Annotated in this window: 53 protein-coding genes and 1 tRNA gene (2 of these 54 cut by a window edge); 41 read left to right on the plus strand and 13 right to left on the minus strand. The window is 51.6% G+C overall.

Annotation, left to right across the window (positions count from 1 at the left end; all coding sequences use genetic code 11):
- The 9 genes in view from IMCC13023_RS02640 to IMCC13023_RS02680 are tightly spaced (at most 37 nt apart) and all read left to right on the plus strand, a layout consistent with a single transcriptional unit that may run on beyond the window.
- On the plus strand, positions 1–786 hold the 3' portion of the coding sequence (locus IMCC13023_RS02640; protein ID WP_007540949.1) for an ABC transporter ATP-binding protein. Its footprint begins 720 nt before the window's first position; 786 of the gene's 1,506 nt are visible here — the last part of the coding sequence; its start codon lies beyond the left edge, outside the window; the stop codon is at positions 784–786.
- Positions 783–2,018, plus strand: a complete 1,236-nt coding sequence (locus tag IMCC13023_RS02645; protein WP_007540951.1) for an ABC transporter permease — start codon at positions 783–785, stop codon at positions 2,016–2,018. Before IMCC13023_RS02640 ends, IMCC13023_RS02645 begins: the two co-directional genes overlap by 4 nt.
- The gene (locus IMCC13023_RS02650; protein WP_007540953.1) at positions 2,015–3,268 is read left to right on the plus strand and encodes an ABC transporter permease; all 1,254 of its coding nucleotides are present in this window, start codon (positions 2,015–2,017) and stop codon (positions 3,266–3,268) included. The genes IMCC13023_RS02645 and IMCC13023_RS02650 overlap by 4 nt, the downstream gene beginning before the upstream one ends.
- 3 nt (positions 3,269–3,271) lie before the next feature.
- Complete coding sequence (locus IMCC13023_RS02655; protein ID WP_007540954.1) at positions 3,272–3,670, plus strand: cytidine deaminase; 399 nt, start codon at positions 3,272–3,274, stop codon at positions 3,668–3,670.
- Positions 3,660–4,937, plus strand: coding sequence for a thymidine phosphorylase (locus IMCC13023_RS02660; protein WP_007540955.1), 1,278 nt, complete (start codon positions 3,660–3,662; stop codon positions 4,935–4,937). The genes IMCC13023_RS02655 and IMCC13023_RS02660 overlap by 11 nt, the downstream gene beginning before the upstream one ends.
- 37 nt (positions 4,938–4,974) lie before the next feature.
- On the plus strand, positions 4,975–6,066 hold the full coding sequence (locus IMCC13023_RS02665) for an adenosine deaminase (protein ID WP_007540965.1): 1,092 nt from the start codon (positions 4,975–4,977) through the stop codon (positions 6,064–6,066).
- The gene (locus IMCC13023_RS02670; RefSeq protein WP_007540967.1) at positions 6,056–6,502 is read left to right on the plus strand and encodes a PTS sugar transporter subunit IIA; all 447 of its coding nucleotides are present in this window, start codon (positions 6,056–6,058) and stop codon (positions 6,500–6,502) included. The genes IMCC13023_RS02665 and IMCC13023_RS02670 overlap by 11 nt, the downstream gene beginning before the upstream one ends.
- A 7-nt stretch (positions 6,503–6,509) precedes the next feature.
- Entirely contained in the window at positions 6,510–6,782 is a 273-nt protein-coding gene (locus tag IMCC13023_RS02675) for a PTS sugar transporter subunit IIB (protein ID WP_007540969.1), read from the plus strand.
- A gap of 9 nt (positions 6,783–6,791) precedes the next feature.
- Positions 6,792–7,451 carry a pyridoxamine 5'-phosphate oxidase family protein gene (locus IMCC13023_RS02680; protein WP_007540971.1) on the plus strand — a complete coding sequence of 220 codons (660 nt, stop codon included), beginning with the start codon at positions 6,792–6,794 and terminating at the stop codon, positions 7,449–7,451.
- On the opposite strand, the gene IMCC13023_RS02685 is transcribed toward IMCC13023_RS02680, so the two are convergent.
- Both IMCC13023_RS02685 and IMCC13023_RS02690 read right to left on the minus strand, forming a co-directional pair.
- Positions 7,429–9,066 (minus strand): phospho-sugar mutase, encoded by a 1,638-nt coding sequence (locus IMCC13023_RS02685; protein WP_007540973.1) that lies wholly within the window; start codon positions 9,064–9,066, stop codon positions 7,429–7,431. The genes IMCC13023_RS02680 and IMCC13023_RS02685 overlap by 23 nt on opposite strands.
- Positions 9,063–9,884, minus strand: a complete 822-nt coding sequence (locus IMCC13023_RS02690; protein WP_007540975.1) for a purine-nucleoside phosphorylase — start codon at positions 9,882–9,884, stop codon at positions 9,063–9,065. Before IMCC13023_RS02690 ends, IMCC13023_RS02685 begins: the two co-directional genes overlap by 4 nt.
- A 68-nt stretch (positions 9,885–9,952) precedes the next feature.
- On the opposite strand from IMCC13023_RS02690, the gene IMCC13023_RS02695 reads away from it, so the two are divergent.
- On the plus strand, positions 9,953–11,362 hold the full coding sequence (locus IMCC13023_RS02695) for an NAD(P)H-quinone dehydrogenase (protein WP_193353055.1): 1,410 nt from the start codon (positions 9,953–9,955) through the stop codon (positions 11,360–11,362).
- On the opposite strand, the gene IMCC13023_RS02700 is transcribed toward IMCC13023_RS02695, so the two are convergent.
- Positions 11,363–13,135: an acetyl/propionyl/methylcrotonyl-CoA carboxylase subunit alpha gene (locus IMCC13023_RS02700; RefSeq protein WP_007540979.1), complete on the minus strand. Its 1,773-nt coding sequence runs from the start codon at positions 13,133–13,135 to the stop codon at positions 11,363–11,365. It abuts the gene before it with no gap.
- A gap of 73 nt (positions 13,136–13,208) precedes the next feature.
- Positions 13,209–13,808 (minus strand): Maf family protein, encoded by a 600-nt coding sequence (locus IMCC13023_RS02705; protein ID WP_007540981.1) that lies wholly within the window; start codon positions 13,806–13,808, stop codon positions 13,209–13,211.
- Between the two features lie 35 nt (positions 13,809–13,843).
- Here IMCC13023_RS02705 and IMCC13023_RS02710 point away from each other — a divergent pair, with 35 nt between their 5' ends.
- Genes IMCC13023_RS02710 through IMCC13023_RS02725 form a run of 4 tightly spaced genes read left to right on the plus strand, consistent with a single transcriptional unit; the run spans position 13,844 to position 17,817 of the window.
- The gene (locus IMCC13023_RS02710; protein ID WP_007540983.1) at positions 13,844–15,007 is read left to right on the plus strand and encodes a class I SAM-dependent RNA methyltransferase; all 1,164 of its coding nucleotides are present in this window, start codon (positions 13,844–13,846) and stop codon (positions 15,005–15,007) included.
- A gap of 9 nt (positions 15,008–15,016) precedes the next feature.
- Positions 15,017–15,682 (plus strand): response regulator transcription factor, encoded by a 666-nt coding sequence (locus IMCC13023_RS02715; RefSeq protein WP_007540985.1) that lies wholly within the window; start codon positions 15,017–15,019, stop codon positions 15,680–15,682.
- 3 nt (positions 15,683–15,685) lie between these two features.
- The gene (locus IMCC13023_RS02720) at positions 15,686–16,855 is read left to right on the plus strand and encodes a sensor histidine kinase (RefSeq protein ID WP_007540987.1); all 1,170 of its coding nucleotides are present in this window, start codon (positions 15,686–15,688) and stop codon (positions 16,853–16,855) included.
- Complete coding sequence (locus IMCC13023_RS02725; RefSeq protein WP_040324851.1) at positions 16,852–17,817, plus strand: DUF8320 family protein; 966 nt, start codon at positions 16,852–16,854, stop codon at positions 17,815–17,817. The genes IMCC13023_RS02720 and IMCC13023_RS02725 overlap by 4 nt, the downstream gene beginning before the upstream one ends.
- Positions 17,818–17,875: 58 nt before the next feature.
- On the opposite strand, the gene IMCC13023_RS02730 is transcribed toward IMCC13023_RS02725, so the two are convergent.
- Together IMCC13023_RS02730 and IMCC13023_RS02735 are read right to left on the minus strand one after the other, a co-directional pair.
- Positions 17,876–18,097: a hypothetical protein gene (locus IMCC13023_RS02730; RefSeq protein WP_007540990.1), complete on the minus strand. Its 222-nt coding sequence runs from the start codon at positions 18,095–18,097 to the stop codon at positions 17,876–17,878.
- Positions 18,097–19,686: an acyl-CoA carboxylase subunit beta gene (locus IMCC13023_RS02735; protein WP_007540992.1), complete on the minus strand. Its 1,590-nt coding sequence runs from the start codon at positions 19,684–19,686 to the stop codon at positions 18,097–18,099. The genes IMCC13023_RS02730 and IMCC13023_RS02735 overlap by 1 nt, the downstream gene beginning before the upstream one ends.
- Positions 19,687–19,814: 128 nt before the next feature.
- Between IMCC13023_RS02735 and IMCC13023_RS02740 the strand changes: the two genes are divergently transcribed.
- The 5 genes from IMCC13023_RS02740 to IMCC13023_RS06980 all read left to right on the plus strand — a co-directional run bounded on the left by IMCC13023_RS02740 (position 19,815) and on the right by IMCC13023_RS06980 (position 25,943).
- On the plus strand, positions 19,815–20,552 hold the full coding sequence (locus IMCC13023_RS02740; RefSeq protein ID WP_007540994.1) for a biotin--[acetyl-CoA-carboxylase] ligase: 738 nt from the start codon (positions 19,815–19,817) through the stop codon (positions 20,550–20,552).
- Positions 20,553–20,574: 22 nt separating this feature from the next.
- Positions 20,575–21,702 (plus strand): 5-(carboxyamino)imidazole ribonucleotide synthase, encoded by a 1,128-nt coding sequence (locus IMCC13023_RS02745; RefSeq protein WP_007540996.1) that lies wholly within the window; start codon positions 20,575–20,577, stop codon positions 21,700–21,702.
- A 37-nt stretch (positions 21,703–21,739) separates the two neighbouring features.
- Positions 21,740–22,228, plus strand: coding sequence for a 5-(carboxyamino)imidazole ribonucleotide mutase (gene purE, locus IMCC13023_RS02750; protein WP_007540999.1), 489 nt, complete (start codon positions 21,740–21,742; stop codon positions 22,226–22,228).
- A gap of 101 nt (positions 22,229–22,329) precedes the next feature.
- Entirely contained in the window at positions 22,330–22,857 is a 528-nt protein-coding gene (locus tag IMCC13023_RS02755; protein WP_007541001.1) for a hypothetical protein, read from the plus strand.
- Positions 22,857–25,943: a LysM peptidoglycan-binding domain-containing protein gene (locus IMCC13023_RS06980; protein ID WP_007541003.1), complete on the plus strand. Its 3,087-nt coding sequence runs from the start codon at positions 22,857–22,859 to the stop codon at positions 25,941–25,943. The genes IMCC13023_RS02755 and IMCC13023_RS06980 overlap by 1 nt, the downstream gene beginning before the upstream one ends.
- Here the strand turns inward: IMCC13023_RS06980 and galE are convergent.
- On the minus strand, positions 25,936–26,889 hold the full coding sequence (gene galE / locus IMCC13023_RS02770; RefSeq protein WP_007541005.1) for a UDP-glucose 4-epimerase GalE: 954 nt from the start codon (positions 26,887–26,889) through the stop codon (positions 25,936–25,938). The genes IMCC13023_RS06980 and galE overlap by 8 nt on opposite strands.
- 123 nt (positions 26,890–27,012) lie before the next feature.
- Between galE and IMCC13023_RS02775 the strand changes: the two genes are divergently transcribed.
- Genes IMCC13023_RS02775 through IMCC13023_RS02785 form a run of 3 tightly spaced genes read left to right on the plus strand, consistent with a single transcriptional unit; the run spans position 27,013 to position 31,262 of the window.
- A complete protein-coding gene (locus tag IMCC13023_RS02775; RefSeq protein ID WP_007541007.1) occupies positions 27,013–27,318 on the plus strand; it encodes a WhiB family transcriptional regulator in 306 nt (101 codons plus the stop codon).
- Between the two features lie 6 nt (positions 27,319–27,324).
- Positions 27,325–29,940, plus strand: a complete 2,616-nt coding sequence (locus IMCC13023_RS02780; RefSeq protein WP_007541009.1) for a glycosyltransferase family 2 protein — start codon at positions 27,325–27,327, stop codon at positions 29,938–29,940.
- Positions 29,937–31,262 (plus strand): DUF5719 family protein, encoded by a 1,326-nt coding sequence (locus IMCC13023_RS02785; RefSeq protein ID WP_007541011.1) that lies wholly within the window; start codon positions 29,937–29,939, stop codon positions 31,260–31,262. Before IMCC13023_RS02780 ends, IMCC13023_RS02785 begins: the two co-directional genes overlap by 4 nt.
- Before the next feature lies 1 nt (position 31,263).
- Here the strand turns inward: IMCC13023_RS02785 and IMCC13023_RS06985 are convergent, their stop codons facing one another.
- Entirely contained in the window at positions 31,264–31,650 is a 387-nt protein-coding gene (locus IMCC13023_RS06985; protein WP_007541014.1) for a metallopeptidase family protein, read from the minus strand.
- Between the two features lie 45 nt (positions 31,651–31,695).
- On the opposite strand from IMCC13023_RS06985, the gene IMCC13023_RS02795 reads away from it, so the two are divergent.
- From IMCC13023_RS02795 to secA, 7 genes are all read left to right on the plus strand, one after another.
- The gene (locus tag IMCC13023_RS02795) at positions 31,696–33,084 is read left to right on the plus strand and encodes a phosphomannomutase/phosphoglucomutase (protein WP_040325046.1); all 1,389 of its coding nucleotides are present in this window, start codon (positions 31,696–31,698) and stop codon (positions 33,082–33,084) included.
- A gap of 126 nt (positions 33,085–33,210) precedes the next feature.
- A complete protein-coding gene (gene mtrA / locus IMCC13023_RS02800; RefSeq protein WP_040325048.1) occupies positions 33,211–33,891 on the plus strand; it encodes an MtrAB system response regulator MtrA in 681 nt (226 codons plus the stop codon).
- The gene (gene mtrB / locus IMCC13023_RS02805) at positions 33,888–35,429 is read left to right on the plus strand and encodes an MtrAB system histidine kinase MtrB (protein WP_050816712.1); all 1,542 of its coding nucleotides are present in this window, start codon (positions 33,888–33,890) and stop codon (positions 35,427–35,429) included. The genes mtrA and mtrB overlap by 4 nt, the downstream gene beginning before the upstream one ends.
- On the plus strand, positions 35,426–37,087 hold the full coding sequence (locus IMCC13023_RS02810; RefSeq protein ID WP_007541023.1) for an LpqB family beta-propeller domain-containing protein: 1,662 nt from the start codon (positions 35,426–35,428) through the stop codon (positions 37,085–37,087). Before mtrB ends, IMCC13023_RS02810 begins: the two co-directional genes overlap by 4 nt.
- A 250-nt stretch (positions 37,088–37,337) precedes the next feature.
- A complete protein-coding gene (locus tag IMCC13023_RS07310; protein WP_162097426.1) occupies positions 37,338–37,778 on the plus strand; it encodes a ComF family protein in 441 nt (146 codons plus the stop codon).
- A gap of 69 nt (positions 37,779–37,847) precedes the next feature.
- Positions 37,848–38,456 (plus strand): ribosome hibernation-promoting factor, HPF/YfiA family, encoded by a 609-nt coding sequence (gene hpf, locus IMCC13023_RS02820; protein ID WP_007541028.1) that lies wholly within the window; start codon positions 37,848–37,850, stop codon positions 38,454–38,456.
- Positions 38,457–38,505: 49 nt separating this feature from the next.
- Entirely contained in the window at positions 38,506–41,193 is a 2,688-nt protein-coding gene (gene secA, locus IMCC13023_RS02825; RefSeq protein WP_007541030.1) for a preprotein translocase subunit SecA, read from the plus strand.
- Here the strand turns inward: secA and IMCC13023_RS02830 are convergent.
- Complete coding sequence (locus IMCC13023_RS02830; RefSeq protein ID WP_007541032.1) at positions 41,183–41,557, minus strand: Rv3235 family protein; 375 nt, start codon at positions 41,555–41,557, stop codon at positions 41,183–41,185. The genes secA and IMCC13023_RS02830 overlap by 11 nt on opposite strands.
- A gap of 121 nt (positions 41,558–41,678) precedes the next feature.
- Here IMCC13023_RS02830 and IMCC13023_RS02835 point away from each other — a divergent pair, with 121 nt between their 5' ends.
- The 4 genes from IMCC13023_RS02835 to IMCC13023_RS02850 are packed head-to-tail and all read left to right on the plus strand — an operon-like array spanning position 41,679 to position 45,055.
- Complete coding sequence (locus IMCC13023_RS02835) at positions 41,679–42,104, plus strand: hypothetical protein (RefSeq protein WP_007541034.1); 426 nt, start codon at positions 41,679–41,681, stop codon at positions 42,102–42,104.
- 46 nt (positions 42,105–42,150) lie between these two features.
- Positions 42,151–42,735, plus strand: a complete 585-nt coding sequence (locus tag IMCC13023_RS02840; RefSeq protein ID WP_040324854.1) for an SAF domain-containing protein — start codon at positions 42,151–42,153, stop codon at positions 42,733–42,735.
- Positions 42,732–43,604 (plus strand): CpaE/TadZ family protein, encoded by an 873-nt coding sequence (locus IMCC13023_RS02845; protein WP_007541037.1) that lies wholly within the window; start codon positions 42,732–42,734, stop codon positions 43,602–43,604. The genes IMCC13023_RS02840 and IMCC13023_RS02845 overlap by 4 nt, the downstream gene beginning before the upstream one ends.
- A 20-nt stretch (positions 43,605–43,624) precedes the next feature.
- Positions 43,625–45,055 carry a sensor histidine kinase gene (locus tag IMCC13023_RS02850; protein WP_007541039.1) on the plus strand — a complete coding sequence of 477 codons (1,431 nt, stop codon included), beginning with the start codon at positions 43,625–43,627 and terminating at the stop codon, positions 45,053–45,055.
- Here the strand turns inward: IMCC13023_RS02850 and IMCC13023_RS02855 are convergent.
- Positions 45,052–45,300 (minus strand): WhiB family transcriptional regulator, encoded by a 249-nt coding sequence (locus IMCC13023_RS02855; protein WP_040325051.1) that lies wholly within the window; start codon positions 45,298–45,300, stop codon positions 45,052–45,054. The two genes, IMCC13023_RS02850 and IMCC13023_RS02855, sit on opposite strands and share 4 nt — an antisense overlap.
- Before the next feature lie 112 nt (positions 45,301–45,412).
- Here IMCC13023_RS02855 and IMCC13023_RS02860 point away from each other — a divergent pair, with 112 nt between their 5' ends.
- Positions 45,413–45,796, plus strand: a complete 384-nt coding sequence (locus IMCC13023_RS02860) for a hypothetical protein (protein ID WP_157775966.1) — start codon at positions 45,413–45,415, stop codon at positions 45,794–45,796.
- On the opposite strand, the gene IMCC13023_RS02865 is transcribed toward IMCC13023_RS02860, so the two are convergent.
- Together IMCC13023_RS02865 and IMCC13023_RS02870 are read right to left on the minus strand one after the other, a co-directional pair.
- Positions 45,793–46,269 carry a peroxiredoxin gene (locus IMCC13023_RS02865; protein WP_007541043.1) on the minus strand — a complete coding sequence of 159 codons (477 nt, stop codon included), beginning with the start codon at positions 46,267–46,269 and terminating at the stop codon, positions 45,793–45,795. The genes IMCC13023_RS02860 and IMCC13023_RS02865 overlap by 4 nt on opposite strands.
- 87 nt (positions 46,270–46,356) lie before the next feature.
- The gene (locus IMCC13023_RS02870) at positions 46,357–46,995 is read right to left on the minus strand and encodes a LysE family translocator (RefSeq protein ID WP_050816714.1); all 639 of its coding nucleotides are present in this window, start codon (positions 46,993–46,995) and stop codon (positions 46,357–46,359) included.
- Between the two features lie 49 nt (positions 46,996–47,044).
- Between IMCC13023_RS02870 and IMCC13023_RS02875 the strand changes: the two genes are divergently transcribed.
- The 6 genes from IMCC13023_RS02875 (at position 47,045) to IMCC13023_RS02905 (ending at position 55,782) form a co-directional block, all read left to right on the plus strand.
- Positions 47,045–47,120 (plus strand) — tRNA-Lys (locus IMCC13023_RS02875).
- Between the two features lie 83 nt (positions 47,121–47,203).
- Entirely contained in the window at positions 47,204–49,033 is a 1,830-nt protein-coding gene (locus IMCC13023_RS07365) for a metallopeptidase domain-containing protein (protein ID WP_007541047.1), read from the plus strand.
- Positions 49,034–49,309: 276 nt separating this feature from the next.
- Positions 49,310–50,605, plus strand: a complete 1,296-nt coding sequence (locus tag IMCC13023_RS07370; RefSeq protein WP_007541048.1) for a hypothetical protein — start codon at positions 49,310–49,312, stop codon at positions 50,603–50,605.
- Between the two features lie 471 nt (positions 50,606–51,076).
- A complete protein-coding gene (locus tag IMCC13023_RS07385; protein ID WP_202797973.1) occupies positions 51,077–51,895 on the plus strand; it encodes a ubiquitin family protein in 819 nt (272 codons plus the stop codon).
- Between the two features lie 328 nt (positions 51,896–52,223).
- Positions 52,224–54,686 (plus strand): S1 family peptidase, encoded by a 2,463-nt coding sequence (locus IMCC13023_RS02900; RefSeq protein WP_007541052.1) that lies wholly within the window; start codon positions 52,224–52,226, stop codon positions 54,684–54,686.
- Positions 54,687–54,981: 295 nt separating this feature from the next.
- Positions 54,982–55,782 (plus strand): TspO-related membrane protein, encoded by an 801-nt coding sequence (locus IMCC13023_RS02905; protein WP_050816715.1) that lies wholly within the window; start codon positions 54,982–54,984, stop codon positions 55,780–55,782.
- Between the two features lie 57 nt (positions 55,783–55,839).
- On the opposite strand, the gene heR is transcribed toward IMCC13023_RS02905, so the two are convergent.
- On the minus strand, positions 55,840–56,610 hold the full coding sequence (heR, locus tag IMCC13023_RS02910; RefSeq protein WP_007541057.1) for a heliorhodopsin HeR: 771 nt from the start codon (positions 56,608–56,610) through the stop codon (positions 55,840–55,842).
- A 189-nt stretch (positions 56,611–56,799) separates the two neighbouring features.
- Between heR and katG the strand changes: the two genes are divergently transcribed.
- On the plus strand, positions 56,800–57,671 hold the 5' portion of the coding sequence (gene katG / locus IMCC13023_RS02915) for a catalase/peroxidase HPI (RefSeq protein ID WP_249859691.1). Its footprint extends 1,387 nt past the window's final position; 872 of the gene's 2,259 nt are visible here — the first part of the coding sequence; its start codon is at positions 56,800–56,802; its stop codon lies off the right edge, out of view.

The raw sequence follows: 57,671 nt of genomic DNA on the forward strand, positions 1-57,671 counted from the left end.
TTGACGGTGAACAAGAAGCCAGCGGCACTGGGAGATGTGGTTTTAGAAGTCGAGCACATAACCGTCCTAGATGATCGATCACAAAAGGCAGTAAATGACTTGAGCTTTGAGGTTCGAGGTGGAGAGATTCTGGCTCTTGCCGGAGTGCAAGGCAACGGCCAAACCGAACTCGCCGAATTCTTGCTTGGGCTGAGAAAGCCACTTGGATCAAAAGCCAAAGTGAACCTAAACGGCAAGGAAATAACAAATAAGTCAGTGCGAGAAGTGCTGGAGAGTGGCGTCGGGTTTATTCCTGAAGATCGTCAGACTGACGGTTTGGTTTCCGAGTTTACGATTGCTGAAAATCTAATGTTGAACTCCTCTTATAAATCAAGGTTCACTAAGGGCCTGAACATAAACTTTGCAGCCCGTAAGCGCATTGCTAAGGAGCTTGTAGAGCAGTTCGATGTCCGAACTCCATCTTCAGAAACAGTTGCTAACAAGCTGTCTGGCGGTAACCAACAAAAAGTAGTTGTCGCTAGAGAGCTTTCTAGAGAGGTCAGCCTCTTGATAGCCTCTCAGCCAACTCGAGGAGTGGACGTGGGTTCTATTGAGTTCATTCACGAGCAAATAATTGCTGAGCGAGATGCTGGCAAGGCCGTGATTTTGATTTCTTCAGAACTCGATGAAGTCTTGGCGCTGGCAGATCGAATTGCAGTTATGTATCGCGGCAAAATAGTGGGAATTGTAGAACCGAATACTTCTAGAGAAGATCTCGGCAAGCTAATGGCTGGAGTGACCGCATGAGTGAAATCAACAAGGCTGACAACACGATGCCGCAGGTAATGCGTGAAATTTTCTCGGGTGGTTTAGTCCGAACAGTGATCTCGATTTTGCTGGGTTTCTTGGTCGGGGCATTATTCATGATTGGCTCAAACAAGGAGTTCATTGAGTCCCTCGGATACATCTTTGCCCGGCCAGGCGACGCCCTAGGTGCCGCCTTCGCCGTTGTAAACGAAGGCTACGGAGCACTTTTTCGAGGTGCTATTTATAACGCCGATGCAGAAACATTCGAGAAAGCCATCAGACCGCTAACCGAGACCCTTCGTTTGGGTGCACCGCTTATCGCTGCGGGACTTGGAATCGGGCTTACTTTTCGGGTGGGCCTATTCAATATTGGTGGAACCGGACAGCTAATTTTCGGAATGATATTCGCGACATTCGTAGCGACGAGGCTCGAGCTACCCTTCGTACTGCACATGGTCGTTGCACTGATTGCCGGAATAGTCGGTGCCGCGCTTTTGGGAGCCTTTGTGGGCTTCCTGAAGGCGAGGACGGGTGCACATGAGGTGATCTTGACGATCATGATGAATTACATCGCGCTTTATTTCTTTACATTCCTGATGAGAGACCCTGCCCTTTTGCAGGAAACTAGAGCGTCCGGCAACCCAAAAGCGGATGCGGCTGCTGAAACGGCGCTGCTTCCTAAATTACTGGGGGACAATTACTCGCTGCACTGGGGTCTAATTTTTGCGCTGTTGGCAGTTGTAGTTTTCTGGTGGCTGATGGAGCGAAGCACCATTGGGTATCGGTTGAGAATGGTGGGCTTTAATCCTGACGCTGCTAGGGCCGCCGGAATAAATGTCGAAAAGACTTACATCTTGGCTATGGCGCTTTCGGCGGGCTTCGTCGGCGTCGCTGCAGCCAACCAGACACTGGGAACGGCAATCGGCGTCACTCCTTCTAGTCACGCGAATATCGGCTTTGATGCAATCACGGTCGCTTTGCTGGGCGGATCATCGGGCCCAGGCATTTTGCTCGCCGGACTGCTCTTCGGGGCCTTCAAGGCTGGCGCGCCATCCATGCAGGTTTTCGGAGTAAGCCCGGAGGTGCTTGGAATCGTTCAGGGAGCGATAGTGCTGTTCATTGCGGCTCCGCCCTTGATTCGGGCGATATTCAGGCTGCCTAAGCCCCAGACGACCAATGCCCTCGAAGCCATCCGAAAACGAATATTCACTCGTGGGGGAGGCTCCAAATGACTACCTCAAAGGAAACTGAAGTAAAAGTTGGCTACAAGTCGCCGATCGTAATGGGCTCAATTGGCCTCCTGACACTTGTGTTTTTAGGGCTTCTGGGACGCGATGGAATGGTCGCTTTCGAGATATCGAGGAGAACCGATTCCCTTCAGCTCCCGACGTTGGATATCGACTCAAGCCTGCTCGGGGTCCTCTCCGGATTGGCGATGTTTGCGCTAGCAGGATTTTCTTTTTCGAAGGCCATAAAGAACCTGAAGACCCCAATCTGGGTTTCGATTGTATTTGGTCTCGTCGGAGTGACAGCGCTACTTGGCTGGCTAGCGGCTGAGAAATCGGTTCCAATTGCGTTTATCGCCGGCACGGCTTTGGTGTTGGCAGTCCCAATTATTCTTGGGGCGATGGCCGGAATCATGAGTGAGCGCGTGGGAATCACAAATATTGCCATTGAGGGCCAACTTCTAACCGGAGCGTTCATGGCCGCAGTGGTGTCTTCAATCACGGGTAATTTCCTGTTTGGAATAATCGCAGCGATGGTGACTTCCGCACTACTCTCGATGATTTTGGCGGTATTTTCGATAAAGTTCTTGGCTCAGCAGATCATTGTTGGCGTTGTGCTCAACGTTCTGGTTATCGGGGTTACTAACTTCCTATATCAGCAGTGGCTGACAGAGGATGCGGAGAACGTGAACTTTCCCGGAACCATGGACATAATCAAAATTCCGGTATTGAGTGACATTCCGCTCCTGGGCCCCGTGTTCTTCGAAAACCGCATCACGGTCTTCTTCGCAATTCTTATCGTGCCAACTATCTGGTTCGTTTTGTTCAAGACCAGATTAGGGCTTCGAGCAAGGGCAGTTGGTGAGCACCCATTGGCCGCTGACACAGTAGGTATTAATGTGGGGCGAACCAGATTCTGGTGGGTGACTATCGGCGGTTCAATAGCGGGCCTCGGCGGCGCTGCACTCACAATCGGTAACGCAGGAGCCTTTGGCCGAGAGATGTCTGGAGGCTTTGGATTTATCGCTCTCGCGGTGGTGATCCTGGGTCGTTGGAACCCCATCTATGCGTCCCTTGCAGCACTCTTGTTTGGGTTCTCGATCATCATGAGGGTATGGGCGAACCAAGTAAGTCCGGGTATTCCGACGGACTTTATAACCATGGTGCCATACGTGGTAACAATCATTGCGGTTGTCGGTTTTGTTGGTAAATCCAGGCCTCCGAAGGCACTCGCAGTGCCATACGTGAAGGGCTAGTGTATGAAAATCGACTGGGAGAACCTCACCCAACAAGCCATTGACGTGCTTCCAAAATCGTATTCACCGTATTCGAAGTTCCCAGTGGGCGCGGCTGCAATCTGTGACGACGGGCGCATCATCACGGGCGTCAATGTTGAGAATGCGTCCTACGGGCTTGCGCTTTGTGCGGAATGCTCGCTTGTAAGTGAGCTGTTTCGCACCGGAGGCGGTCAACTCGTTGCATTTGCTTGCGTTGACGGTCAGGGAAATCCATTGATGCCCTGTGGCCGATGTCGGCAGTTGCTCTATGAGCACAGTGCCGAGGGGATGCTTCTTCAAACTGTTTCGGGAATTAAAACAATCAACGAGGTACTCCCGGATGCCTTTGGACCGAAGGATCTTAACCGCAATGAGCTTTAGTGCCGTAGAACTGATTATTAAGAAGCGCGAACAAGGTGCGCTTAGTACCGCCGAAATCAATTGGCTGGTTGAGAACTACACCTCTGGTGTTGTGGCCGACGAGCAAATGTCCGCAATGGCCATGGCTATTTTGCTGAATGGCATGAGCCGCGATGAAATCAAAGACCTTACGATGGCGATGATTGCCTCCGGAGAGCGATTGAACTTCTCTGGACTCACGCAGCCCACCGCTGATAAGCACTCCACCGGAGGCGTGGGGGACAAGATCACCTTGCCGCTGGCCCCACTAGTTGCTTCCTACGGCATTGCGGTTCCGCAGCTAAGTGGCCGTGGTCTTGGCCACACCGGAGGGACACTAGACAAGCTCGAGGCAATTCCGGGTTGGCAGGCCAGTCTTTCGAACACAGAGCTGTATAGCCAGCTATCCGAAGTTGGGGCAGTCATTTGCGCTGCTGGGCAAGGGCTTGCTCCTGCAGATCGCAAACTATATTCCCTGCGTGATGTCACAGGAACAGTAGAGGCAATTCCTCTTATTGCTTCTTCAATCATGAGCAAGAAGATTGCCGAAGGGACCTCGTCATTGGTTCTGGATGTGAAGGTTGGTTCCGGCGCGTTCATGAAGACCCTTGACCGAGCAAATGAATTGGCAACCGTATTGGTGCAGCTTGGAAAAGATGCCGGCGTTAACACTTCGGCGCTACTAACCGACATGTCCACCCCTCTGGGCAAGAAGATTGGTAACTCACTTGAGGTCGAAGAATCCGTGGAGGTTCTTTCGGGTGGAGGTCCGGCCGATGTCGTGGAGCTCACGGTGGAATTGGCCAAGGAGATGCTGTCACTGAGCGGTATGCCAGACGTGGACCCTCGCGAGAATCTAAATAACGGCAAAGCTCTGGATGTTTGGCGGAAGATGATTTCAGCTCAAGGTGGAGACCCAGACGCAAAACTGCCAAAGGCCACCGATTCGCACATTATTAGAGCCAGTCAGTCCGGATACGTTTCGAAGTTGGAAGCCCTGTCAATCGGCGTCGCTTCCTGGAGGCTGGGAGCTGGAAGAGAGCGCAAGGAAGATCAGGTTCAGTTTGGAGCCGGCGTTGAATTACATGCTCAGCTTGGCGACCACGTAAAAGCCGGAGAACCGGTGATGACTCTTTACACCGACACTCCAGAAAGGTTCGAGCGAGCAATAGCAATTGCCGAAGAATCAATCGGATTCCAGGAAAGTAAGCCAGCGGAACGTAAGCTAATTCTTGGTCGGGTTAATTAGGCCCAAGCCAACAAGAAACATGGTTAGTTAGGAACAAATGGACATCGCAGCCCTCCCGAAAATTTCGCTTCACGACCATCTAGATGGCGGGCTTAGACCCCAAACCATAGTTGAACTCGCCGCCGAAATTGGACATGAATTACCAACCACCGATTCGCTGGAGCTAGCAGGTTGGTTCAAGGAAAATGCAGACTCGGGCTCGTTGGAGCGGTATCTGTCTACTTTTCAGCACACCGTGGGGGTCATGCAGACTCGAGCCGGGCTCGAGCGAGTCGCCTACGAAGCCGTCATTGACTTGGCGAAAGAAAACATAATTTATGCGGAATTGCGCTGGGCGCCAGAACAGCACTTGAACATGGGGCTGAGTCTCGATGAGGCAGTTGAAGCCGTGCAGGACGGCCTCGAGCGCGGCATGGAGGAAGTCGGTGACCAAGGTGGGTTCATTCGCACAGGGCAGATTATAAGCGCAATGCGTCAGGCTGACAGGGCTCTTGAGGTTGCGGAGCTTGCAGTTAGGCACCGCAACGATGGCGTCGTTGGCTTTGACATCGCAGGGCCCGAAGAGGGTTTTTTGCCATCCGGGCACCAGTTGGCATTTGATTACCTAGCGACCGAGTTATTTCCCTGCACTGTTCACGCAGGAGAAGGTAGCGGCATTGAGTCCATAAAGGACGCGATAGTTTCTGGAAGAGCGCTCAGGATAGGCCACGGAGTTCGATTGGTGGAGGACATCATGTTTTCTAGAACCGATGGCGATACTGACCTAGTGGTTCTTGGCCCGGTTGCTCAATGGGTGCACGATCGACAGATAGCCCTCGAGGTCTCTCCTTCTTCGAACCTGCAAACCGGAGCTTTTAGCATCTTGGGTGACACGATGGCCGATCACCCGATCGACATCATGTATGACTTGGGGTTCAACATAACTGTCAATACTGATAACCGACTTATGAGTTCGACAAACCTCACCAAAGAACTGCAGATTTTGGTTGATACTTTTGGCTACAAGCTGGCAGACCTGGAGCAGTTGCAGCTAAATGCCGCCGAGGCGGCTTTCCAGGCGGTAGATGAGCGAGAAGAGCTAATCGAGATGATCGAGGCCGGTTTCGCTGAGGCAAACGGTGCTGATTAGCTATTTCGGAGCCGGCTCCATAGTCGCTCAAGACGCGTCGCCAAGCTTCGCTGACGCAGTGTCGCAATCAGTTTCACTTTTGGTCGCATCGGGTAAAGCGCAACTCAGCTACGTTGACGAAGTTTTAGAAAGCCTAAAAACTTTGGGCCCTTACTTCGTTATTGCCCCTGGCCTCGCTCTTGCTCATGCCAAGCCATCCGATTCGGTTCCGGCTCCTGGGATGGCTCTTTTGAAACTTGCCCAGCCGGTTATTTCAGGATCCGCAAATGATCCGGTTAGCTTGGTTTTCTCGATGTGTTCGCCTAATGCCAGCGAGCACATGGAGATGCTGGCTGATTTTGGGCAGATCATGAGCACCGATCAGGTCATGACCAACTTGTTAAATGCTTCCGCCGTGAGCGTCATTGAGGATATTCTTTTTAAAAAAGCGCTTTAATCAAGTTATGTTGATTTACGCAGTGTGTGGAGCAGGAATTGGGACCAGTGTTTTACTGAAGTCCAATGCTGAGAGGGCTCTATCAATGCTGGGGATCGAAGCAGAGGTTCGAGCTGTCTCAATAGAGGAGGCTCGTGGGGCCGACAAAATGGCACAGGTAGTTCTTGCAACGCCGGAAATCCTTGACCAGCTTTCCGGCATCCCTGCCGAGGTAATCGCTATAAATAACATTTTTGATTTGGGTGAATTAGGCGAAAAGCTAAAAGCCACGCTGAGCTAGTCTTGCAGAATGAGTACCCCAGGCTCCTCGGAGCGCACCAAGCTCAACAGAATGAGCTACAAATCTTCTGAGAGCACCTCGGATCTGAATAGCGTCTTGGACGCCAATCTGGTTGCCCATGTTGGCGTGGTCATCGACGGCTCTCCTCTGGTAGTTCCGATGGCATATGGCAGAAGCGGAGATGAGATATTCCTTCACGGCTCATCCGGATCAAGGCTGATGCGTATTTTGGAAACCGAACCAGAGGTATGCGTTTCCATAACTGAACTCAATGCCTTGAAGGTTGCCAGAAGCAATTTCAACAGCGGCATGCATTACCGCGCGGTCATGATCTTTGGAAAAGCCAAATTGGTTCCAATGGACCAAAAACATCATGCGCTAGACGTTGTGAGTAACGCGATGATTCCAGGAAGAGTGGGCGAAGCAAGGCCAACCACCAAAAAAGAAGTGGCCGCCACATTGATTCTTTCCTTATCGCTGGCAGAGGCGTCGGTAAAGATTTCGGTTAACGAAGTTGATGACCCACCAGAGGACATGAACCTAGGTTTTTGGTCAGGGACAATCCCTCTTGCTTCAATGGCCGGCGAGGCAATACCCGCAGACCCGGAGTCAGCATCCTTGCCTGTGCCAGAAAGCGTTCAAAGCTTTATTTCAAAGCGCTCAAAGTAGCATCAGCCCAAGTTTTCAGGTCCTCCAGGAGCTTGGCGGCCGCTGTCTTGCTGGTCGCGGAAGCCTGTAAGTAGCACTTGAGCTTGGGTTCGGTTCCAGAGGGCCTCACGATTATTTTGATTGAGTTGCTGGAGAGAATAAGAGCATCCGTTTTCATGGCATCGGTTCGGGCTAGGTAATCCTCGAAAAGAACTGCTTCGTCTCCAATGCTTGCCGGTGGGTTAGCCCGCAAGTCAGAAGTGATTTTTCCAATAACCGAAAGATCTGACACTCTAAGTGAAACCTGACCGGTTGCAACGTGCCCAAATTTCTCGGCCAAGTCCTGAATCTGATCAACCAAGCTCTTACCTTGGGCTTTCAAGTCTGATGCCATCTGGGCGATTACCAGGGCTGCCGTTATGCCGTCTTTATCCGGGGTGTATTCCGGATCAACGCAGTAACCGAGAGCTTCTTCATATCCGTAGCCAAGATCGGGAACCTTGGAAATCCACTTGAAGCCTGTCAAGGTCTGGGTGTAGGGCACGCCGTAGTGCTTCGCAAGTGCTGATAAATCAGCCGAAACTATCGAATTTGCGATCGCCTTCGAGGTTGGAGCAAGCTGATTTGCAAGCAGCAGTCCAACCTGGTCTCCGGTGAGCATTTGATAGCCACCCCCACTGCGCACTGCTACGGCCAGCCGGTCGGCATCTGGGTCATTGGCCAAGATGATGTCGCTGTCATTGCTAGTTGCTTCGGCGAAACTAAGATCCATCGCACCTTTTTCCTCCGGATTCGGAAAGGCAACGGTTGGAAATTGAGGGTCTGGCTCTGCTTGTAATTTGACCGGTAAAACCCTAAAGCCTGCGGCGGCCAATAGCGGGCTTACTACCTTCCAGCCAACTCCATGCAAGGCGGTGTGAGTGATTCGGAGCGCTGACCTTTTGGCAATTTCGCTCTCGTCCAGACTGACAAGCGTTTTGGCTCGATCCAAGTACTGGTTGATTTCCGGTTGCCCGATGAGCGTAAAGTCTTTGCTTTTTGGAATCTCTTGAAAAGTGGTTTTAGTTGAAATGGCGGTTATTAGATTCGCTATTTCCCTGTCCTGGGGAGGAACAAGCTGGCTGCCTCCGGTGGGGCCTCCAAGGTAGACCTTGTAGCCGTTATCCCTGGGAGGATTGTGGCTTGCCGTCACAACCACAGTTAGGCTTGCACCAAGCCGCCTGCCGGTGAATGCGGCAACCGGCGTCGGGACCATTTCTGAAAATAAAAAGGTCTTGATCCCGGCCGCACTCAATATTTCCGCGCTATCCATCGCGAACACATCTGAGTTTGTTCTGCCGTCGTAGCCGATTACTGCGCTTAGTTCTCCAGAAGGATCCAAGTAGGTGTCGCGATTAGTGTTCAAAAACTCAGCGAGGCCTAGGGCCGTTTGCGCCACAACCACCCTGTTCATTCGGTTCGGGCCAGCCCCTAGTTCTCCGCGCAGTCCTGCGGTCCCGAAGTCTAGCCGGGTGCTAAACCTAGAAGCGAGATCTTCCTCATCGTGATTATCGATAAGTGCTTGGAGCTCGATCTTGGTTACTGGGTCCGGATCCTGATCAAGCCATGCTTGGGCCTGATCGGCTAGTTGACTCAAATCTTGTCCACAATTTCTGCTAGCAGCTTGGATATTCGAGCTTCAGCTTGCTGGCCGGCTTCAATAACTTCCGCGTGGCTGAGCGGAGTCTTTTGGATGCCAGCGGCCAGGTTTGTGATCAGCGACATACCGAGGATTTCCATGCCCGATTCCCTTGCGGCAATGGCCTCAAGCGCGGTTGACATTCCTACGATGTCACCCCCCATTATTTTGGCCATTTGGACTTCGGCTGGTGTTTCGTAGTGAGGGCCACGGAACTGAACGTAGACGCCCTCATCGAGACTGGAATCAACGGTTTTGGCAATAGCGCGCAGTCTTGCCGAATACAGGTCGGTCAGATCAATGAAGTTAGCCCCTTCAAGAGGACTTGAGGCTGTCAGGTTTATGTGATCGGAAATCAGAACCGCGGCACCACCGGCCCACTTCGGCTGGATTCCGCCGGCACCGTTTGTGAGGACCATTACTTTTGCTCCGGCTTTAGCAGCCGTTCGAACCGAATGGACCACTGCTCTGACGCCGTGATTTTCGTAGAAATGGGTTCTGGCTCCTATCACCAGAGCAAACTTCCCGTTGGGCAGTCTTATCGATCTGATGTTTCCAACGTGCCCTGCAAGAGCGGGCTTTGAGAATCCGATCACCTCAGAAGCTGGTATTTCGCTGACTGTTTCTCCAATTAGGTCGGCCGCCTTAGCCCAGCCCGAGCCAAGTGTTAGGGCGATGTGATGGGCCTCAACCCCCGAAAGCTTTCTTATCTGGTCAGCTGCCTCCTGGGCAATTTCGAAGGGGTTAATTGTCTCGTCGTCGAGTAGATGCGTCATGAAAATTAGTCTAGCCACGCATAGTCATGCTCACGTGGTGGAGAATAGTGGCTGTGATCGAAAAAAAAATGACTAAGCACCGAATTGTTGTGATCGGTGGTGGCCCGGGTGGCTACGAAGCCGCTCGAGCCGGTGTCCAGCTTGGAGCCGAAGTTGTCCTTGTCGAAGAAAACGGTATTGGGGGCAATGCGGTCCTCACCGATGTTGTCCCTTCGAAGACCCTGATCGCAACCGCAGAAGCGGCCCAACGTGTTGCATCTGCTGCTGCACTCGGTGTGCGGCTAATGGTGGACGGCAAGCGCGTCACCCCGACAATCGACATAGATTTACCGGCGATCAATAGCCGCCTACTTCAATTAGCCAAGTCCCAGTCCAGGGATATGCTGCACACTCTAAAGACCGAAGGGGTCATCGTGGTTGATGGTCGCGGGGTTCTTGATGGAAACCACCATGTTCTAATAACCAAATCCGGCGAGACCTCCTCAGAGCGAATCGAGGCCAAGACGATTATTGTCGCCACCGGTGCAAGCCCCAGAGAGCTTGCAAGTGCCAAGACTGACGGCAAGAGAATTCTGAACTGGAAGCAGCTTTACAACATTGGCGATTTACCGACCCACATGATTGTTGTTGGTTCCGGTGTTACCGGGGCGGAGTTCGCTTCTGCCTACCTAGATCTCGGAAGCGAGGTGACCCTTGTTTCCTCAAGAGACAAAGTCCTTCCGGGAAACGATGGTGATGCGGCCGAGTTGATTGAGGATGTCTTTAAGCGCAAAGGCATGAATATCTTGCGCAATGCCCGAGCAGCCTCAGTGAAAAACTTAGGTGAGAGTGTCGAAGTCACCTTGGAAGATGGCCAGGTTATTTCCGGTTCGCATTGCCTGATGGCAGTCGGAGCAATTCCCAACACTGCAGATCTTGGTTTGGAAGAAGCCGGCGTGAAGCTCAATGAAACCGGTCACGTGATTTCAAACAAGGTCGCTCGAACTTCTAGGGCGAATGTCTACGCCGTGGGTGACTGCTCCACGGCGCTACCGCTGGCTTCGGTTTCCGCGATGCAAGGAAGAACCGCGATTTATCACACCATGGGAGATGTATCCGTCCCAACGAGTTTGCGTAACGTGGCCTCCAATGTTTTCACTTCACCGGAGATTGCTTCGGTCGGCTGGTCCCAGGATGCGATTGAGCAGGGCGTAGTTCGCGGTGAAGTGCAAAAAATTATGCTCGAAACCAACCCGAGGGCCAAAATGCAAGGCATCGAAGAGGGTTTTATAAAGCTTTATGCTTCCGTGGGCTCGGGAACTGTTATTGGAGGAGTGGTAGTTGCTCCAACTGCTTCGGATTTGATCTATCCGATTGCCGTAGCGATTGAGAATCGACTAACTGTTGACCAGTTGGCAAGAACCTACACGGTCTATCCGTCGCTGTCGGGATCTATTTCTGAAGCTGCTAGTGCACTGCACCCGCCGATTGACGACTGATTAGTCTTCTATCTCTAGAAGCAGAGTCCCGGCCGAAACAGTATCTCCCACGGCCACGCCTATTTGCTTAATCTTTCCTGAGCGATGGGCGGTTAGGGGTTGCTCCATCTTCATCGCCTCAAGTACTACAACCAGGTCGCCCTTTTCGATGGGGTCGCCAACACTGACCGCTACCTTCACAACGCTTGCCTGCATTGGAGCTAGCAGAAGATTGCCCTTGGCGCCGGTGTGACCTGAGACGTTAGAAGAGGCTGCGCGCTTGGGAGCGTGACCCTGCGCTGATCCAATTTCGCCAACCAGTAATCGCTTGGGAACTGAAACCTCAAGGCGCTTTCCTGCAACCTCCACGACAATTTCATGTCGCGGTTCTGGCTCCGGGATTTGTTCCTGCGATCCTGACCACGGTTCGATGGTGTTGTTCCACTCGGTTTCGATCCAGCGGGTGAAAATCCCAAAGGTTGATCCGTCGCCGATAAAAGCCCTATCGTCAACTATTGCCCGGTGGAAAGGAAGGACAGTTGGAAGCCCGAGAACTTGCATTTCGGCTAGTGCCCTGCGAGATCTGGCGAGAGCTTCAGCGCGGTCTTTGCCGGTAACAATTAACTTCGCCATCATCGAGTCAAACTTGCCGGAAATAATGTCCCCGGAAACCACTCCAGAATCAACTCTGACGCCTGGGCCCGAGGGGGCTATGAACTGGTGGATGGGGCCAGGAGCCGGCAAGAAACCGTTTCCGGCGTCCTCGCCATTGATCCTGAATTCAATCGAGTGACCTCGGATTTCAGGGTCCGTGTAGGAAAGCTTCTTTCCTTCTGCGATAAAGAACTGCTCGCGCACCAGATCTAGGCCGGTGACTTCTTCGGACACCGGGTGCTCGACCTGCAGCCTGGTGTTGACTTCGAGGAAAGAAATTGTTCCATCTTGCGAGATCAAAAACTCACATGTTCCAGCACCGACGTAATTGACTTTTTTCAAGATGGCTTTTGATGCCTCGTACAAAATCTGCTCTTGCTCTTTAGTCAAGAACGGAGCTGGTGCTTCTTCAACTAGCTTCTGATGTCTGCGCTGAAGTGAACAGTCTCTAGTAGAAACAACTACGACATTTCCATGAGAATCCGCAAGGCACTGTGTTTCCACATGACGCGGTTTCTCAAGGTATTTTTCCAAGAAGCATTCTCCGCGACCAAATGCCGCAATTGCTTCGCGGGTTGCAGACTCGAAAAGCTCTGAAATTTCAGAGGCATCACGAACAATCTTTATACCCCTACCACCACCACCGTGGGCCGCCTTGATAGCCACCGGAAGACCATGAATTGCAACAAACTCTTCCACCTCGGTAACGGTTTCTACTGGGTTCAACGTTCCTGGGGCCATTGGAGCGCCGACAGATTCAGCTATCTTTCGCGCAGATACTTTGTCACCTAGAGAGGTGATCGACTGAGCATCCGGACCAATCCAAATTAGGCCAGCGTCAACTACGGCTTCCGCAAATTCAGCGTTTTCCGATAGAAATCCGTAGCCGGGGTGGATTGCATTGGCACCGCTTCTTTTGGCTGCTGAAAGTATTTTTTCGATTACCAAATAGGTTTCTCCAGCACTCTCGCCGTTAAGCGCATAGGCCTCATCGGCCAGCTTCACATGTAGTGAATTCCGGTCGGAGTCGGCGTAGACGGCGACGGTCTGGATGCCGCTGTCTTTGGCTGCTCGGATAACTCTGACCGCAATTTCGCCACGGTTGGCTATAAGTACTTTAGAAATCTTGCGCTCGGTCATAGTTGGAAGCTTATTGGCTCATTGGGTCGGCTGTTTATGCTCAACCTACAAAAAAATCAAGTATTCGTATCTGTTATCTCCAGAGAGATTGATAATCAAGCCCAAGCTCAACCATCATTTTTCTTAGTCCCACGAGCGATAGGCCAACCACAGTGTGGTAATCACCGTTGATGCGCTCGACAAAAGCGCCACCTAGCCCATCAATTGTGAAGGCTCCGGCCACTTGCAGAGGTTCCTCTGTCGCAACATATATTTCAATCTCTCGGTCAGAAAGGTCTGCGAAGAAAACTTCAGTGCTGGTAACCAGCGAGATTGCCTGGCTGTTTTGAGCATCAATCAGGTGATGTCCGGAGTACAGCCACCCAGACTTCCCTCGCATTGATTTCCAACGCTCGATCGCAACGCTAGATTCCAGCGGCTTTCCAAGAATCTGCCCCTCGAAGAAGAGTGCGGAATCGCAGCCCAGAATGAGCGATGTTGTTTCTGCGGCTGCAATCGCCTCTGCTTTTGCTTTGGCCAGCAACCCGGTCAGCTCGCTTGGCGTCTGCGGGGCCAATTCTTCAACCATTTGGTCTTCGTCAACACCTGGAGCAAGGTCGCGGAATTTGATGCCGGCCTCGGAAAGGAGCTTCTTTCTGGCAGGCGAAGTTGACGCAAGTACGAAATCGATCACGATAATCAGGTTAGCTGTGGAACACTGTGCATGTGATGCTAAAGCTGAAAATAGAAAAAGTTGCCCACGGTGGAGTTTTTATTGCTCGACACGACTCGAAAGTGGTGTTCGTTTCCGGAGCCATACCCGGCGAGCTAGTTGAGGCAAAGGTTGTCCAGGACACCAAGAGTTTCCTAAGAGCCGAGACCGTTGAGGTCCTGGAGGAATCCGAGCACAGGGTGAAGCACTTCTGGAAGGCAGCCCTAAAGGGAGCCGGGGGAGCTGAATTTGGGCACATTGAACTCTCCTATCAGCGAGTGCTAAAGACGCAAGTGCTTCAGAAAGTTCTTTCTCGCATGGCGGGAATCGAGTCTGAGGTCGTTGTCGAAGCCGCTCCAGGTGATCAGGAGAATCAAGGACTTCGCTACCGCACTCGAGTTCAGCTGAACGTTGATGAGTCTGGAACCGCGGGGCCCTCGAAAATACGGACCAATGAAATTGTCTTCACTCGCGATCTACCACTAGCCGTCAAGGAAATAGAAGAACTAGGCCTGCATCTAAAAAACTTCAATGGCGTTGACAAGATAAAAATCGCCGCAAGCAACACTGGCAATAGCCAATGGCTGATCGATAAAAAAGTAAATGGCGACCAGCAACTAATCGAACGGGTTGCCGGAAGAACTTTCCGCCTGAGCCCAGGCTCGTTTTGGCAGGCACACGTCAAGGGCCCAGAGCTCTTGACTTCTTGCGTTAGCGAATTCGCAAAATTACTAAATCTTGATCCAGAAAAGCAGAACCTGGACCTTTATTCTGGCGCGGGTTTATTTAGCGCGACTTTGAGCGCGCAGTTTGACGGAGCTAAATTCTTGGCCATCGAATCTTCCAAGCAGGCAATTGCCGACGGGGAGCGTTCGTCTCACGACCTAGATAACCTTCGCTTCCATCAGGCTGATGTTCTGAAATTTCTAAGATCTCAGACCGCTGGTACCTTCGACACAATTATTCTCGACCCACCTCGTTCCGGAGCCGCGAACAAGGTGGTCGAACAGCTAATTCGCTTGAGCCCAAGAAACATGATCTACGTAGCGTGTGACCCGGTTGCGCTCGCTCGAGACCTAAAGACTCTCGGTGATGCTGGCTACAACGTGAAGGCCATGCGGGCCTTTGATATTTTCCCTCACACCCACCATTTCGAAACAGTTGTTGCGCTAGCGCGCTAAGTTAGCACTATGGCTAGTTTGGCGATAGACCCTTCAAATGTAAGAGTGGCAATCGTCGATGACCATGAGGCGGTCCGCCTTGGCTTTGTTGGCATGTGTGCGAGCAGCGACCTGGAGTTGGTCGGAGAAGCAGCAACCGTCCGAGAGCTAATCTCCAAGATCAATGGCCTTGAGTGCCAAGTCGTCGTAATGGATCTGTCCTTGGCAGACGGCTCATTGGTCGCGGAGAACGTATCTCAGTTGATCGCTGCGGGCAGCGCAGTCTTGGTTTACAGCATCGCTGACAAGGCCAACCTAATGCGGTTGGCTCTCAGAGCGGGAGCGGTGGCAATTGTTCCCAAGTCCCAGCCACTGGCCTACCTAGCAGAGATCATTCGACTTGCGGCTGACGGCGCCATAATCAACAACCCCGAAACCAGCGCGATGATCGATGCCGATGCAAATTTCAAGGATGCAAATCTTTCCGCTCGAGAGCGCGAGGTTCTATCGTTTTACGCATCAGGCATGAGCCTCAAGCAGGTTGCTGCCCAGCTAGACATTAAGCAGAGCTCGGCTAAAGAACATATCGATCGGGTGCGAGTGAAGTACGCGCGGCTCGGACGAGAGGCTGGAACCAAAGTGGATCTTTACCGTCTAGCAATTGAAGACGGCTTAATTTCCGGCGAATTCCTCTAAATCATGAACACTCCCTCCACTGCCGCTAGGGGCAAGCTAGAGAACTTTACGAGAAAATCTTACGCAGGTATTTTGGTGTTTCTTACTCTGGAGTTGTGGTCGAAGCAAGCCGCTCAGTGGGAGCACTTCAGCGTGCTAGCCGATGTCATTATGGTGCTTGTTTGGATAATTGTTTTGGCAATAAATGTGACCGCTTGGATGGGGCGAGGGAACAACGTCATGCTTATGGCCCACGGCTTCATTGGCCTTTTATCTGTCTTCTTGTTGCCTGTGATGACTTTAGATACATTTGCTACCTCCGATTACGACCTCCCGTGGGTCTGGTGGTACGTGGGTCTAGCGGCCCTAAGTCTGGCCCTACGGTGCGGGCTTCGGGTCAGCTTCTTGAGTTATCTGGTGATTCTTTTGACCGCATGGACGGCCGTTAGCACGTTTGAGTCCGTTGGGGGGGCGAGCCTCGGCGAGGCTCTTCAAGGCTCCGTTTATGTTGCTCTTCTTACGATTGGCGTGGGAGGCCTGGTGTCGCTTATGCTCAACTGGGCAAATGAGGTCGATTTTGCACACACTAGTTATCTTGCCAGTGCCCTTGAAAGAGCCAGGGTCGATGCTGTCGAAAGAGAGGAGCAACGAGTCAGCGCATTGGTGCACGACAAGGTGCTGCACACCTTCTTGTACGCAGCTGCCGCAAGCACGCCATCGGAGCAGCTGGCCTCAGTGAGCCTGGCTTCCGAGGCGGTTGACAGTATCGCCAAGATCCAAGCAGGTTCCGTACCTTTAGGGACCACTACACCATCTAGTCTCTTTTTGTCCCTCAGGAAGGCCGCTCTTCGGCATAGTTCCCGAATTAGAGTTTCTGTGTATGTCTCGGGGTCGGATCCAATTCCAATGGAGGCCGCGCAGGCAATCACGGAGGCGACCCTTCAGGCAATAGAGAACGCAGAGCGACATGCGAAGTGTACGGATTTGGAACTCAAGCTGAACTCACCTGCTGCATCGGTAATTAGCGTCCAGGTTGTCGACAACGGCAAGGGCTTTAGGTTAGATCGGATCCCTCGGGCCCGACTTGGAATTCGCGGATCAATAGTGAACCGTATGGCTCTTGTAGGTGGGGTCGCCAAAATAAAATCCGCCCCTGGTGTCGGCACTGTTGTGTCAATGAGGTGGCCAAATTGATTAGCGTCCCCCATGGCCGAGCGGCCATTTTCGCTCTGACTTTTGGCTATTACCATGCTGTTCTCGGACTGATACATTTCGGAGAATATGAAAGACCAGCCCCGGCTGCAGCAGCTTTGCTTTCGTACGTCGCGGTTCTGTTTTTGACAACTCGCTTTACAAGCGAGCTTAGACTTCCAACTGCAATGACCGTCGTTGCTGTGTTCGCAGCCTTGGCTATCCCTGCCTTGTCGCTGTATGCGACCGGTACCAACACAGAGCATCAAGACCCCACTTGGTTCGTGGCGGGGGTCGGCTCAGTCATGGCGGTTCTTGCCTGGCGCAACCAGATAGTAATGGCATGGGCGGGAGTGATCGCCATGGTGCTCTACATCTATCTATGGGGTGGTCTGGAAGTCCTTCTTGCCACTGGGGCACTTGGTTCGTTTGCCATAGTCGCGGGCTCTCAAGGAGCAGCAATGGCTTTAAGGAAAGCCCAAAAATCGTCCGGTGAATTTCTGCAGTGGAGACTGGCCGTCAATTTAGATAGTGAAACCTTAAGCGTTGAGAGAGCGGAACCTCTCTTGCGGTTAAAAAGGACTCTGGATTCCTCACTGCCCCTTCTTCAGCTGATTCAGCAGAAAGACGGAAAAATGACATCCTCGGACTCTAAGAAATTACTGTTAGCCGAGGCGGGAATCCGAGACCAGATTCGAGCCAAAGGCCTTCAGCATGCAGTTCTGATAGCGGCAGTTTTGAGCGCCCGTTCAAGAGGTGTAGGGGTGCAGTTGTCCGACGACGGAGGAATGGACTTGCTGGAGGACGAGGAGAGGGAGCGCATTTTCAAAGAACTCTCACATGCCTTGAGTGGTATCAAAGTGGGGAAAGTCGTAATTCGCAGCGTGGCGGGGGAAACTTGGACTGTGAGCCTGTTTGCATCTGACTCTAGTAGGGCCAGTCAAGACATCTTCCTAAGGCTTTGATCCAAGTTTGGCTTGACTTGGGGTCTCGTCTCAAAGATCGTTGAGTGGCAATAAGCGGTTATTTACGAAACTCATTTACCCAGTTGCCAATATGCTGACCGCGAAGCTGACCGTTGCCAGGGTTCCAGGAGGATTTTGGTGCCCCTGTTGCAATCCGACCTAGGCGTCTTGATTCGATAATCGACTGAGTCACAACCGCAATCGCTGCAGCTTGATCCTGCTCGTCGCCGCCTTTAGCTTGGATGAGAGCTTGAATTTCAGGTTCGGAATATTGGCGCATCAAAGTGGGATGTTTCCGTGCTTTTTCGGAGGAAGGTTTGCTCGCTTTGTTTTTAGAGCCCGAAGCGCTCTAACGATGGCTGATCGTGTAGCGGCTGGTTCGATAATGCCATCTAGTTCACCGCGCTCTGCGGCCAGAAATGGGTTTGCCACGTTGTAGGTGTATTCCTTGGCAAGCTGGTCTCGTACCTGGGCAATGTCTAAACCTTGCTCTTCGGCCTCTTTGATCTTGTCTCTAAACAGAATGTTCACGGCACCCTGGCCGCCCATGACGGCGATTTCCGCTGTTGGCCAAGCAAGGTTTATGTCGGCACCCAGTTGCTTCGAACCCATGACGATGTAGGCCCCGCCATAAGCCTTCCTAGTGATGATTGTCACGAGCGGAACCGTTGCCTCGGCATATGCGTAGAGCAGCTTCGCACCGCGCCTAATTACTCCAGCCCATTCTTGATCGGTTCCGGGCAGGTATCCGGGAACATCGACCAAGGTAAGGATTGGGATCGAGAACGCATCGCAAAATCTTACGAACCTGGCGGCCTTTTCACCGGCATCAATGTTCAGTGTTCCAGCCATTTGCATTGGTTGGTTTGCAACAATGCCAACTGAGTTGCCGTCGATACGGGCAAAGCCAATGAGTATGTTGGGGGCAAAGAGCGGCTGAATTTCTAAGAATTCACCCTCATCGACCAGGGACTCAATAATTACCTTCATGTCGTATGGCTGGTTTGGGCTATCAGGGATCACCTGGTTTAGACGCCGGTCTGCTTCTGTGATTTCAAGTTCGGATTCGGATTGGTAGGTCACCGAATCTGAAAGGTTGTTTTCCGGCAGGTAGCCGACTAGAGACTGCACGAAGTCAATTGCGTCTTGCTCGTTGTCGGCCAAGTAGTGGGCGACTCCAGAGGTTTCATTATGAGTTCTAGCTCCGCCCAGCTCTTCCATGCCGACATCTTCACCGGTCACAGTTTTGATTACGTCGGGGCCCGTTACAAACATGTTGGATGTTTTATCGACCATGATCACAAAGTCAGTGAGTGCTGGTGAATAAACCGCTCCACCCGCAGCAGGCCCCATGACAAGAGAAATCTGGGGGATTACCCCAGAGGCCATTGTGTTTAGTCGAAAAATCTCGCCGTATTTGCCTAGGGCAATTACACCCTCTTGAATTCTGGCTCCACCCGAGTCCAGTATTCCAATCAAGGGAACACCAGTCTTTATCGCGAGCTCCATCACCTTGATGATCTTGTTTCCAGCTGTCTCACCGAGTGAGCCACCGAAGACAGTGAAGTCTTGAGAATAAACCGCCACTTGCCGTGAGTGAATTGTCCCTATTCCGGTGACAACGGAGTCTCCATAGGGGCGCTTTGCATCCATGCCAAAGGCAGTCGAGCGGTGTCTGACATATTCGTCCAGCTCAACAAATGAGCCCGGGTCAAGAAGCATTTCGATGCGCTCGCGTGCTGTGTTCTTACCCTTCGCGTGTTGCTTGACTGCGGCAGCTTCGCCAGAGGCTTGCACTGCCTCGTGGTAGCGCTGGCGGAGGTCAGCCAACTTCCCTGCGGTGGTAGATAGATCTGGTTTCTCAGCCACGTGTGCCCCTTTGCGTCTGCCTAACTTTATCGGTCTTGAACGAACCTATCTTGCATAGTTCATACAACGAAACCACTAGTTATGTCTCTGATACCTACAAATAGTCACGGTGCGATATCATTTAGGGAATGGATTCTTCAATTTCTAAGGGGCAGTTCGCCGGTCTTGTCGAGCTTGCAGAGGTTGATTCGACCAATAAAGAACTCTTGCGTCGACTTGGCCCTGACACTCCAGAATTTTTTGCAGTCACCGCAGACAAGCAGACCGCAGGACTAGGGCGGCTGGGCAGAAACTGGGTGACTGAAACCGGGAGGTCGTTGGCGGTTTCAATATTGCTCAGGCCCACAAGCCCTCGCCAGACCGACTGGATAACAATTATGGCTGGCCTTGCACTTGGTTCAGCTTTGGAAAAGCACGGACTGGTGGTCAGCTTAAAGTGGCCAAACGATCTTCTGGTTGACGGCAAAAAGCTTTCTGGAATCTTGGCCGAGATGGTCGATCTAAATACGGTGGTTTTGGGCATCGGCATCAACATAAAGCCTCAAGAGCACTCCCCGGACACCGCAACTTCTCTTGAAGAGCTTGGGCTAAAAATGGAGAAGGCTGAATTGCTCTTTGCAATTGCAACCGAACTAAAGAGCTACTGGTCCCGTCTTACTGATAACCCCGAAGCCGCCATAGCCCAATTTCAGGCTGAGCTTCTGACTCGCTGCGGGACCTTGGGCACAAGAATCCGAGCTGAATTACCAGGTGGCAAGAACTTATACGGGGTCGCCGTTGCAATTGATGAGACCGGAAGATTGATTGTTGAAACCCCCGAACCGGTGGCTTTAGCAGCGGCTGACGTTTGGCATCTGCGAAACTAGAGTCAATTAGGTGGGAGAGAGTATGCCAACGGTCGGAGTAATAGGCGGCGGTCAGCTTGCCCGAATGATGCAACCGGCTGCAATAGCAATGGGTGTTGAACTGAAAGTCTTTGCTGAGCAAGAAGGCTCATCCGCTCACTACGCAACCACCCAAGTTGGTGACTACACAGATTTTGATCAGCTGGCCAGATTTGCCGCCACGGTGGATGTCATAACCTTCGATCACGAGCATGTTCCGATTGTTCTGTTGGAAAAACTCGTCGCTAAGGGTGTAAAAGTCAGGCCGGGGCCGGCTTCCTTGCATTTTGCTCAAAATAAGCTGGCGATGCGAACCGCCCTTACTAACTTGGGTCTTCCCGTGCCGATCTGGGCGGCGGCTAGGACAGCAGCCGATATTGAGAAATTCATCGAGGCCAATGGCCCTGAGATTGTCGTGAAAACCCCAATCGGTGGTTACGACGGCAAGGGTGTGAGGGTAATTAGCCAAACATCTGAGGTCTCCGATTGGCTAGAAGACATTGAACAATTTGGCGGGGCGTTACTCTGCGAACAAAAAGTGCCATTTGTTCGAGAGCTCGCGCAGCTAATTGCACGAAATCCATCGGGGGAACTGCGATCCTGGGACACCGTCCAGACCGTGCAGAAAAACGGTGTCTGCTTAGAAGTTATCGCTCCCGCACCGGGTCCAGTGGACAGCTTGGGTGCTAAGGAGATAGCTAGCAAGATTGCCCAAGGTTTAGAGGTTTTCGGAGTTATGGCAGTTGAAATGTTCGAAACCGCAAGCGGGGATCTCTTGGTAAACGAGCTTGCAATGCGCCCTCATAATTCCGGCCATTTCTCAATCGAGGGTTCTAAAACCAGCCAATTCGAACAGCATCTAAGAGCGGTTTTGGATCTTCCACTCGGAGATACTGAGCTGGTAGCTGGCGGCTCCGTGATGGTCAACCTGCTCGGCGTGGACTCGACAAACACACTGGTTGAAAACTATGCCGGCGCCATGGCGAAGTTTCCGCATCTCAAATTTCACTCCTACCAAAAAGCGCCACGTGAGGGTCGAAAAATGGGGCACATTACCGCTCTGGGTCAAAATCATCGCGAGTTATTGGCGGCTTGTCACGAAGCTGCAAAACTTCTGTACAAGTCCGATTAGCGCATAAAGTAAAACTGAGAACTAGGGAGAAAACCGCATGGCAGAAATAGCGATAGTTATGGGATCTGATTCGGATTGGCGAATCATGGAGCAGGCGAACAGCGTAGTTGTGGAGTTTGGTCTTGATGCCGAAGTCGAAGTTCTCAGCGCTCACAGGACGCCTGAAAAGATGCTCGACTGGGCCAAGAACGCTAGCAATAGCGGTATCAAGGTGATCATCGCGGGCGCCGGCGGTGCGGCCCATCTACCCGGCATGATTGCCTCAATGACATCACTGCCAGTAATCGGCGTGCCGGTTAGTTTGGGGAACCTAGACGGCATGGACTCGCTGCTATCCATCGTTCAGATGCCGGCCGGGGTTCCAGTGGCCACCGTTTCGATTGACGGAGGCAAGAACGCAGGCCTGCTTGCCCTAAGGATTTTGGCCATAGCGACACCAGAATTGGGAGCAAAGCTCGATGCTTACCGAACATCGATTGCAGAGCAAGTTGAGCAAAAGAATCAAAGCTTGAAGAAGAGCCTCTAACCAGCTAATTCTCAGCTGATTTACATTTGCTCAAAACGCGAGAACGCTCAGCCTATTTGGAGTATCTCAACCTAAGGTTGAGGGTGTCTGGGAGGTTAGCTATGCGCAAATTATTTGTTGGTGTGAGCCTGATTTTTGCTTCCCTAGTGCTTTCCGGTTGCGGTGTTTTCTATCCAAACTGGGGTGCCACAGCTTTGCCTGAAGAGCCCGCAGTCACCATTGAGACGAATCAGGAAACGGTCACTTCGGCCGAACCAGAAGCTTCGGAAGAACCAACAGCCTCAGCGACCCCCGAGGAAACCGAAACTTCTGAGCCAGACATAAACCAGCTACCCGTTGACGTGGTGATCTTGATTGCCGAGGCCTATTCGGATACCGGCATGCTGGAGGTCGTAGCGCAGGTGCCGGGCATTACCGAGTCGGGTGGTACTTGCACAATGAGGTTTATCGGATCTGATGTTGAAAAAACGGTCAAGGTTTCGGCTCAGTCCGCCTCTGACTACACTCAATGTTTTCCAATTGAATTTCCGCTCTCTGAGCTGCCCTCTGGTTCCGGAATCGTGACCGTCAAATATGAGTCAGAATTTCACCTCGGCACATCCGCCGCTAGCTCGGTGGTGATTCCTTAGTGCTAAAAAAGCTCATTGGTCTATTTACTGCCTCCCTGATGGCTATTGTCGGGTTGGTTTCCATGCCGATTGCTATGGCGCCGGCTCAAGCTGCGCCACCAGCAAGCGCTTTTGACCCGGGCTTGATTATTAGCGACAGCGTATTTTTTGACTTCGGTTCAATGACCGTGAACGAGATTCAGCAATTTTTGGATTCCAGAGTCTCTGCCTGCAGATCAACCGACCCTGCCATTGATTGCCTAAAGAGCGTCAAGAGTGAGATTCCAGATGCTCCAGCCACGACCTCAAGCGAGGTTGGACCCTGTTCGGCTATTACAGCAAACCCAGCGGCCAGTGCAGCCGAGGTCATCTATGCGGTTGCTGTGGCCTGTGGAATCAACCCAAAAGTGTTAATCACAAAGCTTCAGAAAGAGCAGGGATTGGTCACTTCGACCAAGCCAACCTCTTACATGTACCGCGCGGCAATGGGTTTTGGTTGCCCGGATTCGGACCCAGGAATTTGTGGAAAGGTCTATGTCGGGCTTTTCAACCAGCTCTACCGAGCGGCTAAACAGCTTCGATGGTACGGAAACCCCGAGGGCTCTTTCACCTACTGGAAGCCTGGACGCACTGTTTCGATGCGTTATAACCCCAAGTCATCTTGTGGAACCAAAAGCTTCGAGCTGAAAAACCAGGCAACAGCGAACCTCTATTACTACACTCCATACACGCCCAACAAGGCGGCTTTGGACAACATGTATGGGTCAGGCGACAGCTGTTCCGCCTATGGCAACAGGAACTTTTGGCGCTATTACCACGACTGGTTTGGGTCACCCATTGGTGGCGGATATCTTCTGCAGGCCGCCGAGACAGAAACATTCTTGATCGTGAATGACAAGAAATTCTTGGTTAGCGATTCGAGGCTGCTTGCCGCCCTTCGGCCGCTAGGTCCAATTGGCGAAATTTCTTCTGCCTACCTGGAGAGCTTTACGACTAGCGGTGAGGCCACGCAACTTGTTTCCGACACTGATTCTGGAGCAAAATTCTTACTGGTAGATGGCATTAAGTACTCAGTGGCGGATTGCCAGATAGCGGCTCAGTTCGGCGCTAATTGCGACGTCACTATCGCCTTGAGCTCGCTGCAGCTAAATACCTTTATTGATGGTGGAGCTCTTACCCGCTTGGTTCAAACCGAGGATGGCAACCGCTACTGGATCGAGAACGCAAGCTCTCGAGTGGTGGTAGATGACCTTGCATTGCAGACGGTCGGCGGGCAGGCAGTCAATGCGACTCCAATGACAATTGAACAGCTAGTTTCAGTCTCACCGGGAGCCGCTTTGGCATCCGAGTCGGTCATGTTTACCGTCGCTGGCAGCGCACAAAGGGCCATTGCATCCGGGGGCAAAACTTACCTTCTAAATGCGTCTTTGGTGACCTCAACTGGACTTGCTAAGTGGTTTGATCAGGCTCCTTCGGCAATTGATCTCCAGGCCATTGAGTCGACGCTGGCTCCAGACCAAATCAGAGGCTTTGTCGCTAGCGAGTCCGGACAAACCTTTGTAATTACTTCTGCCGGAAAACTTCCAGTGACAGATCCTGAAAATTGGACCGATCAGATAGTGACTGTTTCTGAGGCGTTCTTAGCCAAGATGCCAACTGTAAATGCGGCTCTGGCCGCCCCAGCCGTCATCACATCGGCAGGCAACAAGTTTTCTTACTTTGTTCAGTCAGCAGAGCGAAGAATATCGAGTGACAAGAACATGATTGGGATGTTCCTGTCTCTAATAGGTCAGCCAAAAGCAATCGAGTTACCTCAGTCCGCAATCAACACCGTTGAGAAAGTGGGAGAAGCCATTGCGCCGGGCGCGATAGTTAAATCGCGTTCCTCATCAACTCTTTATTTGGTAGACGATCTGACAAATAAGATCAAACTTGCATCTTCAGCTCAGGCAACTAGCGTTTCGAAATCTAAGACTTTCACTATAAGTAGTTCTGACCTTGCTGGGCTTGAAACTCGGACAGGATTCACCTCCGGCAAGGTTCAGTGCAACGGCGAGGTGTACCTGTTGGATCGCGGAATTCTTTATCCCACTTCGCCAGGGGCCGCCGCGGAGTTTCCAGGCAACGTGTACCCGCTTTCCACGAATACTTGCGCGGCGCTTCAGCTTTCAACCCGCTCGGTTGGGCAGTTTATTCGGACAAATAATGGAATTATTTACTTGATTCAGGACGGCACCAAGCAGCGAGTTTCGTCTTGGGACCATCTTGCGCGGCTTAGAGGCGATGGCCCCGGCTACATCCAGGCGACAAACTACTTCTCTGATCGGATACCAACTGCAGGAACTGCCCCGGCAACCGTTCAGCTGGCGTCCTTGGAGGGCATACCATCTGGAGGTTTCGGCGAACTTACTTTTGTGGGAACAATCCCCGAGGTGATTCCGGTCGATCCTGAGCCAACCCCTGAAACCACTCCCAAGCCAGATAACGGCTCATCAACAGATTCGGCCGCTGATTCCGAGGCCGAGGGTGCTAGCGAGATTCAATACCGAGTGGTTTCGGGCGACAGCTTGAACAAGATTGCAGCAAGCTTTGGGGTGACTGCAGCGCTGCTGCAGGAGTACAACTCAATTTCGAATCCGAACCTAATTTCGGTTGGTCAGCTCATCAGAATTCCAAAGTCAGGCTCGACTAGCCAGCAGGAGCAAGCGCCTGATGTTGCGCCGGAACAGGAGCCAACTCCTGAGCCAGAACCAGCCGCGACTGTCGTGGAATACCGAGTGCAGTCGGGAGACACGCTTCTGCGGATAGCCTCGAAGTTTGGAATTTCTAGCTCCGCTCTGCAGAGCTTTAACTCGATTTCAAACCCAAACCGAATTTCCATTGGTCAACTGCTAAAGATTCCAACCTCGACTGATAACACGAATGTTCCTCAAGCCCGGGAGCCAGACGAGCCGGAAGTCCAAAAAACTTACACCGTAGTTTCGGGCGACACAATTTGGGGCATTTCCAGAAAGCTTGGAGTTTCCTCTTCGGCTCTGGCCAAGCTAAATGGAATCAATAATTCGAATTATATTCGAATCGGTCAGGTGCTAAAAGTCCCTAGTTAGCCGCATCCCATGCGGATTTCACAATTTCTTTTAGGCCAAACGACGCCTTGAAACCAAATATCTTTTCAATGCGGTCCGTGCTCGCAACCAACCTCGGTGGGTCACCTGGTCTGCGGTCGGCTAGTACTTCTTCAAATTCAATCCCTGATGCTTTTCTAAGTTCCCCTAAAACCTGGAGCACGGATGCTCCTTGTCCGGTTCCCACATTGAAGGTGGCAAACTCTTGAACAGGCATATCTAGGTAGTCCACTGCCATTAGGTGGGCTTTTGCCAGGTCCTCGACGTGAACGTAATCCCTGATGCAAGTTCCGTCCTGTGTCGGGTAGTCGGTGCCGAAGACAATTGGCTGCTCTCCGCGTTTGAGCTGAGCGATGGCAATTGGAATTAGGTTTAGTTCTGCGGTATCTGCGAGCTTTTTAGACTCGGACCCAGCCACGTTGAAATACCTAAGGTTTACGCCCCTGAGACCCCAGTTGGCAGCGTTTTTGACCATCCATTCCCCGATGAGTTTGGTCTGTCCATAGGGGTTTATTGGCACGCCGGGGTAGTTCTCGTCGACTACATCGAGGGTGGGCATTCCGTAGGTTGCAGCGGAGGAGGAGAACACCAATTTTTGTTGATCTTCTTGTCGCATTGCGAGCAAGAGATTCGCCAGTCCGCCGATGTTATCCAAAAAGTATTGCTCGGGAATCTGTACCGATTGCCCAACCTGTTTTCTGGCCGCCAGGTGTATGACGGCGTCGAATTCAGTGTCTCTCATCAGCCTCGAGAGCTTCTCAACTGAATCCGGAGAGGCGAGGTTAATGTCCACCACGGGCCCAGGAACTCTGTTGGCTATGCCTGTCGATAGATCGTCGACGATCGTCACAGAGTGACCCTCGCGTTCGGCCAGCGCGGCAACATGAGCGCCGATGTAACCAGCGCCCCCCGTCAAAAGAAGCTTCATGCCTAAAGGGTACCTTGAGGGTTTATGAACAAAAAGGAAATTTGGTAAATTGTTCGACTTGACAGCAACATACTTACAACGGTGTAATTACATCAATAGATTTCTTGAGATAGGGGAATGAGCATGGAACAGCGCGGTCAAGTGCCCACTAACTGGTTCGTCGATGTGCTTCGTCTCGGGGTTGCCGGCGCCTACGGCGATTCTGAAGGAAACCCCCTCGGCTGGCAAGAGGATGCTCTTTGCTCACAAACCGACCCTGAAGCTTTCTTTCCCGAAAAAGGCGGATCGACTAGAGACGCCAAGAAGATTTGTTCGCAGTGTTCGGTTAGGTCTCAGTGCCTAGAATATGCACTGCAAAATGATGAGCGATTTGGCATTTGGGGTGGACTTTCTGAGCGTGAACGTCGCCGTCTGCGCAAGTCCGCCTAACAACCCGTGTCAACGCTCTCGGTAGCGACAGTTGTCGTCTCACACGGGGCGGTTGATTATTTAGCTACCACCCTGAAAGCGCTGTCACTTCAGACCCACTCAATCGAGCAAGTAGTTGTGGTTGAAACCAGTGCGGACCCGGCCTGTTCGGAGCTAGCGAAGCAGTTCGGGTTTTCAGTTGTTGAGCCCGGTGACATCAAACTAGGCGCTGCGATTGAATCCGGCGTCCAGTCTCTAAAGGCTGTTCCCGGTTGGCTCTGGATACTCCACGACGATTCCGCCCCCGAACCCACAGCGCTTCAAATGCTTGCAAGCGCGGCTGAATTGTCACCTTCGGTGGCAATCGTAGGACCGAAGCTTTTGGAGTGGGGAAATGAAATCCGCATCCAACAGCTCGGAATCACTGTCACCCCAACGGGCAAGCCTTTTTTACTGGTCGAGAATCAATATGACCAAGGTCAGCACGATGACTCAAGAGACACCCTTGCGGTTTCGACGGCTGGAATGTTGGTTGCAGGCGGTCTTTGGCAGAAACTCGGTGGCCTGAATGACACCGCACCGGTGTTTGCCCAAGACATAGAGTTTTGCGCGCAAGCTCGAGTTGCTGGATTCCGAGTGGTTGTAGAGCCACGAGCCAGGGTCTTGCACGCAGGCCTATCCATGCAGCAAGAACGGACTCGAAAGTGGCTTGGCGGGAGTCGAACCCAAGCTCTTTCAAAAGCGCACGTTCATCTGGCCGGCATACTTGCTCCGGCAATGCTCTTACCTCTTATGTATTTAGCACTTCCGCTCGTAGCCTTGATTTCGATCCCTCAAAACCTGATTACAAAAAAGCCCTCTCGAATATTTGGTCAGTTCGCTGCCTGGCTTTGGGCATGGTTCACCGTTGGTTCAAGGCTGAGGGCTCGCAAGAGAGTTCGGGGCCTGGGAAAGATTCGGCCATTGAGGGATTTTCTGGCGACAAGAGCTCAACGAAAAAAGCGCCGAGAAGCCAAATTTGAGTACGTAATCGAAGCCCAAGAGTCGACCGCGAAAGGCCTATTCGCTAGCGGGTCAGTTTGGCTGGGCTTGGTGCCGCTTATTTTTGGCTGGTCACTTTTGCCAGTTGGCGCCATCTATGCGGGGAGACTTGTTCCAATCGGCGACTCGTTAGGATCGATTTGGTCGGCTACGGCTCTGGCGAATGTGCCCTACTTATCAGGCATTGACTTGCCGACAGATCCATTCAACTGGGTGCTATCTGTCTTTGGATTGACCCTAAGTTCTAACCCGAGTTTGGCACTGGCCATTTTTGTTTTCGTGGCTCCCAGCATCGGGTTTGCAGGCTTCTGGGTGCTGACCAGCTTGTTCATTGCGCGAGTATGGGTTCGAAATTTGGTCGGTCTCGTGTTTGCACTGAGCCCTCAGGTCCTGATGGTTCAGGCCATGGCCGGCGTGGCGGATTTGGTCACAATTTCTGTGGCACCTTGGCTGACATTCGTTCTTATAAAGGCGGCCACAAGTTACAACTCGTCACGGGCTTGGCGCTGGGTGGGACTGGCTGGCTTGTTGGCTGCTTTGATAGCAGTAAGTAACCCGATAATCTTTGTCTTGTTCGTGATCTTCGGCATTGCTCTTGGCTTCAATAACATCCGCAAGCTACCGATTCTGAGTTGGTTTGCACTACCCGGAGCGGTTCTTATATACCCGTGGGTGTTACTGGCTATTGAGCAAAATCAGTTTGCTCTTCTTACTGTCACTGGCTCGGCGTTTTTGCTTCCTGCAGGCCTACATGAGTCAGTCACTGCTCTTATCTTTCTTGGGGTTGCAGGAATCGGTGCGGTAGCAAGTCTTTTCGGGGCCAGACTGGCGGTTTCGGTCAGCTCTTGGGTCGTGGCGATTATCTTGGGGGTTGGTAGCGTTTATCAGCCAATCGCTGGCACTTTCGCTCTGCAGGCACTTAGCTTGGCGGCCCTGCTGGTCGGGGCTGGATTGTTCTTGGACGGTCTTAAGCGCAAGTGGGCAATCACCGCGGTTTCCATCGCCGCAAGTGCTGGAGCTGTTGCCTCGGGGCTTGTTCTCGGACCGTTGGCGCTTAGCCAAGTTTCTTTCGGGTCCCAGCGGCAGGCCCCTGCGTTAGTTGTCGCGGCAGCTGAGGTTGATGAGGGGATAAGAACACTCCGAATTGATGCCAACGGAAATCAGCTCGACGTCGAACTGCTCTGGGGAGCTGGCAGGAGCCTGGAGCAGACAAGTTTGGCCTACCAACTTCTGCTACCGGCCAGCCCCATTGCGAATGAGCTTGCCCAATTGAGTGGCTCGCTGGTTGCAGGTAACCCTTCTGGAGTTCAGGAGCTTCTCTCGAGCCTTGGTATTGATTTTGTCCTGCTTCAAGGAGACAACCAGGAGAGCATTTCCGCTGCCCGAGTGGCCATTGATTCAATGACCATACTTCAGGCTGCTGGCCAGACTCCTTACGGCCATTTGTGGCAGGTGGTCGGCTCTGCTAACAACACCCCATCTAGCCTTGAGTCACCGAGCAATAAGAACCTTCAGCTTGGGATTCTCGCCGCGTTCTTATTGCTGGCAATTCCAACCCCCGCCTCCATTCGAGGGGCCAAGAGATTGGGGAAGCAAAAGTGAAGTTAGCAGCGCGCATTGCCCTGGCCATAGCTTTGGTCGGGTTACTTCTTTCGCAAATTGTGGCGGCTCAGCTTCCGTTGGTATCGACCTCATTCGCGACTCCAGTGCTAAAGGACGTTGCTGTGGAGCCGCTACCTCTCGAGCTCTATTGTCCCGGGGCTTTTGCTGAAGTCGGTGGTGAGTCTGGAATTGAGCTAGGCCAAATAGATCGAATTGGTGAGGCGAGTGTTTACCAGTTTCTAGGAAGTGGTGAGCTCATTGTCGACCCCGGCCTGACAACAACAACTGGCTCCAGGCTGGTCGCTGAGGGCGATAACCAATCAACCGGGCTTCTATCCGTGATCCAGTCCCAAGGTGTTTCGAGGGATCGAGCACTTGGGCTCATGGCAAGCGCATGCTCGCAGCCTGCATTTAGCGGCTGGTTCATTTCGGGTGCCGCAGCGCTGGGGCAAGAGACCGTTTTGCTGCTGTCGAACCCGAGCGAATCAGAAACCTTAGTGTCATTGCAGTTCTTGGTACCCGGTGGCAAGATCTCAAAACAGGTCAGCTTGGCCGCCGGGCAGACTGACGTTCTACCGGTGTCCTCTGTGATTTTTCAAGAACCTGTTTTTGCCCTGTCGTTTGAAACCAGTGGGGTTCCGATTTCCGTTGCCATGCAGCAAAGAGCAACCGCAGGGCTCTCGACCCGTGGAGTGGACCTTCAACTACCAAGCCCTGCTCCATCAAACGATAATTTCATAACCGGGCTAAGCGTTCGATCTGAAGGCTTCGAAAAGCCAGTTTTGAGAGTGTTTAATTTCGGAGACATAACAACTGAAGCTGTAATCACTGCGGTTGCAAGCAACAACGTTCTGGTCCTGAGGCAGCAGGTTCAGCCCGAAGGCTTTGCCGAGATAGAACTTGATCTGACCGATGGCGATTATCTGGTCAGGGTGGAGAGCACGACACCCTTATTGGCGGGTATCAGGAACACTATTTTGACGCCCGTGGTGGATTTTTCTTGGCTTACCCAGTCATCACAGTTCACGGATCTAACTCTTCCGGTTCCAAGCTATAAAACCCGTTTGCACGTTGCAAACTTCGGCTCGACCGCTTTGATAGTGAACCTAGAGATAACCAACGGAACCAGGGTTGAATACCAGAATTTCGAAATCGACTCACTGTCTCAAGTCTCGTTGCCGATAAGTGGCGATTCGATTCGGATCAACTCGGCGTCGGAGTTTACCGCGGCACTAGAGATCATTGACGTGCCTGGTTACGCCGTTATAAATCCTCGTGAGAATCAAAACTTTGGAGACGCGCTGTCGGTAAGTGTCCGATAGCTCACTGTTCCAGTAAGTCCCAGGGTTCTTTGCCAAGCAGGCTCGCTGCGGCCGAAACCACGGCCTGTTCAATCTGAATCCTTGGATCCGAGGTCCTAGAACTTGCACTTCTCTCAATCGGTATTCGGTAAAGAATTATGGTCATGGTTTGGGGTTTTGTGTGCCAACGGTTTAGAGATTCCGGACGCTCCTGGAGCGGAACCTCTTCGATCTTCCAATTCAAGGCGCCAAGCTCCTCGGGAAACCTAGACCGCAGATAATCCGCAGTGTCAGCAACTGCATCTTGGAAAAAAGTTTGGCGACTCAGCCCGTGACGAAAAAGTTTCGATGGTATCGGACGGCGCATGCCTCTGCCGTGACGATCTCTTTTTTGCGGGATTGAAGCCATGTGGCCATTGTATTCTTGGCAGGTAACCTAAACGGGGGATCCCTAGTGACCAAATTTAATGAATTTGTAAAAACCTACGACGTTCGTGGGCTGGTGGGGAGCCAACTTACCGACGAAGTTGTCGAATGCTTTGGTGCCGCATTTGCCGATGAGCTCGACCTAGAGGGTAAAGAATTAGTTGTCGGGCACGACATGAGAGATTCCTCTCCCGGTTTCGCAGCAGCCTTTTCGCTTGGCGCAAGGAAGCGTGGCGCAAGCGCTGTGATGTTGGGGCTCTGCTCAACTGACATGAACTATTACGCGTCGGGGTTTTTGGATCTTCCAGCCGCAATGTTCACCGCGAGTCACAACCCTGCCAGCTACAACGGAATTAAGCTTTCACGAGCCGGAGCGAGGGGCATCAGCCTCGACGCGGGACTCGCTGCAATTAGAGACAGGGCGGTAGCCTTCTTCGAAACTGGAATTCCGGCCGATTTTGCTCTTGGCTCGGAGCGGAACCTATTGGTTATCGACGACTATTCGAACTACCTTCGCAATCTTGTTCCGTTGCAGGGCATCCGGAAGCTCAAGATAGTAATTGACACCGCAAACGGCATGGGTGGACTAACGGTTCCAGTTGTTCTTGGTAATGATGCTTCCATAGAAATAATTCCGATGTATTTCGAGCTGGATGGCTCTTTCCCAAATCATGAGGCAAATCCACTGGATCCGAAAAACCTTGTTGATCTGCAGCAAATGGTTGTTTCCTCGGGCGCGGATCTGGGTCTTGCCTTCGACGGCGATGCTGATCGTTGCTTCGCGGTAGATGAAAAAGGTGTCGCAGTGACTCCCTCTGCGGTCGCAGCTATCGTGTCCAAGCGCGAAATCCTGAGGGTTCAGGCTTTGGGGGAAAAGACTCCGACCGTGCTGCACAACTTGCTCACATCCAAATCAGTGCCAGAGACGATAGCTGCTTACGGCGCAATCCCAAAGGTAACCAAGGTTGGGCACTCTCTAATCAAAGACCAAATGGCGTCAACCGCTGCGGTGTTTGGTGGTGAGCACTCGGCTCACTATTATTTCCGTGAGTTCTGGGGCGCGGACAACGGCATGCTCGCCGCCATGCACCTTATTAGCGAACTCGGATCGCAAGATCGGACCCTGTCCGAAATTTCGGCCGACTACACACCTTATTTTGCATCCGGTGAGATTAACTCAACCATCACCGACGCTCATGGGGCCCAGTCGCGGGTCGCGGCGGAGTTCGAAGGAGCTTTTGTCGAGGAGCTCGATGGCAAGACCTACAGTCACCAAGATGGTGAAGTCTGGTGGTGGTGCAATATCCGCTCTTCAAACACCGAGCCGCTGCTAAGACTAAACGTCGAGTCGAATCAGGAATCGGTGATGCATCAAATTCGTGATCGCGCGCTGGCTGCAATCACGTCCGGGGATTAAGTTCCTAGGTGCGCGAACTAGTCGATTATAAATTCTTAGGTTTCCCGCTCCGCTTCAGGCTACATTTAAGAGGCGGATTCTTTGACCATTACTGTTGGAGATAATCGCGGGTGATTGGAGGGTGATTTGATTCACAAGGTACTGGTTATTGACGATGATGATGCCCTTCGCGAAATGGTCGGCCTGGTGCTGGCTGGAGCGGGATACGAGCCGGTCTTTGCCGCAGATGGCATCTCAGCCGTTGAGATATTCAAAGATAGAAATCCGGATTTAGTTCTTCTAGACATAATGCTCCCCGGTCAATCGGGGATTGAGGTCTGCAAGCAGATACGCGCCTTATCCGGTGTGCCCATTGTGATGTTGACAGCTAGAGGGGACACCGATGATGTTGTCTTGGGTCTTGAGGCTGGAGCCGATGATTACGTTGTGAAGCCCCATAAGGGCGAAGAGTTAATCGCACGAGTCAAGGCTAGGCTCCGCCCGCTGCCAGATGATTCTTTGGTTCTCCAGGTCGGAGGACTTACGCTGGACCCGAAAACTTTTGAGGTTCAACGAGAGGGCGCGAATCTTTCGCTCACTCCGCTGGAATTCAAGTTGCTTCATACTTTGGCCTCGAAGCCCCAGCAGGTTTTCAGCAGAGAGATGCTCCTCGAGCAGGTTTGGGGCTACCAGTACAAGGCTGACACCCGACTGGTGAACGTTCACGTTCAGCGATTGCGGTCCAAGGTGGAAAAAGATCCAGAGAACCCGAAGATCGTCATGACAGTCCGTGGTCACGGATATCGGGCTGGCTCAGAGACACTGTGATTTCGCTGTTTAGGCGATCGTTAACTGCCAGAACTGTGGTCGCAACCGTTTTGCTCAGTGCACTGGCTCTCGTTACCCTCGGAGGATTTTTGTCCTACTCGTTGGCAAATGGCTTTTATCAAAATCGACTCGATCAAGTGCTTAGCGAAACAGAACGCGCGGTAAGCAGCGTCCAGGGAACAGTATCGGCTGCCTCGGTAAATGACGAAACTGCCCTGCAGACTCTTATAAACTCCGTTGTTCCATCCTTAGAAATAGTGGGCGGATCTGGATCTAGGCAGGTAGCTCTTCTTAGAAGCCCCGGGCAAGCTCAGCTGCAGTTGTTTCAGTCGCCGATTTCTCAGGATTTAGACCTCAAGACCATTCCTGAAGAGCTGCGCGTCCAGGTTCGTGAATCCGCTGGAAAGCTCACCTACACGCCGGTGAGCTTTTCTAAGGATGGCGTCCTGGTTGCTGGCATTACGGTTGGAGCTCCAGTGGTAATTCCACTTGCTGGAAACTTTGAACTTTTTCTGGTTTTTGATCTGAGTGCGGAGCAGCAATCTTTGGCCCTTGTTCAGAGTGCGATCACAGTTGCCGGAATAATTCTTCTGGCTCTAATCGCGCTGGTTAGCTATCTGGTTACCCGCTCCGTAGTGCGGCCGGTGGAGCGGGCAGCTCTCGCTGCCCAGACGCTCTCGGCAGGGAAACTTGATGAACGACTGGTTGAGCGTGGTGACGATGTCTTGGCTCAGCTTGCAAGATCCTTCAATAAGATGGCCGCGAGCTTGCAGCAACAGATTCAACAGCTGGACTCACTCTCGAAGATGCAGCAACGGTTCGTTGCCGACGTTTCCCATGAACTAAGAACGCCTTTGACAACTATCAAGCTAGCCGGCGAAGTCATTTTTGGAAATCGGGAGAAGCTAGACCCGGCTCTTTCAAGATCAGCGGAGCTGATGCAAAACCAAATAGAGCGTTTTGAGTCGCTATTAGCTGACCTCTTGGAGATATCTCGTTATGACGCCAGAGCAGTGGTTGCTGATCTTGAGACCCAAGATCTAAACGCCGTTGTTGGGGCGTCGATTGCCAGCATTGAGCCACTTGCTCGGGCAAAGAGCACCGAGATTCGAATCGACTTACCCAATGGACCGGTCGAGGCAGAGTTCGATGCCAAGCGCATCGAAAGACTGCTGCGCAATCTACTTTCTAACGCGGTAGAGCACGGAGAGGGCCGAGCCATAATTGTTCAAGTTGGTCAAAATGCCAGCTCGGTTGCGGTCTGTGTCACGGATTCTGGAGTAGGAATGTCGCGACTGCAACTGGACCGAGTTTTTGACCGGTTCTGGAGAGCGGACCCAGCTAGACAACGATCCGTGGGTGGGACTGGCTTGGGGCTTGCAATTTCCAAGGAAGACGCAACCCTTCACCGGGGCTGGTTACAGGTCTGGTCTAAGCCGAATAAGGGCACCAGCTTCCGCTTGACGCTCCCTAGGCGTTCAGACTCCGTGATTGGAAACTCGCCAATACCCCTTCCGCCTAGATCGGTCCAGACATGATCAAAAAAGTCTTTCTTCTTATTACTTCTTTGGTTTTGGCCGGATGTGCCTCGATACCGACTCAGCTGGATATTCAAAGCGGTCCAGATATTGCCCCCGAGGCTCAGCAGGAATTTGCCTACTACACGCCGTCCGGACCGTCTTTTAATGCCACATCGCAAGAGATAGTGTCGGGGTTCTTGGCCGCGGGAACTAGCCCCCTGAATGACTACGCTGTGGCGAGAGAGTTTTTGAGTGACGATTTCGCTCAGCGTTGGAATCCGGAGAACCAGACAGTAATTAGAGCCGGTGCTCCTGTTTTTCGCCAGGCAGGGGAGTCCTTGGTCGTCGTGGAACTAAGCGCTGGAGCAAGAATTGACGAGCAGGGCCGCTACAAGGACTCGGTTGAACTAGCTACAACCAACCTTAGATTTAGGGTTTCCTTGCAAGATGGTCAATGGCGAATCTCAAGCGCTCCTAATCTGACAGTCGTTACTCCGCCGGTTTTCAGCGTTGTGTTTAACGCCTTCCCGGTCTACTTCTTGGACTCGAGCACGGAGAGTCTGGTGCCTGATTTGCGATGGTTCCCTACCAAAACCTCTACCCCGACCAGGCTGGTAAATGCGCTGCTGGCAGGACCAAGTGCTTGGCTTTCCTCGGGCGTCAGGTCGGCAATCCCTGAGGGCACTCAGCTGACCATTAGCGCGGTACGAATACTGAATCGCGTCGCTCAAGTTGATCTTGATTCGGACGCACTTGCTGCCGGACAGCAGGACAGGAGGAACCTGCTTGGACAATTAAGATCGACCCTGCTGCAACTGCCCGGCGTCGACGACATCTCTCTTTCGGTTAATGGTGCGTTCCAGGAAATTGCGCCGGGAGGCGCGGAGACCAATAATGAAATGAGCCTTAGCTACGTTCTAAAGCCGACCGGCGTCGAGCCGCTAACCAGCATTGGTTCTATGCCTCTTAACGGCACTCAAACCATGGTTGCGAACTACAACCCGAAACTCATAGCGATTACCGACGACGGCGATCAAGTAGCCTTCACCACAGCCGAGGGTGTTTTTGAACTTAGCAGCCAGTCACTGAGGGTTGAGATAATCAAGCTGAGCTCGCTGATAGATGTCGTAGCGCTTGAATATGACAAGTCTGGATCGCTCTGGGCCTTTCCTTCTGATGCTAGCTTGCCCGTGGAGGTGTACGACCGGACCACGGTTGTTCGCACTCTGGATAGCCCATTTTCGGGACTACGGCTAGCGGCGGCCATAGCTCCCGAGGGCACGCGCGTAGTTCAGTCAATTCAGACTGAGGACGCAGAGTCATTCCTCGATGTCGGGGTCGTCCTCCGAGACGCCAATTCAATCCCGTTGGCTCTGAATAATGGTTTGAGAGTTCAACCGGTCCTAGGAACACCCATAGCGGTCTCGTGGCAGGAGCCCGCCTCTATCCGTGTTCTTGAGACGACCGCTAGCGGCCTGACGGCTTTTAGCGAGTACTCGATCTCGGGTCCAAGAACGCAGTTACCTATGCCTCCGAACATCGGCATCGAGTTGCACACTGCTGCCTCATCTGCAAGCAGCTACATGCTCTCGGAGGCCGGTGAGGTTTGGCTTTTCTCGGCTAATAGCTGGCGTCGAATCGCAACCGGCGTTACCAGCATCAGCCAACTTCGCTAACAGGCTATTTTTTCAACTCATTTTCAACAAAAAGCCATAGTTTGCTTACCTACATTGCAATAGGGTTCAAGCTATTTGCGTGCTCGAGTCCCTTCTAGATTTTGTTTTCCCCACATCATGTGCGGTATGTGAAACACCTCCTAGTCCACTTTGTGCCGCCTGCACCCCGTCGTTTGGTGTCGCGCTATCTTGGTTGGAGGTCACCCCGGTTTGGTATGCCACTGAATATAGCGAGCCAATTTCCAGGATTATGACCGCCTATAAGGATCAAAATAGAACAGCGCTAATCAATTACTTAGCTCCCGGCCTTAAGCAGGCGGTGGCTGAAGCAGTCCAGGTTCTTGGCGAATGCTGGATTTGTGTCCCCCCAAGGAATCGGGTGAACTTCAAAAAACGCGGTTTCGACCCGGTCGCGCGTTTGATTACCGGTTGCGACAAGTCGGTTCCTCGGCAGTTACCCGGCAACACTCTTAGATTTCACCGTCAAGTTCGAGATCAGCGCAGGCTGAATAAGCCGGGGCGCGAATCCAACATGTCGGGGTCCATGAAGGCTAATCCTGGATCCAAAAGAGTATTGCTGGTCGACGATGTCATGACAACTGGCTCAACACTCAAAGAATGCACCCGAGCTCTGAGTGCTGCCGGCTACGAAGTTGCCGGAATCTGTGTATTAGCCAAGAGAAACCTCTAAAGCCGGAGCGAGCCCATAAAAAAAGGCGTAGTTTGGTCATACGGCTAAATAGCCGACTAGGAGGTAAAAATGGAACTTCGAATTTCAGCGAAAAACCTCACGGTCTCGGATCGTTTTAGGGACTATGTAACCGAAAAAGCCGGCAAGGTTGAGCAGTTTGCTCATCGCCCGCAGGAACTAAACATAAAAATAACTCGTTACGAACACTCAAAGGGTGCCGGTCAAGAAGACCAGGTCGAGCTAACTGTTTATGAACCAGGACACGTGGTTAGGGCCGAGGCCAGGGCTTCGGATAAGTTTGCTGCTTTTGACATCGCCTTCGCAAAACTGCTTGAGCGACTCAGGCGGTATTCAGACAAGCAAAAAAAACACCAAGGTCTCGGGGCGAGCGAGCTAACCGCATCTGACTTCAGAGACCTAGCGATTGTTCCTGCCGATTCTCAGCTGCTAACCGGTGAAATTCCAGTTTTGAAGCAAGAGCAGCCCGAAGAACCAGAGGGCCAACTAGTGATTCGCTCGAAAGAGTTTGAAAAGAATGCGATGACCAAAGAAGAAGCGGTTAGTCACATGGAGCTGGTGGGGCACGACTTCTACCTGTATCACGACCTTGAACATGATAAAGCTGCGGTAGTTTATAGGCGAAAGGCCTACAGCTACGGTGTTATTTCACTCAGCTAGGCATAGCCAACAGCAGCTAGAATTTTATTCGACCATCAAGGAGTAACTCTTGGCATTATTTGTAGACAAACTGCTGCGTGCTGGCGAAGGCAGGCTTGTACGAAAGCTAGAGGGCATTGCAAGTGAAGTCAATGCTTTAGAGATGAACTACAAAGAGCTCAGTGACGAAGAGCTGAAGGCGGAGACCACTACCCTTCGGGAGCGCTACGCAGCAGGCGAATCTTTGGACGACCTGTTGCCAGAGGCTTTCTCGGCCGTGCGCGAGGCTTCGGTGAGAACTCTTGGAATGCGGCACTTTGATGTTCAGGTAATGGGTGGAGCAGCGCTTCACCTCGGAAACATTGCTGAGATGAAGACTGGAGAAGGTAAGACGCTTGTCGCAACCTTGGCCTCTTATCTCAACGCCATTCCGGGCCGCGGAGTGCACGTGGTTACAGTCAACGATTTCTTGGCAAAGTATCAATCAGAACTAATGGGAAGAATCTTCCGGGCGCTCGGGATGACCACTGGCTGCATTATTAGCGGGCAGGACCCTCAAGAGCGTCGAGCACAGTACGAGTGCGACATCACCTATGGGACGAACAACGAGTTTGGTTTTGACTACCTAAGAGACAACATGGCTAATTCCAAGCAGGAGCTTGTGCAGCGCGGACACTTCTTCGCCGTGGTTGACGAGGTCGACTCAATCTTGATCGACGAGGCCAGGACACCGTTGATTATTTCCGGACCTGCAGCCGCCGATGTGAACCGCTGGTTTGGTATTTTTGCAAAGCTCGCCAATGACCTCATTGCCGAAGAGGACTACGAAGTAGACGAGAAGAAAAGAACTATTGGAGTTCTTGAATCCGGTATCGACAAGGTCGAAGATTATTTAGGTATTACCAACCTCTATGAAACGGCGAACACCCCGCTCATCTCTTTTCTAAACAACTCCATTCGGGCCAAGGAACTTTTCAAGCTCGACAAGGACTACGTGGTTGTGAACGGCGAAGTTCAAATTGTTGATGAGCACACCGGTCGCATATTGCCCGGGCGTCGCTACAGCGAAGGCATGCACCAGGCAATTGAGGCAAGAGAAGGAGTGACAATCAAGCCGGAGAATCAAACACTTGCCACCGTGACACTGCAGAACTACTTCCGTCTCTACGGCAGGATCTCGGGCATGACCGGAACCGCTGAAACTGAGGCGGCCGAATTCATGTCCACCTACAAACTGGGCGTGGTTTCAATCCCAACTAACCGCAAGATGGTTAGAAAAGACCAATCCGACCTAATCTACAAAAACGAAGAAGTTAAATTCCGAATGGTCGTTGAGGACATCGCCGATCGCCACGAAAAGGGCCAGCCAGTGCTGGTTGGAACTACCAGCGTTGAAAAGAGCGAGTACCTTTCAAAGCTTTTGGCAAAAAGAGGTGTTAAGCACGAAGTGCTAAACGCAAAGAACAATGCGCGTGAAGCAATAATCGTTGCCCAGGCGGGCCGTTTCGGTGCTGTCACGGTTGCCACCAACATGGCTGGGCGAGGAACAGACATCATGCTCGGCGGTAACGCAGAGTTTTTGGCAGTGCAGCAAATGGCCACGATTGGTTTGACATTAGATGAGCAGCCAGAAGAGTACGAAGCAAAGTGGGACGAGGTTTTCGACGGCCTCAAAAAAGAGGTCGCTACCGAAGCCGCAAAAGTTTTGGAAGTCGGTGGGCTCTACGTGCTTGGCACCGAGCGCCACGAGTCAAGGAGAATCGATAATCAGCTTCGAGGCCGATCTGGACGCCAGGGTGACCCGGGAGAATCGCGTTTCTATCTTTCGTTGACGGATGACCTGATGCGGCTATTCAACTCCGGGGCAGCAGCAGCACTTATGAATCGATCTTCAGTGCCTGACGATTCGGCGATTGAATCCGGGGTTGTTTCCCGAGCAATCATGTCGGCTCAGTCCCAGGTCGAGGGTCGTAACGCCGAAATCCGCAAGAACATTTTGAAATATGACGATGTAATGAACCGCCAGCGTGAAGCAATCTATACCGATCGCCGTCAGATTTTGCAGGGTGAGGACATCTCTGGGACCTTCCAGGAGTTCCTCGACTTAGTCATAGCCCAAATCGTTCAGTCTGCAGGGCTGGAGTCCAACTCTGCTGATTGGGATCTCGAGACGCTTTGGGCCGAGCTTAAGATCACTTATCCCATTGCGCTCGAGGTCGATGAAGTCTTCCAAGAAGCTGGATCCAGAAGTAAAATCACGGCTGGATGGCTTACCGACGAAGTCCTAAGCGATGCACGTATTGCTTATCAAAACAGGACCGACGAGGTTGGTGTCGAAATCATGCGTGAACTCGAGCGGCGCGTAATGCTTTCGGTAATCGACCGCAAGTGGCGCGACCACCTCTACGAGATGGATTACTTGAAAGAGGGAATCGGGCTGCGCGCGATGGCTCAGCGCGATCCTTTGATCGAATACCAGCGCGAGGGTTATGCCATGTTCTTAGAGATGATGGCTGGCATTAGGGAAGAAGCTGTTCAGTTCTTGTTCAACGTTGAGATAAAGCAATCCTTGCCAGAGGTTCAGGCTCAGCAACCAGCGCAGCTAACCTACTCAGCTCCCACAGAACAGGGCAAGGTCGATGTTCGTAGGGAAGCTAATCCTAAGGCCGATGGAGGAACCAAAGTCCCTCAGCGGCCATCTCAGGCGCCCCCTAAGCCTGCGCAGGGCGGTCAAGGCAGCTCCTTCTTCAAGAACTAGAGCTGATAAGCACGATCTCGGTAATCCGGAAGCGACCATGCACCATTTCCGCTCTGACGGAAACGGCTCGCAGGACAGAAGAAATTTCGAGTAACACCACGCCTTGAAAAGCGCCCTTGTCGGTTGGAAAGATTTTGCTTTGCCTGAGAATTATTGTCGGTCTAGTGCCAGGCCCAACCAGTGCTTGCTGTCTAGCGCGTCGCATTGATCGCTGCGAGATGTCGTAGTAGGCCTTGTCGCTAAGCCATCTAGACAGCTGCTCTGGTCTCCTGACTCCGGCGAGAATCTCTATGTAGGCTGTCGAAATTTCGGCAAAAAGCTTTGCAGGACTTGTCTGGGTGTTGCTCAGTTGATTTACGATCATGTAACCCCCGATCAAATATTTTTCTGAATTCTTGTCCCCAGCTGAAAAAAAAGGAAGACAAATATCCTGATTTGTGGATAACTATTTGATAACCCAAAGTTCTGATGCAAGATAACCCGTCATGGACATAATCAGTGAACTCGAGTCGGAATTTGAAGCCCTAAGAGCTGGGCAAGCAGATAACAAAATTGCCGAGGTGATTCGAGTTGAACATTTAGGAGGTACGTCTTTTTTGGGCAGCCTTGTGGTGGGTATCGACTTTGTTGCGGGAACAGGCAACCAACAGCTCTTGGTTTTCCCAACTAATGCAGTTGCCATGATCAGTGCAAATGTGATGCCGGAACTGCAGCAAAAATCCTTGAGTGATCTGTTGGCAGCTCAGCGGAACCCGGTGCGGGTGTATTTCAGCCTGCGTAACCAGGTTAGAAAAGGATGGCTTCTAAGTGAGCATGGACCATGGTTGCGAATTGCAGCGGAACGAAAGGTTGTCTGGTGCCCCATTGCGGTTGTGACACTAATCGAAGTGTCGGCTGTGGAAAACCTCTAACGGCCGAATGAAAACTTTGCCACCCTTCCTTGCATAAGGAGGCCCCATGCCAAAAAGGCTAAGAGCACGACCTGCGAACTGGGTGTTGTTGATAATAAGTTCGTCATTGGTGATCGGCGGTCTCGTGGTCGCAAGCGCGATTAAACCACTTCCAAGTTATTTGGTGGCATCGTCGACGATTCCCACCGGGACGCTTGTATCTGGTGCCGCAATCAGTACCGCCGAAGTAGATCTAGGAAGCCTGAGCGAGGCTTACGTCACTTCCAGCACGCCAATCGATGGTCTCAGCGTGACGGCGGTTATTGGCCAAGGGGAGTTGATTCCGTTGCGACTGGTTGGAAAAGGGCTAAGGCCGGACCAAACGGCTATTCGATTCGTCCCAAACCTAAAGCCAGCTGAATCGATTGTGGCCGGAAGCGTGGTGTCGGTTTGGCAGGTGACTGAGACCGAAGACGGATTTGTACCCCAAAGAATTGTTTCGGTCTCTGAGGTTTTGGCGATTGAGTTTGGCGATGGCTTGTTCGCTGAGGATGCGCCCGATGTTGAGCTTTTGCTAAACCTAGATCAATCCACTTTGGTGCTGGCCGCAGTAGCCGCAGGGTATCCCATCTATGTTTTGCCGCTGCCATGACTCTGGCCGACATCCTGAGCCCCAAGCCTCCCAAGGAGTATGAACAAGAAGTCGAAAAAGCGTCGCCGAGAGCTCCAGTAATTCAACGAGCAAAGGTAATAGCAGTTTGGGGGAGTGCCGGTAGCGGCAAAACCACTCTTGCGGTAAACATCGGTTTTGAGCTGTCTTCAATGGATCTCAGGGTTTTGATTATTGATGCAGACAGCTATCGACCCTCTGTTGCCGCATTCCTTGGTCTTACAGAGCCCGGACCTGGCATAACCGCAATGCTGAGGCTCGCTCGAACCTCAAGGCTCAGTCTTGATGAATTGCACCGGCTTACCGAAGAGATTCAGTTTGGAAAGAAGAGCCTTCGAGTGCTAACCGGTCTAAACGCACCGAGTCGCTGGCCCGAGCTAGACGCCGAATCTCTTGCAGTACTCATACAGTTTTCAAAAGAGCATTTCGATGTCGTGGTCATCGATGTCTCGGCGGAATTGGAGCAAGGCCTAGTTAGTTCCGGAAGTGAAGTCTCCAGAAACTCTTCGACGCGAGCAATTATTGATAAAGCGGACTTTGCTCTCGGTGTATTCGCCGCGGACCCAGTCGGATTGAACAGGTTTTTATGGGACTGTCGAAACGCTGACTTTGAGTTTTGGCCGGTTGCAAATCGCGTTCGGGCATCGACAATCGGCAAAAATCCAGACCGGCAGCTAAGAGACGCTATGCATCGCTTAGCAAGACTCGAGATTAGGGCCGTTATTACCGAAGACACTCACGCCGCAGATTTATCCCTACTCAAAGCACAGCCGCTGTGCCTGTGTGCTAAAAACTCCAAGACCCGTGAATCAATAAGACTGCTGAGCCTCGATCTATTAGATGCCAGCTAGGGCGGGTAAACTTGATAGCTGTGGCTGTCAAAGACTTTCAAGGCGAATCCTGGCTCAGTGCTGTGCTGGCTGATTGGCAGCTTGTAGCGGATGCTGCATTCTCTGACTTGGTGCTCTGGGTTCCAAGTCGAACTACCTTTGAGGCCTCGGCTCACGCTCGTCCGGCTGCTGCGCCAACTTTGTTCTATCGAGACATTATTGGTAATTCGCCCAGGAGTGACTGGGCGAAGCGGATAAACCAGGCTTGGACAACGAAGGAGCCAGCACTTGGCTCGGAGCTTGAGCGATTTGAGGGCAATGCCAGCAGAGTCTCGGCCTACCCGGTGTTTGCCCCAGATAAATCAACAGACTCTGTTCCGATTGCGATTATTACTCGCCACACCAACTTGGGCGAATCTCGTATGCCAAATAAATTACAGCTAAATTTTGTGGCGGTCGGCGAAGAGCTGCTGAAGATGATTTCTCAGGGCTACTACCCAACAGCAGAATCGGGCAGCGCTCCCAAGCGAGGTGCACCGAGAGCGAATGACGGGCTGATTCGCCTCGATGCTGCCGGTCGTGTTTTGTTCGCAAGCCCCAGTGCGCTATCGGTGTTCAATGCCGCGGGAGTCGATGGCGAGCTTGAAGGCAGATTGCTTGCGGAAACCGTAAACGCTCTGCCGACTGGTTTCAACCAGGTTGATGAAGGCCTGCCCTTAATCTTGACCGGCAAGGGCGCTTGGAGAAGTGACGTTGACTTCGAGGACCAGACAGTATCGCTTCGGTCGGTCCCTCTAATGAGCGACGGAAAAAGAAACGGCGCCATTGTGCTTTGTCGCGACGTAACCCAGTTGCGAGTTCGAGACCGAGAGCTGATAAGCAAAGACGCGACAATCAGAGAGATTCACCACCGAGTGAAAAATAACCTTCAGACAGTTGCAAGTCTGCTTAGAATCCAGTCCAGACAGACCAAATCGCAAGAGGTCAAAGAGTCGCTTGCTCAAGCCATGCGACGCGTAAGTGCAATTGCTGTGGTTCACGACGTTTTGACTGAGGGCGTGGACCAGGACGTGAGCTTCGACCAAGTCTTCAAGAGGATTTTGACTCTGGTTCCTGAAACTGCCGTGTCAAACAACACTCAAGTTACAACCGAGTTTGAAGGAAGCTTCGGAGAGCTGCCTGCGGAGCGCAGCACCTCACTGGCCCTAGTTCTAACCGAGATAGTTTCAAACGCTGTGGAGCACGGCCTGGAGGATAATCCCGGCATCATCAAAGTTGCTGCCGAGCGTGAGAAGAAGATTCTAAGAATTACCGTTGAAGACAATGGAGTCGGCCTCCCCGAAGGGAAGCTAGGCTCCGGGCTCGGCACTCAAATCGTCAAGACCCTTGTGGAATCCGAGCTTCGTGGAAACATCAATTGGACTTCGCCAATTAGAGGCGGCACCAGAGTGGTTATAGAAATACCTTTTTAGCCGGCGCGGCGGGCTCTTGCGTAACGACGCTTCAAGGACCTGCGCTCATCTTCGGAAAGACCACCCCACACACCCGTGTCTTGGTTTTCTTTGATTGCATATTCAAGGCACTGAGCGGAAACATCGCACTGACGGCAGATGGTTTTCGCTTGCTCTATCTGCTCTAGAGCAGGTCCTGTGTTCCCAACTGGGAAGAATAGCTCTGGGTCTGCATTGAGACAACGGGCCTTATTTAACCAAACCATATCCATATTGTTCTGTTATTCCTAAGGTCGAATTTTGGGCCGATTTGAAGGTAGAGTCCTTCTTGCAACTCCCAAAATAGTTTCACAGCCGACTCGAGAAATCAAGACCCAATTGTCTAAAAAGCCCAAAATTTTGCTGTTAGCAGTATTAATTACCGCTATCCAGTCGGTTGTGCTATGGCTAATTGCCCTCTGGTCAGCGTGGTCAATTATTCAGGGAGACGTGCTGTCACTGGTGAGTGCACTATTTCTAACCGGCATCGTTTTAGGCGCTGCATTGTTTCTTTCAAACGTCGCGATCGGAATGTTTAGACTCCAGCGCTGGGCCTACACGCCCTCGTTTGTAATGCAGCTTTTGATTGTTTCAATTGGAGTTGCAAGCTTCGGAGGCGAGTACGGCCTTGTGGTTCTCGGCTTCGGCCTGTTGTTACCGGCAGCGTTAGTTTTCTTCGCAATGTTCTCAAAGACGGTTCGGGCACTTTTTAGAAAAGACTAAATACCCAGGCGCTTTTTCAGCATGTTTGTGTGCCCGGTGGCTTTGACGTTGTAGAGCGCCTGATTAATTTCGCCTTTTTCATCGGTGACAATCGTTGAGCGGAGAACTCCGGTGTAGACCCGTCCATAAAGGTTCTTTTCTCCGAAGGCTCCAAAGGATCGGTGGGCTGCTAGATCGGGGTCAGAGAGCAACTGGAAGCTTAGATCGTGCGAAAGCGAAAACTCTTTTAGCCGGTTAGGGCTGTCCGGGGAAATGCCCACTACTTGATATCCTTGGGCCGCGAAGTCCTCTAAGTAATCTTGAAAATCGACGGCCTCTTTGGTGCAACCAGGACTTCCTGCGGCTGGAAAAAAGAAGAAAATTGTTGGAGTGGCAAGAAGTTCTTGGGATGTTACTGACTCGTTGTCTTGGTTGGCTAGCGAGAATGCTGGTGCTTTGTCGCCCTGAGCCAAGCGATTACCTTCTTTAGCCATAAAACTCTCCTACTTGCCCTCAGGCTAGCGGAATTTGTAATGCATTTACTGGCTAGTTCGCCAATAGCGTTTTCGGTCAAGCCGGAGCTAGCTCATAAACAAAACCGGGACCATGCTGGCCACTAGCAACAGCCCAGCTATCCAGTTGAAAATTAGGCGCTTTTTGGGTTCAGTCATGAAATTCTTTAGAAGTCCACCGAATACCGCCCATGCCAGCGCCCCGGGAAATGTTAGTGCGAGAAAGACGGCAACCAGGCCAATTGTCTCCTCTACAGATGAGCCAATTGGTATAAACGAGGCCATGAAGCTTGGCATCACAACCCAAACCTTTGGATTCACAAATTGGAAAATAGTCGCTTCAAACAGACCAAAGAGCTTGCTGTTTCCATCAATGGGCTTGTAGCCAGATCGAATAATCGAATAACCCAAGAAAAGAATGTAGGCGAAGCCCAGATATTTGAGGATTTCATAAACACCGGGGAGGGTCACAAAAACAACCCCAAGGCCCAATCCAATTGCGGTGAGAATTACTGTCAGGCCAAGCATGATGCCAAACAAAAACGGTAAGGCTTTTTTCACGCCGTAGTTAACTCCCGTGGCGAACAAAATGGTGTTGTTAGGCCCCGGTGTCACCGAGGTCACAAAGCCAAAGGTAGCTACCGCCAAAATAAGTTCAATGGGCACTCGGTTATCTTGGCACAACAAAATTAGATGGCGAGTATCCATCAATCCCTTGGATAACTTAAGTCGCTAGGTGGTATGCTTTTGCGCTGATGCGCCTCTAGCTCAATTGGCAGAGCAACTGACTCTTAATCAGTGGGTTCCCGGTTCAAGTCCGGGGGGGCGCACCACTAAAATCCTCCTTCATCGCTTGCCTTTTTGGTTATCCACAGGCCTTTGGTTTTGCAGGCGCACTGAAAGTTAGGGTGGAGGTATGAGAAAAGCTATAGCTCTAATTTCATCCCTTTTACTGGTTGCAACACTTGCAACTCCAGCTCAGTCAGCAGGAGCTAAGTATTCGGTCTATCAAAAGACCCTGGCGACCTTTAGCTCTAGTGCAACAACTCTGACCACCCAACAAAAAGCCCAAGTCAAGGCGACAGTGGAGGCGAACCCCACGGCTGAGAAGTTCATATGCACAGGTATTAGGTATTACGACCAACCGATGAGTGTGAACATAACCGTCAGGAAACGCGCCAAGGCTGCTTGTGAGTATGCCAAGCAACTAAATCCAGCTCTCTCGACCTGGTTCCAGAACAAACCAACTAAGGCTAGAAGTTATGCGGGGAAGGTTCTGCTGACTTTGAAAACAGCTCGAAATACTGCGAGACCTGGACAAAAAGTGGGAAGCCTTGAGTATCCAAGTTGTGACTCCGGTTCTTCACAGCCTTTGACACGGGTCGACAATAAAAATTGGCTGACCTACTCCTATGACTGTCCAACAGATCGACAAACACCCGAGGAGGCTTTGGCCTACAATCCGCAACCAAGTGACCTGGATCAATGCAAGCTGATCGAGACCAGTCCCGGTAGAGCTCGATGGGAAGACCTGACCGCGGGGTTCCCCGCTAGCGATCACCCTTACCGACTGTCGGATGGCAATCACAGGATTGCGGTAATTCCCGTCCAGTGGCCGGACCTCAAGGGCGAGCTGGACATCATGGAGACTCTAAAACCCGCCGCTCAAAAAGTAGACGATTGGTATGAAACTTATACTCGAGGCAAAGTCGGCTTTGACTGGTCTTTCTACGACGGCTGGATTACTTTGCCGGACGAATCTTCTAATTACTCGCAGTCCGAAACTCAGGCGAACACCGACCAGCACGGTGAAGAGAACACAAGGGTCATTGATTATTTTTGGAGCAATGCCCTAGAGGCTAGCGATCCTTACGTGGACTTCACTGATGTTGACATGGTTTTCTTCATCCTGCCTACCACTCAATATGTTTCGAATGAATTTAACCTTTGGCCTCCGCATGCCGGAGTCTTTCAGACCGACGAGGGACCAATTGAGCGTGGTTTCTCGCCGGGTAACTACCACTTCAGAGATGGCAACGAAGTTTCCATGTTTTGGATTCACGAGATGCTGCACTATTTCAAGCTGCCAGATTTGTACTGGGTAGACCAGAACAGTGTGAAGCGAAGCGCTTATACAATGCCTGGGTCTATTCAGGGGTTCGACATCATGAGCGGCGGAATAACGAAGAGCCTGAATGGCTGGCTGATGTGGCTCGCTGGCTGGGCCCAAGATAAAGAGCTGTATTGCCTAACGCCGGGCAATTTCCAGGAATCTTCATTCGAGATAACCACAATCGATCAGACAGACGAATCTCTGAAGTCGGTCATCCTCAAGTTATCTGAAACCTCGGCTGTCGTCATCGAATCCAGAAGGCAGACGGCGTTTGATTCACAGATTGATCAACGGAGCCGGGACGGGGTGTTCGTCTACCACGTCAACACTGCCATCGGTCATGGTGAGGGCCCTCTAACGATTCTTGCCCCGGCGGGAAGGACTCTGATTGCTACCCTGAAGGGGCAAGGGCAGCAGCTAACAGCCCTCGATGCCGTTTTGTATGAAGGTAACTCGATAGACATTGCCGGCTATCACATAACAGTCAACCAAGCCAAAGAATTCAGTGACGTGGTGTCGGTAAGCAAGATTGAAGGTTGGGTGCCAGGTTCTTCGCCTAATTATGTTTGTCACACTAAGTTAAACCGAGACTTGACTACCAGCTACGAATTTAGCTGTCCCATTATCTACTGATAGGCGGGGGAATTTAGGACCTATCGGCTTCTCTCAGGAGGACCTCGCAGGAGAATCGAACTCCAGACCTGCTCGTTGCGAGGGAGACTTAGCCCTCTGAAAACAAAGTGTTTTTATAAACAGCTTAGGTAGTTACCGTGTCCTGAGGTGCCCCGGTGTTTCCGGTTATGTCGACAAATAGCTTCATCATTTGCTTGACTCGCGCCGAAGTGAATGTGTGTGCACCTTGTGTGGCTGATGCACCCCTCTAGACTGAAGTCAATTGCAGGGGGATCAATGAGAAAAGTCATAGCTCTAGTTTCATCACTCCTACTGGTTGTGACATTTGCAACTCCAGCTCAGTCTGCAGGAGCTAAGTATTCGGTCTATCAGAAGACCCTGGCGACCTTTAGCTCTAGTGCAACAACTCTGACCACCCAGCAAAAGTCGCAAGTCAAGGTAACAGTTGAGGCGAACCCAACTGCTGAGAAGTTCATTTGCACAGGTATTAGGTATTACGACCAACCGATGAGCGTAAACATAACCGTCAGGAAACGCGCCAAGGCGGCTTGTGAGTACGCCAAGCAACTAAACCCAGCTCTCTCGACCTGGTTCCAGAACAAGCCAACTAAGGCTAGAAGTTATGCGGGGAAGGTTTTGTTGACCGTTAAGAGCCCAACGGCCCCCATTTCTCTCGACAATCTTGATGCAACCAGAGCCCACAGGGAAGCTTGGCAATCCGTCAGAGACGCCTACAACAACGGTGACGTCTTGGAGCCAGAAATAAAATACTACATGTCACCGCGAATCACTCCGGAAATGCTTGCAATAGAGCGAGAAGTTTTAGACCGAACAGCGAAACTCTGGTCGGGTGAATTCACACCCAAAAATGCACGCATAATCTATGTGCACCGTGGCGACCCAAGCGAAAAAGCCTGGCTGAGCGAAACTACCAAAGAGCTGGGTATAACTATTTCAGACGATTGGTACGACAATAGTTGTGGTGCACTCGGTTCAAACTCAAATGGCTACCTAACGATTATCCAATGCCTCGGCTTTAAGGTCACTGCAAAGCGCCTACACGTCATTGCCCATGAGTACACCCATTGGTATCAGTTTGATGCCGGCGATATCCCCGGAAACGGCCCAAACTGGCTCGTCGAAGGTGGAGCAACCTTCTACGGTTCGGTAATTGGTTTTATGGGAACTGATGATGAATGGAAAACTAGATTAAGTTTCATCCGTGACCCTCTTTACGGTGACGATTTGCAAAACGGCGAACCAATTGGAACTCTCCGAGATTGGGTTCTCTCGTCTACCAAAGAGCAGTTCATCAGCCTGATGACACGCATTGAGAGAGGCGGTGGCCCTGGGGAGGCGGGTCAGCAGTACTTGTTTGGAAACCTCGCCAGTGAGGCGCTGGTTGCCAGCTTCGGGCATTCCAAAATGATTGAATTTTACGAGTCATTTAGGGCTTCGCCGGACTGGCGTGCCAACTTTGAAAGCGTTTATGGGCTCTCGGTCGAAGAGTTTTATGGGAAGCTCCACCCTTACGTGATGGATGTGATTGAACAAGTAGCGTCACAAGAATAGAGCCCGGTCTTTTTTATAGCCGTCGTGCAATTCACGTGCAATTCACGTGCAATTCGTTTTCCTCGCCTATTTGGAAAACAGTCATTCAGCGTTGCTGCCTTGGGCAATGAATAAATCCATTCGGAAACTGCTCAGAATGATTCAAACAAGGATCTGGGGGTCACAATCCCGGCAAATAAGAATCCAGCCGGAGTCCAGCTCGAACGCTCTAAGAGGTAGGTTCTTGTCGCATAGGTCGCAATTCATTCGGCGATGTTATTTCGGTTTGATCACTTGCATTATTTGTTATCCACAGCGAGCCAAACAGGGGATATCATCATGCTCCACTTCTTCCGAAGGCACTGTGCCAGCTCGTTTGACTTTTCTGAGACTGCTTTGATAGATTTTTTTTTTCAAAGTTTTTGCGTGTGCGGGACTTTTTCCCAGAAGAAAGCCCTCGACGATGAAACTCATGAACTGGAATCGAGCCCCTTGACTAAAAGCAAGTCTTATAGAGTTGGAGCGTTTATAGCGGCACTGATACTGATGCTCTCGTTAGGCCTTCCTGCCCACGCTATGCAAATTTTTGTAAAGACCGCTGACGGCAGGACCATCACCCTTGAGGTTGAACCAAGCGATTCAGTTGACAATGTGAAGGCCAAGATTCAGGACAAGGAGGGCATTGCCCCTGACCAGCAAAGTCTCATCTTTGCAGGCAAGGCCCTCGAGGATGGCAGGACTCTGTCGGATTACAACATTCAAAAAGAATCGACTCTTCACCTTGTGCTAAAGATATCCTCAGTTGCTCGACCCTACGTCGGCCCTCGCAGCCTCAGCGTCAGTAAAAGCGCACCAGCCAATGGAGCCGGTATTGCAATCGGTGACAATCTAGAGAGCATCGACGCGGTCTTTGTTGGTGGCCTAGAAACCACGTTTGAGATAACCGATGTTAGGAGGATGACCTTTGCTATTCCTAACCTTAATCCTGGCCACTATGTGGCCAAGTTCTTCGTCGCTGAAAACTCTGTCTACCTGACTGCTAACATTCTCATTGTTGCAGGTGCTCCAGCAGCGGCAAGTTCTTCATCAAAGCTGAACGCTGGTTCATTCAATGGTTACATCGCTGTTTATGCCAAGGGCTACAAGGGACAACGACTGTCATGGAAGATCGCTGGTAAATGGTTCAAGACTATTCTCACCGAGGACTACCAGGTGTTTCAAAGGAGGACTGCAGCAGTCGGTCTAGATGTTAATGTCCACCTCTACATCAATGGAGATAAGCAGCTAAGGAAGCAAATCTCTACTAGATAGCCAACGGCCTAAATTCAATTGGGCACGTATTGGGCACGAAAGCAAACTCTGATGTCGAAAAAGCCCACCATTACTGGGCAAGCAGGCATCATGCATACTGACTCTTAATCAGTGGGTTCCCGGTTCAAGTCCGGGGGGGCGCACCACTAAAATCCTCCTCCATCCCATGTATTCCAAGTGCACTCTCAAAATATTTAACCCATTTGTTTGAAATTTGCCGAGAAGTGTGAAGTTGGCATGCGGCGTAAGAAAAATTCACCAGTCCCCAATAATGATTCACTTCTGTATAGTTAGATTTACATTGACTTGAGTCAGAGACGAGGGGAAAGTGAACTGGAAGAAATCTGCAACCACGGTTCTAATTGGTTTGTTGGTTCTATCCGGCTGCACAGATGCGCCAGATGCTCCGTCGGCAGAACTCTCGGCTGAACTGCCGGATGTCAATCCAGGCGCAACTGATTTCCTTGAATGCTTTGTGGCCGAAGGCGGGGGAGACCTCACTTTTAAGGACACTGACACAGACGGCTTTTTCCTTTTTTCCTTTCCCGGTTCTACGAACCCCAATCCATCGGATGCGATGAGGGTCATAGCGGAGAGTTGCCATCTAGAGCTTGAAAGCATGGCAAGTAGTTCTGGGTTTGAATTCAGATCATATTTTGACTACTTCATCAATTTGATTTGGGACACGCCAAATGAATTTGGTCGCTATCGACTCGATGCACCTGCCCTGGAAGGCGGAGGTGCTTCGCTCCAAGCAGAGCGGGTGTGCAATGAATTTGGCTGCGTAGACATTTACTCACAACTGGCTGGCGCGCGAGACGGAGTTGTTGAGAAAGGGCTGGGCATCAGCCCAAACAAGCTCGCTTGGGATCGAGATTTGCTTCCGCTTTACGACCCGACTTTTGATGCGAATGCCCTTACTGGCCTCGACAGAATCGCGGCTAATGCAGCCCAGAGCGTCGTTCGGGTAATGGGTGATTTATGTATGGATCAATCGGGCTCTGGCTTGCTTGATGAAACGGTCCTGGCGAACACTTTCCCTCACAGCGGTTTCTTTGTCTCAGAATCAATTGTGATGACATCAGCGGTGGCCACACTGGATTATTCATCAGCCGACGAGCCCGGGGTTTTCCTGGGCAACGCATTGCCATCTGGTATTACTTGTGAAGAGCATGCTGCCAACCTCACCGGCGGCTCACCTGGCCTTGACATTCGTGCGGGGGGAGGGCCTGTACTTCAGCTTTTTGACGGAAGCTGGGCACTTGGGGAGGTCATATGGAAAAATGAATCTGAGTTGCCGATGGATGACTATGGCAACCGCGCTTTAGTTCGACTGGTTTCTCGAACCGATGACCGCACCCAACCCTTCTCTCAGTGGGAGCCTTGGCCGACAGGTCAAACAGCCTTTTTGCCACTGCCAATTGCCGACAGCAAAGTTCAAGAACTCGGTGAGACAGTCACTATTCACCATCCAGAAAAGGCGGTTTGGACAAGCGGTTCATGGCAGCTCACCAATGCTGACGCAGGGTTCTGCTCCTATAATCAAAATCCCTCCAGCGCGGCACCAGGTCGATTCTTCCTAGCTCACTACAGTGACAAAGGCAGCTTCGGGGGTCCAATCCTGAACAACCAAGGTCAAGTGGTCGGAACAATCGGCAGTTCAGTTTCCCAGAACACGACCATCGGCAGCGTGTGTCCGGCAAACGCAGCAAGCACGAAACGAAATGCCCTAGGCGTGCTATCGAACTTTTATGCTGACAGCTCCCAGCTCGCAGTTGGCAACATCGTTGGCCCTGTGGATCAGCGGGCAATGGCAAGTTTTGGGGTTGAGCGCACAACCCAAACTCCTCAGTACGACCTGAGCTCCCTGCGGTGGCCAAAACTTCGAGCCGCCGACATAGACAGTTTTGAAATTCCAGTCTTTGATGAAGGGCTAACTGTTTCGGGCTTTCCTCTGTCTGAATTTGATACACCTGCCATAGATCACCTGCGACAGGCCACTGTGATGATGATCAAAGAGGTTGGATGTGAAAGCTGCAAGGCGAACACTGAAAACACAGACTTCTCAGTTCCTTGCTACTGCACTGGCTTCGCCATTTCCGACAGGTTGATTGTGACAAACGATCACTGCGTGCCGAATTTGAATGTTCGTGATAGGTCGGCGGTGAAGACCTACTCGGGAGAGGAATTTGTTGTCACACTAGTTGGAAAGAGCTCCATTGACGGCGAAGAGTTTCTGAGCCCGCAATACGAAGAAATTTACGGCGACATAGGAGGCAACGAGACTGGGTTGGAGCGAGGCGATGTAGCTCTATTTAGGACCGACAAGCCGATGAGTGTGTCTCCCGTCAAATTTGCGGATTCCTCAGAGCTCCAGCAGTTTGAACCGCTGATAACAGTGGGCCACCCCGCATACATGTCCAGGACCGGACCGTTTGTGACATCTGTTGGCAGTTTTCATTCTGCGAGTTACTTCAATCGCACGGTGCAGTCCTACCACTTGCCAGCTGATAGCGGTGCTAGCGGCTCCGCAGTTGTAAATCTCCAGGGAGAGCTAGTGGGGCAAATCGCACACGGAGGGCCGAAACGCGTAGTGGAGACAGAATCGACGCTACTCCAAAAGTATGATTTCAAGGCTCTTGAATTAAAAGTCGACCAAATTGGGTCATTTCCTGCCCCGTTTGTGATTCAAAACAGGGTCCCGATTTCACTTCCAGTTAGTGGCGGTGCTCCAAGTAACTACATCCTCGAGTTAGTGAACAAGTGGGCACCAGGTGAGATTACCCAGTAGTCCCAGTGTGCAAGTGCAAGGCCATCTAATTGGGCGCGAAGTCCAAGCGAGTTGAGTTACAAGTCCGCCGTTGCAAGTCAAGCGGGGTGTAGTCGCACTGACTCTTAGTTAGCGGGTTCCCGGTTCAAGTCCGGGGGCGCACAAAAAAACAGACAAACCCTGAATTGCGGGGTTTTTACGCCTTCCGGCACATTCAGCCATGGAGGACAACTCTCACCCAAAACATCTGACTTGGCCGCACATCGAGATTTTTAGACGATGGATTACCAAGCCCAGCTGTGGTTTACTCAGGAGCATGGCCTCGTATCTGCCGCAACGCATTCTTTCCCTAGTGAGCTTTGGGTTCGTGCTTGTCATGAATGGGGTTGCCACAGCCCTTCCCCTTGGTGGGCTTTCAGTTGGTGAGGTGTCAAGAAGATACGACACCTTGTTTGCGCCAATAGATTTCACCTTTGGCATCTGGGGTCTTATTTACCTGGGGCTTGCTGTCTACAGCTTTACTCAGTTGGCAGCCAATACTCCAGTCATCAGAGGTATCACACCCTGGTTTATTTTCGCCAACATGCTAAATGGCTCTTGGATCATCGCCTGGCGCTTAGAGCTGCTTTGGCTCTCGGCTTTAATTCTTGCGGTGTTGTTATTTACGCTTTTCAAAATCAACCAGATAACCACAGCAAAGCGAACTGACTTCGCCAGCACCTTCTCGGTTAGGCTCCCGTTCACCATCTACTTCGGCTGGGTGACTGTTGCAACCATCGCCAACATCTCTTCGCTGTTGGTCCAGTTGGGTTTCGAGGAAGGCTTTGGCCTATCAGCGCAAACTTGGACAGTGGTGATATTGGTTGTCGCAGCACTTATTGGCTCGGCTACAGCACTGGTGAATTCCTCGCCAGGCTACTCCCTGGTTTTGGTTTGGGCTTTCTTTGGAATTTACTCTCGCCACATGTCTGAAACGGAATGGGATCAGCAATACCCGAACATAATCCTTGCGGTCCAGATTCTTCTACCCGTGCTAGTGCTTGCCACCATAGGAGCTTTGGTCAGGTGGCTGAGGCAGCCGGTTGGGCAAGGAATGCTTACCGAGCCAACCGGCTAATCAAGATTGCTCACCAACTACCGCGAAATGAACAAGGCCTTAAATTTAGCTTGTGAGCTAAACCCCCATGGTTCCGAGCACGATTACCCAACCAAGTACTGACTTTGATACCAGGCTTAGGACTATGTAGGCCTTTTCGCCGTATGGGTAGTCCTTCCACTTTCCAACCTTTTTGTATTGCAAGAACATGTTGATAGCGAAGGTGTTGAAGAAGATAAAGGTAAGCAGGAAACCAAACTGCGCATAGACGGGGATAGCGTCCGCAATGTTGTTGGTGGAAACCCAGAAGTAAAGCCCACCCATAATCCAAGGAACTATTCCGGCTACAACTCCGATGTTGAATGGCAACCAGCTCACCTTTTCGGTCAGTTGGTTGTACTTTTCCATAACCAGACCCATCAGGTTCATGATGAAGTTCAGCGTGAAGATAAGCACGATCGCTGAAATCTCTATGAGACCACCCAGCATCAGTAGCACAACCAGCATCAGTGAGGAACTGATTGAGTACTCCCACCAGCGCGGTGGATTGATGCCCTTGGCAATGTTTTGCTCATAGCGCTGGATGTAGAACGGAGCAGAGATGAGCAGGTGTGCGATTGCTGAAAGCAACAGGAAGATTGGAGCAATCAGGGCAATTGGAAATTCGAACAAGGTCTCGCTCACAGGGCGGATGCCCTCTGGGGTATCGGTAAAGAACCTCGTGATAACAGGGATCTTGGTATCGCTGTTCAAGATGAAGAAAAGCGCGATGGCCTGAATCAAGTGAAACAAGCCTGCAAATCTGTTGAATGTTTGCAGCTGCTTGCCAAGTTTTGTTTCTGGCTTCATTATTTTTGCCTCTTTCGATAATGACTATGTTTCTCGAAACTCTAATTGGGTTTAGAGCTGAACTCTGGGAAAATCGTGAGAGGTCTCTCAATTAGCTGGGCTGTGATTTCGGACTCCCAGTCCGAGGTTGAGCCTGTGGGTGCAGCGCTCAAATTCTCCTAAATTCCATTATTGCCATGGCTAAGCTGCTTGGCCAATAAGTACATAGTGTCAATGGCGAACGAGGAGTTAGGCTTCAGTCACTCGATCCAGATTTACTTGACCGAGAAACCACAGGAGATACTCAGCATGGAAACCCAAGGCACCTGCCCAATAGTGCACGGATCCCAGACCACTGAAGGAACAGGCAAGAAGGACTGGTGGCCAAATGCGCTAAACCTTGAGATCCTGCACCAGCACGACACAAAGACCAATCCGCTTGGCAAAGACTTTGATTACCAGGAAGAGCTCAAGAAGCTAGATGTTGAGGCTCTCAAGCAAGACTTGGATGTTCTACTGAAAGATAGCCAGTCTTGGTGGCCTGCGGACTGGGGGCACTACGGCGGATTGATGATTCGCATGGCTTGGCATGCGGCAGGATCCTATAGAACTGCTGACGGTCGAGGCGGCGGCGGAACCGGAAACCAGAGATTTGCTCCACTGAACTCCTGGCCAGATAACGTGAACTTAGACAAGGCCAGAAGATTGCTTTGGCCAGTAAAGAAGAAATATGGCAACAAAGTTTCATGGGCGGATCTGATGATCCTTGCCGGAAATATTGCCTATGAGTCGTTTGGTTTGAAAACATTCGGTTTTGGTTTTGGAAGAGAGGACATTTGGCACCCAGAAACCGACATCTACTGGGGAAGTGAAAAGGAGTGGCTAGAGCCCTCCGAAAGTCGGTATGAAAATGTTGATGATGCCTCGACCATGGAAAACCCACTGGCGGCAGTTCAGATGGGTCTGATCTACGTGAACCCAGAGGGGGTCAATGGAAATCCAGACCCGCTGAAGACTGCCCAGCATGTCCGTGAGACTTTTGCTCGCATGGCCATGAATGACGAAGAAACCGTTGCGCTCAC

Source organism: Candidatus Aquiluna sp. IMCC13023 (assembly GCF_000257665.1).
Taxonomy (GTDB): domain Bacteria; phylum Actinomycetota; class Actinomycetes; order Actinomycetales; family Microbacteriaceae; genus Aquiluna.

Coding starts and splice junctions, on each gene's coding strand:
- IMCC13023_RS02830 (WP_007541032.1), bottom strand. CDS start 41,557: ATGATCGTAAATCAACTGAGCAACACCCAGACAAGTCCTGCAAAGCTT.
- IMCC13023_RS02665 (WP_007540965.1), top strand. CDS start 4,975: ATGGACATCGCAGCCCTCCCGAAAATTTCGCTTCACGACCATCTAGAT.
- IMCC13023_RS02680 (WP_007540971.1), top strand. CDS start 6,792: ATGAGTACCCCAGGCTCCTCGGAGCGCACCAAGCTCAACAGAATGAGC.
- IMCC13023_RS02745 (WP_007540996.1), top strand. CDS start 20,575: ATGCCAACGGTCGGAGTAATAGGCGGCGGTCAGCTTGCCCGAATGATG.
- IMCC13023_RS02840 (WP_040324854.1), top strand. CDS start 42,151: ATGCCAAAAAGGCTAAGAGCACGACCTGCGAACTGGGTGTTGTTGATA.
- IMCC13023_RS02775 (WP_007541007.1), top strand. CDS start 27,013: ATGGAACAGCGCGGTCAAGTGCCCACTAACTGGTTCGTCGATGTGCTT.
- IMCC13023_RS02855 (WP_040325051.1), bottom strand. CDS start 45,300: ATGGTTTGGTTAAATAAGGCCCGTTGTCTCAATGCAGACCCAGAGCTA.
- IMCC13023_RS02690 (WP_007540975.1), bottom strand. CDS start 9,884: ATGACGCATCTACTCGACGACGAGACAATTAACCCCTTCGAAATTGCC.
- IMCC13023_RS02715 (WP_007540985.1), top strand. CDS start 15,017: ATGGCTAGTTTGGCGATAGACCCTTCAAATGTAAGAGTGGCAATCGTC.
- IMCC13023_RS02905 (WP_050816715.1), top strand. CDS start 54,982: ATGGCCTCGTATCTGCCGCAACGCATTCTTTCCCTAGTGAGCTTTGGG.
- IMCC13023_RS07365 (WP_007541047.1), top strand. CDS start 47,204: ATGAGAAAAGCTATAGCTCTAATTTCATCCCTTTTACTGGTTGCAACA.
- IMCC13023_RS02755 (WP_007541001.1), top strand. CDS start 22,330: ATGCGCAAATTATTTGTTGGTGTGAGCCTGATTTTTGCTTCCCTAGTG.
- IMCC13023_RS02645 (WP_007540951.1), top strand. CDS start 783: ATGAGTGAAATCAACAAGGCTGACAACACGATGCCGCAGGTAATGCGT.
- IMCC13023_RS02730 (WP_007540990.1), bottom strand. CDS start 18,097: ATGCGCCAATATTCCGAACCTGAAATTCAAGCTCTCATCCAAGCTAAA.
- IMCC13023_RS07370 (WP_007541048.1), top strand. CDS start 49,310: ATGAGAAAAGTCATAGCTCTAGTTTCATCACTCCTACTGGTTGTGACA.
- IMCC13023_RS02660 (WP_007540955.1), top strand. CDS start 3,660: ATGAGCTTTAGTGCCGTAGAACTGATTATTAAGAAGCGCGAACAAGGT.
- IMCC13023_RS02845 (WP_007541037.1), top strand. CDS start 42,732: ATGACTCTGGCCGACATCCTGAGCCCCAAGCCTCCCAAGGAGTATGAA.
- galE (WP_007541005.1), bottom strand. CDS start 26,889: ATGAAGCTTCTTTTGACGGGGGGCGCTGGTTACATCGGCGCTCATGTT.
- hpf (WP_007541028.1), top strand. CDS start 37,848: ATGGAACTTCGAATTTCAGCGAAAAACCTCACGGTCTCGGATCGTTTT.
- IMCC13023_RS02870 (WP_050816714.1), bottom strand. CDS start 46,995: ATGGATACTCGCCATCTAATTTTGTTGTGCCAAGATAACCGAGTGCCC.
- purE (WP_007540999.1), top strand. CDS start 21,740: ATGGCAGAAATAGCGATAGTTATGGGATCTGATTCGGATTGGCGAATC.
- IMCC13023_RS02650 (WP_007540953.1), top strand. CDS start 2,015: ATGACTACCTCAAAGGAAACTGAAGTAAAAGTTGGCTACAAGTCGCCG.
- IMCC13023_RS02835 (WP_007541034.1), top strand. CDS start 41,679: ATGGACATAATCAGTGAACTCGAGTCGGAATTTGAAGCCCTAAGAGCT.
- IMCC13023_RS02675 (WP_007540969.1), top strand. CDS start 6,510: ATGTTGATTTACGCAGTGTGTGGAGCAGGAATTGGGACCAGTGTTTTA.
- IMCC13023_RS02740 (WP_007540994.1), top strand. CDS start 19,815: ATGGATTCTTCAATTTCTAAGGGGCAGTTCGCCGGTCTTGTCGAGCTT.
- IMCC13023_RS02700 (WP_007540979.1), bottom strand. CDS start 13,135: ATGACCGAGCGCAAGATTTCTAAAGTACTTATAGCCAACCGTGGCGAA.
- IMCC13023_RS02720 (WP_007540987.1), top strand. CDS start 15,686: ATGAACACTCCCTCCACTGCCGCTAGGGGCAAGCTAGAGAACTTTACG.
- IMCC13023_RS02695 (WP_193353055.1), top strand. CDS start 9,953: ATGACTAAGCACCGAATTGTTGTGATCGGTGGTGGCCCGGGTGGCTAC.
- IMCC13023_RS02810 (WP_007541023.1), top strand. CDS start 35,426: ATGATCAAAAAAGTCTTTCTTCTTATTACTTCTTTGGTTTTGGCCGGA.
- heR (WP_007541057.1), bottom strand. CDS start 56,610: ATGAAGCCAGAAACAAAACTTGGCAAGCAGCTGCAAACATTCAACAGA.
- IMCC13023_RS02710 (WP_007540983.1), top strand. CDS start 13,844: ATGCTAAAGCTGAAAATAGAAAAAGTTGCCCACGGTGGAGTTTTTATT.
- IMCC13023_RS06985 (WP_007541014.1), bottom strand. CDS start 31,650: ATGGCTTCAATCCCGCAAAAAAGAGATCGTCACGGCAGAGGCATGCGC.
- IMCC13023_RS07310 (WP_162097426.1), top strand. CDS start 37,338: ATGACCGCCTATAAGGATCAAAATAGAACAGCGCTAATCAATTACTTA.
- IMCC13023_RS02865 (WP_007541043.1), bottom strand. CDS start 46,269: ATGGCTAAAGAAGGTAATCGCTTGGCTCAGGGCGACAAAGCACCAGCA.
- IMCC13023_RS02655 (WP_007540954.1), top strand. CDS start 3,272: ATGAAAATCGACTGGGAGAACCTCACCCAACAAGCCATTGACGTGCTT.